At 38.4% G+C, this 57,671-nt stretch carries 52 protein-coding genes (1 of these 52 running past the window's edge); 31 read left to right on the top strand and 21 right to left on the bottom strand.

Features of this window, described 5'->3' with window-relative positions:
- Together Rain11_RS01775 and Rain11_RS01770 are read left to right on the top strand one after the other, a co-directional pair.
- Positions 1 to 714, top strand: partial view of a hypothetical protein gene (locus Rain11_RS01775; RefSeq protein WP_101357615.1) — the 3' portion only. The gene continues 90 nt to the left of window position 1, outside the view; the window shows 714 of its 804 coding nt (coding positions 91-804); its start codon lies off the left edge, out of view; it ends in the stop codon at positions 712 to 714.
- Positions 715 to 761: 47 nt separating this feature from the next.
- Complete coding sequence (locus Rain11_RS01770; protein WP_101357614.1) at positions 762 to 2,324, top strand: S8 family peptidase; 1,563 nt, start codon at positions 762 to 764, stop codon at positions 2,322 to 2,324.
- Here the strand turns inward: Rain11_RS01770 and Rain11_RS01765 are convergent.
- Positions 2,314 to 3,549: an HD domain-containing protein gene (locus Rain11_RS01765; RefSeq protein WP_101357613.1), complete on the bottom strand. Its 1,236-nt coding sequence runs from the start codon at positions 3,547 to 3,549 to the stop codon at positions 2,314 to 2,316. The two genes, Rain11_RS01770 and Rain11_RS01765, sit on opposite strands and share 11 nt — an antisense overlap.
- A 140-nt stretch (positions 3,550 to 3,689) precedes the next feature.
- Here Rain11_RS01765 and fumC point away from each other — a divergent pair, with 140 nt between their 5' ends.
- From fumC to Rain11_RS01750, 3 genes are read left to right on the top strand one after another with little or no spacing between them, the layout of a single operon-like run.
- Positions 3,690 to 5,084 carry a class II fumarate hydratase gene (gene fumC, locus Rain11_RS01760; RefSeq protein ID WP_101357612.1) on the top strand — a complete coding sequence of 465 codons (1,395 nt, stop codon included), beginning with the start codon at positions 3,690 to 3,692 and terminating at the stop codon, positions 5,082 to 5,084.
- Positions 5,085 to 5,095: 11 nt separating this feature from the next.
- Entirely contained in the window at positions 5,096 to 6,706 is a 1,611-nt protein-coding gene (locus tag Rain11_RS01755; protein ID WP_101357611.1) for a GMC family oxidoreductase, read from the top strand.
- A gap of 14 nt (positions 6,707 to 6,720) precedes the next feature.
- Positions 6,721 to 7,530, top strand: coding sequence for an SDR family oxidoreductase (locus tag Rain11_RS01750; RefSeq protein ID WP_207764408.1), 810 nt, complete (start codon positions 6,721 to 6,723; stop codon positions 7,528 to 7,530).
- Positions 7,531 to 7,577: 47 nt separating this feature from the next.
- Here Rain11_RS01750 and Rain11_RS01745 read toward each other — a convergent pair whose 3' ends face one another.
- Positions 7,578 to 8,318: a DUF1573 domain-containing protein gene (locus tag Rain11_RS01745; RefSeq protein WP_101357609.1), complete on the bottom strand. Its 741-nt coding sequence runs from the start codon at positions 8,316 to 8,318 to the stop codon at positions 7,578 to 7,580.
- A gap of 277 nt (positions 8,319 to 8,595) precedes the next feature.
- Between Rain11_RS01745 and Rain11_RS01740 the strand changes: the two genes are divergently transcribed.
- The 6 genes from Rain11_RS01740 to Rain11_RS01715 all read left to right on the top strand — a co-directional run bounded on the left by Rain11_RS01740 (position 8,596) and on the right by Rain11_RS01715 (position 17,542).
- Positions 8,596 to 11,661 (top strand): SusC/RagA family TonB-linked outer membrane protein, encoded by a 3,066-nt coding sequence (locus Rain11_RS01740; protein WP_101357608.1) that lies wholly within the window; start codon positions 8,596 to 8,598, stop codon positions 11,659 to 11,661.
- A 20-nt stretch (positions 11,662 to 11,681) separates the two neighbouring features.
- Positions 11,682 to 13,178 (top strand): RagB/SusD family nutrient uptake outer membrane protein, encoded by a 1,497-nt coding sequence (locus tag Rain11_RS01735; RefSeq protein ID WP_101357607.1) that lies wholly within the window; start codon positions 11,682 to 11,684, stop codon positions 13,176 to 13,178.
- Positions 13,179 to 13,208: 30 nt separating this feature from the next.
- A complete protein-coding gene (locus Rain11_RS01730) occupies positions 13,209 to 14,165 on the top strand; it encodes a hypothetical protein (RefSeq protein ID WP_101357606.1) in 957 nt (318 codons plus the stop codon).
- A 20-nt stretch (positions 14,166 to 14,185) separates the two neighbouring features.
- Positions 14,186 to 15,658, top strand: a complete 1,473-nt coding sequence (locus Rain11_RS01725; protein ID WP_101357605.1) for a fasciclin domain-containing protein — start codon at positions 14,186 to 14,188, stop codon at positions 15,656 to 15,658.
- A 77-nt stretch (positions 15,659 to 15,735) separates the two neighbouring features.
- Entirely contained in the window at positions 15,736 to 16,650 is a 915-nt protein-coding gene (gene rsmH, locus Rain11_RS01720; RefSeq protein ID WP_101357604.1) for a 16S rRNA (cytosine(1402)-N(4))-methyltransferase RsmH, read from the top strand.
- A 16-nt stretch (positions 16,651 to 16,666) separates the two neighbouring features.
- Positions 16,667 to 17,542, top strand: a complete 876-nt coding sequence (locus Rain11_RS01715; RefSeq protein WP_101357603.1) for a S66 peptidase family protein — start codon at positions 16,667 to 16,669, stop codon at positions 17,540 to 17,542.
- Here Rain11_RS01715 and Rain11_RS01710 read toward each other — a convergent pair.
- Together Rain11_RS01710 and Rain11_RS01705 are read right to left on the bottom strand one after the other, a co-directional pair.
- Positions 17,539 to 18,261 (bottom strand): hypothetical protein, encoded by a 723-nt coding sequence (locus Rain11_RS01710; RefSeq protein WP_101357602.1) that lies wholly within the window; start codon positions 18,259 to 18,261, stop codon positions 17,539 to 17,541. The genes Rain11_RS01715 and Rain11_RS01710 overlap by 4 nt on opposite strands.
- Positions 18,262 to 18,272: 11 nt before the next feature.
- Positions 18,273 to 18,689 (bottom strand): SufE family protein, encoded by a 417-nt coding sequence (locus Rain11_RS01705; RefSeq protein ID WP_101357601.1) that lies wholly within the window; start codon positions 18,687 to 18,689, stop codon positions 18,273 to 18,275.
- Between the two features lie 175 nt (positions 18,690 to 18,864).
- Here Rain11_RS01705 and nuoI point away from each other — a divergent pair, with 175 nt between their 5' ends.
- The 10 genes from nuoI (at position 18,865) to Rain11_RS01655 (ending at position 28,951) form a co-directional block, all read left to right on the top strand.
- Complete coding sequence (gene nuoI, locus Rain11_RS01700) at positions 18,865 to 19,362, top strand: NADH-quinone oxidoreductase subunit NuoI (RefSeq protein WP_101357600.1); 498 nt, start codon at positions 18,865 to 18,867, stop codon at positions 19,360 to 19,362.
- Between the two features lie 120 nt (positions 19,363 to 19,482).
- A complete protein-coding gene (locus Rain11_RS01695) occupies positions 19,483 to 20,001 on the top strand; it encodes an NADH-quinone oxidoreductase subunit J family protein (protein WP_101357599.1) in 519 nt (172 codons plus the stop codon).
- 33 nt (positions 20,002 to 20,034) lie between these two features.
- Entirely contained in the window at positions 20,035 to 20,355 is a 321-nt protein-coding gene (gene nuoK / locus Rain11_RS01690; RefSeq protein ID WP_101357598.1) for an NADH-quinone oxidoreductase subunit NuoK, read from the top strand.
- 2 nt (positions 20,356 to 20,357) lie between these two features.
- Positions 20,358 to 20,924 (top strand): Uma2 family endonuclease, encoded by a 567-nt coding sequence (locus Rain11_RS01685; RefSeq protein ID WP_101357597.1) that lies wholly within the window; start codon positions 20,358 to 20,360, stop codon positions 20,922 to 20,924.
- A 3-nt stretch (positions 20,925 to 20,927) separates the two neighbouring features.
- Entirely contained in the window at positions 20,928 to 22,868 is a 1,941-nt protein-coding gene (nuoL, locus tag Rain11_RS01680; RefSeq protein WP_101357596.1) for an NADH-quinone oxidoreductase subunit L, read from the top strand.
- A gap of 26 nt (positions 22,869 to 22,894) precedes the next feature.
- Positions 22,895 to 24,373 carry a complex I subunit 4 family protein gene (locus tag Rain11_RS01675; RefSeq protein WP_101357595.1) on the top strand — a complete coding sequence of 493 codons (1,479 nt, stop codon included), beginning with the start codon at positions 22,895 to 22,897 and terminating at the stop codon, positions 24,371 to 24,373.
- Positions 24,374 to 24,379: 6 nt separating this feature from the next.
- Entirely contained in the window at positions 24,380 to 24,910 is a 531-nt protein-coding gene (locus tag Rain11_RS01670; RefSeq protein WP_101357594.1) for a DinB family protein, read from the top strand.
- Between the two features lie 11 nt (positions 24,911 to 24,921).
- Entirely contained in the window at positions 24,922 to 26,274 is a 1,353-nt protein-coding gene (locus Rain11_RS01665; RefSeq protein WP_101357593.1) for a lysophospholipid acyltransferase family protein, read from the top strand.
- Between the two features lie 42 nt (positions 26,275 to 26,316).
- The gene (locus Rain11_RS01660; protein ID WP_101357592.1) at positions 26,317 to 27,159 is read left to right on the top strand and encodes an MBL fold metallo-hydrolase; all 843 of its coding nucleotides are present in this window, start codon (positions 26,317 to 26,319) and stop codon (positions 27,157 to 27,159) included.
- A 79-nt stretch (positions 27,160 to 27,238) separates the two neighbouring features.
- Positions 27,239 to 28,951, top strand: coding sequence for an acyl-CoA dehydrogenase family protein (locus Rain11_RS01655; protein ID WP_101357591.1), 1,713 nt, complete (start codon positions 27,239 to 27,241; stop codon positions 28,949 to 28,951).
- 56 nt (positions 28,952 to 29,007) lie between these two features.
- Here Rain11_RS01655 and Rain11_RS01650 read toward each other — a convergent pair whose 3' ends face one another.
- The 12 genes from Rain11_RS01650 to Rain11_RS01595 form a co-directional block, all read right to left on the bottom strand.
- Entirely contained in the window at positions 29,008 to 30,843 is a 1,836-nt protein-coding gene (locus Rain11_RS01650; protein WP_101357590.1) for a DUF4836 family protein, read from the bottom strand.
- A 53-nt stretch (positions 30,844 to 30,896) separates the two neighbouring features.
- Positions 30,897 to 31,397 carry a DUF4199 domain-containing protein gene (locus Rain11_RS01645; protein WP_101357589.1) on the bottom strand — a complete coding sequence of 167 codons (501 nt, stop codon included), beginning with the start codon at positions 31,395 to 31,397 and terminating at the stop codon, positions 30,897 to 30,899.
- 6 nt (positions 31,398 to 31,403) lie between these two features.
- On the bottom strand, positions 31,404 to 32,708 hold the full coding sequence (gene hemG / locus Rain11_RS01640; RefSeq protein WP_101357588.1) for a protoporphyrinogen oxidase: 1,305 nt from the start codon (positions 32,706 to 32,708) through the stop codon (positions 31,404 to 31,406).
- A gap of 34 nt (positions 32,709 to 32,742) precedes the next feature.
- Positions 32,743 to 33,879 carry a magnesium/cobalt transporter CorA gene (gene corA, locus Rain11_RS01635; protein WP_101357587.1) on the bottom strand — a complete coding sequence of 379 codons (1,137 nt, stop codon included), beginning with the start codon at positions 33,877 to 33,879 and terminating at the stop codon, positions 32,743 to 32,745.
- A complete protein-coding gene (locus Rain11_RS01630; RefSeq protein WP_101357586.1) occupies positions 33,876 to 34,271 on the bottom strand; it encodes a hypothetical protein in 396 nt (131 codons plus the stop codon). Before Rain11_RS01630 ends, corA begins: the two co-directional genes overlap by 4 nt.
- A gap of 27 nt (positions 34,272 to 34,298) precedes the next feature.
- Positions 34,299 to 35,009 carry a YebC/PmpR family DNA-binding transcriptional regulator gene (locus tag Rain11_RS01625; RefSeq protein ID WP_101357585.1) on the bottom strand — a complete coding sequence of 237 codons (711 nt, stop codon included), beginning with the start codon at positions 35,007 to 35,009 and terminating at the stop codon, positions 34,299 to 34,301.
- A 160-nt stretch (positions 35,010 to 35,169) separates the two neighbouring features.
- Positions 35,170 to 35,733 carry a Uma2 family endonuclease gene (locus Rain11_RS01620; RefSeq protein WP_101357584.1) on the bottom strand — a complete coding sequence of 188 codons (564 nt, stop codon included), beginning with the start codon at positions 35,731 to 35,733 and terminating at the stop codon, positions 35,170 to 35,172.
- A 3-nt stretch (positions 35,734 to 35,736) separates the two neighbouring features.
- Positions 35,737 to 36,300: a Uma2 family endonuclease gene (locus Rain11_RS01615; RefSeq protein ID WP_101357583.1), complete on the bottom strand. Its 564-nt coding sequence runs from the start codon at positions 36,298 to 36,300 to the stop codon at positions 35,737 to 35,739.
- 67 nt (positions 36,301 to 36,367) lie between these two features.
- Complete coding sequence (locus Rain11_RS01610; RefSeq protein ID WP_101357582.1) at positions 36,368 to 38,302, bottom strand: fumarate reductase/succinate dehydrogenase flavoprotein subunit; 1,935 nt, start codon at positions 38,300 to 38,302, stop codon at positions 36,368 to 36,370.
- Positions 38,303 to 38,364: 62 nt separating this feature from the next.
- Positions 38,365 to 38,673: a HepT-like ribonuclease domain-containing protein gene (locus tag Rain11_RS01605; protein WP_101357581.1), complete on the bottom strand. Its 309-nt coding sequence runs from the start codon at positions 38,671 to 38,673 to the stop codon at positions 38,365 to 38,367.
- Entirely contained in the window at positions 38,663 to 38,959 is a 297-nt protein-coding gene (locus tag Rain11_RS01600) for a nucleotidyltransferase family protein (protein ID WP_101357580.1), read from the bottom strand. Before Rain11_RS01600 ends, Rain11_RS01605 begins: the two co-directional genes overlap by 11 nt.
- Position 38,960: 1 nt before the next feature.
- Positions 38,961 to 39,773 carry a succinate dehydrogenase cytochrome b subunit gene (locus tag Rain11_RS01595; RefSeq protein ID WP_101357579.1) on the bottom strand — a complete coding sequence of 271 codons (813 nt, stop codon included), beginning with the start codon at positions 39,771 to 39,773 and terminating at the stop codon, positions 38,961 to 38,963.
- 173 nt (positions 39,774 to 39,946) lie between these two features.
- On the opposite strand from Rain11_RS01595, the gene Rain11_RS01590 reads away from it, so the two are divergent.
- The 3 genes from Rain11_RS01590 to Rain11_RS01580 are packed head-to-tail and all read left to right on the top strand — an operon-like array spanning position 39,947 to position 42,427.
- Positions 39,947 to 41,029, top strand: a complete 1,083-nt coding sequence (locus Rain11_RS01590; RefSeq protein ID WP_101357578.1) for a M28 family metallopeptidase — start codon at positions 39,947 to 39,949, stop codon at positions 41,027 to 41,029.
- Between the two features lie 19 nt (positions 41,030 to 41,048).
- Positions 41,049 to 42,050, top strand: coding sequence for a glycosyltransferase (locus Rain11_RS01585; protein WP_101357577.1), 1,002 nt, complete (start codon positions 41,049 to 41,051; stop codon positions 42,048 to 42,050).
- Between the two features lie 44 nt (positions 42,051 to 42,094).
- Positions 42,095 to 42,427, top strand: a complete 333-nt coding sequence (locus tag Rain11_RS01580) for a hypothetical protein (RefSeq protein ID WP_101357576.1) — start codon at positions 42,095 to 42,097, stop codon at positions 42,425 to 42,427.
- A gap of 125 nt (positions 42,428 to 42,552) precedes the next feature.
- Here Rain11_RS01580 and Rain11_RS01575 read toward each other — a convergent pair whose 3' ends face one another.
- Entirely contained in the window at positions 42,553 to 44,526 is a 1,974-nt protein-coding gene (locus tag Rain11_RS01575) for an OmpA family protein (protein WP_101357575.1), read from the bottom strand.
- A 123-nt stretch (positions 44,527 to 44,649) separates the two neighbouring features.
- Here Rain11_RS01575 and Rain11_RS01570 point away from each other — a divergent pair, with 123 nt between their 5' ends.
- From Rain11_RS01570 to sucC, 5 genes are all read left to right on the top strand, one after another.
- A complete protein-coding gene (locus Rain11_RS01570; protein WP_133121463.1) occupies positions 44,650 to 45,168 on the top strand; it encodes a DinB family protein in 519 nt (172 codons plus the stop codon).
- Positions 45,169 to 45,186: 18 nt separating this feature from the next.
- Positions 45,187 to 45,969 (top strand): enoyl-CoA hydratase/isomerase family protein, encoded by a 783-nt coding sequence (locus tag Rain11_RS01565; protein ID WP_101357573.1) that lies wholly within the window; start codon positions 45,187 to 45,189, stop codon positions 45,967 to 45,969.
- 77 nt (positions 45,970 to 46,046) lie between these two features.
- Positions 46,047 to 47,003 carry a 3-oxoacyl-ACP synthase III family protein gene (locus tag Rain11_RS01560; protein WP_101357663.1) on the top strand — a complete coding sequence of 319 codons (957 nt, stop codon included), beginning with the start codon at positions 46,047 to 46,049 and terminating at the stop codon, positions 47,001 to 47,003.
- A 12-nt stretch (positions 47,004 to 47,015) separates the two neighbouring features.
- Positions 47,016 to 47,537, top strand: coding sequence for a dCTP deaminase (gene dcd / locus Rain11_RS01555; protein ID WP_101357572.1), 522 nt, complete (start codon positions 47,016 to 47,018; stop codon positions 47,535 to 47,537).
- A 71-nt stretch (positions 47,538 to 47,608) separates the two neighbouring features.
- The gene (sucC, locus tag Rain11_RS01550; protein ID WP_101357571.1) at positions 47,609 to 48,799 is read left to right on the top strand and encodes an ADP-forming succinate--CoA ligase subunit beta; all 1,191 of its coding nucleotides are present in this window, start codon (positions 47,609 to 47,611) and stop codon (positions 48,797 to 48,799) included.
- Positions 48,800 to 48,838: 39 nt separating this feature from the next.
- On the opposite strand, the gene Rain11_RS01545 is transcribed toward sucC, so the two are convergent.
- The 3 genes from Rain11_RS01545 to Rain11_RS01535 form a co-directional block, all read right to left on the bottom strand.
- On the bottom strand, positions 48,839 to 49,894 hold the full coding sequence (locus Rain11_RS01545) for a TolB family protein (RefSeq protein ID WP_101357662.1): 1,056 nt from the start codon (positions 49,892 to 49,894) through the stop codon (positions 48,839 to 48,841).
- Positions 49,895 to 49,973: 79 nt separating this feature from the next.
- Positions 49,974 to 51,254 carry a DUF2851 family protein gene (locus Rain11_RS01540; protein ID WP_101357570.1) on the bottom strand — a complete coding sequence of 427 codons (1,281 nt, stop codon included), beginning with the start codon at positions 51,252 to 51,254 and terminating at the stop codon, positions 49,974 to 49,976.
- A gap of 26 nt (positions 51,255 to 51,280) precedes the next feature.
- On the bottom strand, positions 51,281 to 54,076 hold the full coding sequence (locus Rain11_RS01535; RefSeq protein WP_101357569.1) for a DNA translocase FtsK: 2,796 nt from the start codon (positions 54,074 to 54,076) through the stop codon (positions 51,281 to 51,283).
- 267 nt (positions 54,077 to 54,343) lie between these two features.
- On the opposite strand from Rain11_RS01535, the gene Rain11_RS01530 reads away from it, so the two are divergent.
- A complete protein-coding gene (locus Rain11_RS01530) occupies positions 54,344 to 55,444 on the top strand; it encodes an aminotransferase class V-fold PLP-dependent enzyme (RefSeq protein ID WP_101357568.1) in 1,101 nt (366 codons plus the stop codon).
- Between the two features lie 6 nt (positions 55,445 to 55,450).
- Positions 55,451 to 56,830 (top strand): MATE family efflux transporter, encoded by a 1,380-nt coding sequence (locus Rain11_RS01525; RefSeq protein WP_101357567.1) that lies wholly within the window; start codon positions 55,451 to 55,453, stop codon positions 56,828 to 56,830.
- Between the two features lie 22 nt (positions 56,831 to 56,852).
- Here the strand turns inward: Rain11_RS01525 and Rain11_RS01520 are convergent, their stop codons facing one another.
- Entirely contained in the window at positions 56,853 to 57,368 is a 516-nt protein-coding gene (locus Rain11_RS01520; protein WP_101357566.1) for a YfiR family protein, read from the bottom strand.
- Positions 57,369 to 57,671: the final 303 nt, after the last annotated feature.

Raw genomic sequence — 57,671 nt, 5'->3', positions numbered from 1 at the left:
TTTACTTTTGGCATAAATATCAATACAAATGCTAATTTTCCCGGAGGCATTAGCTTCAAGTATGGAAAAGTAACAGATAATGCACGTGTAAATACTACTTATACCATTGAATTCGTGGGCATTCGTCATCCGCAAGAATATCGCTTTTCAGTTTCAAGTGTAAGTGGTGGTCAGGCTTTTGTGAGAGGAAAACAAAATTATCTTTACAATTTGCGTTTGCAGTTTGGTAAAGATTTGGTGCTTTTCCGTAAAGCTCCCCAAGAAGGCGTGCAAGTGAATGCTGTTTTGGCAGGTGGTTTAAGTGTAGGTTTCCTTAAACCTTATATGATACGTTATAATACATCAGGAACGGGTAGTGGGCTTTCAGGTAACACACTTAATATACCTTTTTATCAATATAATTTTGGTGATGATGCCCTCTTTCAAAATAAATATGGGGTGCCCTTTACCGAAGAACGTATAGAAGGCAGAGGTGATTTCTTTGCGGGTTTTGAGCAAATGAAAATAGTACCCGGCATCAATGCCAAAATAGGACTTGCTTTTGAAACAAGTGCCTTCAAAACCAGCCTTACAGGCATAGAAACAGGCTTTGTGATAGACATATTTACTCAAAAAATGCCTATTTTGAATGCAAACTTTACTGCTGACCCTGTTAAAAACTATTCTACTTTTGCCGCTTTATATTTGAGTATGTTTTTTGGTGGCAGAAAATAATTTACTCCTGTATTCCGTTATATTTAGAACTTTCAAAATCCAACGAAATGAAAAAAGTTTTTATACCTGCTGTGATGTTTTCTTTGTTAGGCATCGCAACAAAAGCCCAAGAAAAAGCCCCTGAAAATTGGTTCAACCTTGACCCCAAAAAAGACAATGTGCGAGGGATAAGTACCGAAAGAACTTATGAAGAATTGCTCAAGAACAAAAAAGGACGTACCGTAATTGTTGCCGTAATTGATTCAGGAGTAGATATTGAACACGAAGACTTACAAGGTAAGATTTGGACAAACCCCAAAGAAATTGCAGGAAACGGCAAAGATGATGACGGCAATGGCTTTGTTGATGATGTAAATGGTTGGAATTTTATTGGTGGTAAAAATGGCAAAAATATTCATCAAGATTCTTACGAAGTAGCTCGCGAATATGCTCGTCTTTCTAAAAAATTCAAAAAGCCTAATCCAAAAGACCCTGAATATGAGTACTTTGAAAAAGTAAAAAAGGAGTTGGAGGGAAAGAGAGAAGAGAAAAAAACTGAAATGGAACAATTGAAACCTTTTTACGAATCTATACAAGTCGTAAAAAAAGCCCTTGCAGGCAAACCAATGACCAAAGAAAATATCCTTGAACTCCCTGATACAGACCTCAAACTCAAAGAAGCTAAAAGTAAAACGTTATTTGCTTTTATGATAGGAGCTACTCCCGAAGAGTTGGAAGAATACTACGACAAAGGCTTAAAAAATGCTTTGGAATATGGCTTGAATCCTGAATTTAATCCTCGTAAAATTGTTGGTGATAATACCAAAAAACTTCGCGAAAAAGGTTATGGCAATAATGACGTAAAAGGTCCTGATGCTTTTCACGGAACTCACGTAGCTGGTATTATCGCCGCTAATCGCGATAATAGCTTGGGTATCAAAGGTGTAGCGAATAATGTTTTAATTATGCCTATTCGTGCTGTTCCTGACGGAGATGAAAGAGATAAAGATATTGCGAATGCTATTTTTTATGCCGTAGATAATGGAGCTCATATTATCAATATGAGTTTTGGGAAGGCATACTCGCCTGATAAAAAATTTGTTGATGAAGCAGTGAAATACGCTGAAAGCAAAGGGGTCTTGCTTATTCACGCCGCAGGTAACGATGCCAAAAATTTAGAAGTAGAAGCTAATTTCCCCAATCGTTATTATGCTGACGGTGGCGAAGCTAAAAATTGGTTAGAAATTGGGGCTTCCAGTTGGCACGATAAAGACTCAAAATTTGTAGCTAATTTTTCTAATTATGGTAAAACCAAAGTAGATGTATTTGCCCCAGGAGTGGATATTTATTCTACTGTACCCGATAAAAATGCATATAAAAATGCAAGTGGAACAAGTATGGCGGCTCCTGCTACTTCAGGAGTAGCCGCTATTCTGATGTCTTATTATCCCGAACTCACTGCGGTACAAGTGAAGGAAATACTCTTGAAGTCTGCTATTCGTTACACACAGGATATCAACAAACCGGGTGCAAAAGGCGAAAAAGTAAAACTTTCTGACCTCTGCGTAACAGGAGCTATCATAAATGCTTACGAAGCAGTGCGTTTAGCAGAAGAGATGACTAAAAAATAGTTGTTTGGGCAGTAGCTAAATAGTTTTTCCTTACAATTTTAGTCAGTGCCTTGATATTGGGCAAATCGGAGGCTTGGGAAATATCCAAGACCTCCTTTTTTTTCGTTAGTACAAGAATAGGATTGCTCTTTTCTTGATAAGCCATATTATGCGTAGTACCGCTTACTACAAAATATTCAACTTCATCTTTACTTAAATGCCACGCTAATTGTACTTCTTTTTTACGTTCTTGGATAAGCTCGGCAGGAGTTTTTTCGGTTGTAAGTTGTATTTTGAATAGTTTGCGAGCAAGTATCATTCGGCAAAGCGTAGAAAGCACTTTATCTGAATGATGTTGCCAAATTTTTACCGCCCCCCAAATGTCGTAATCATCTAATTGTGCATAATTTTCTAAATATGCAGGATTTTTCTGAAAATCTGAAAACTGCACTTCGTTTTCCATAAAGCATTGCAGAGCAGGGCTAGCAAAAATATTTTTTCCACTTTGAGCCAAAAACTTTGCTCTACGAATAATCTGAATAATCATTTGCTCGGTACTGATAGTAGTTTTATGCAAATACACTTGCCAATACATCAACCGCCGAGCTGTAAGGAAATTTTCAATGCTGTAAATACCTTTCTCCTCAACGACAAGTTGTTCGTTGTGAATATCCAGCATTTTCAGAATTCTATCTCCGCCAATAGCCCCTTCCGAAACTCCTGTGAAAAAACAATCTCTTTGCAAGTAGTCCAGCCTATCCACATCAAGCTGACTGCTAACAAGTTGATGAAAAAAAGGGCGGTGATACTGATTGGTAAAAATTTGAATTGCAAGCTCTAATTTGCCTTTGAAGTATTCATTTAGTTTTTGCATCAAAAGCAAAGACATTTTTTCGTGAGGCACATTTTGCAGAATAGTGCTTTCCAAAGCGTGTGAAAGAGGGCTATGCCCTATATCGTGAAGTAATGCCGCAATTTGTGCCGCTTGGCGTTCTTCTTTGGTGATATGGTGTCTTTTGCTTTCAAGGGTATCTAGAGCCACTCCCATCAGGTGCATTGCTCCGATAGCGTGATGAAAACGCGTATGCAAAGCACCCGGATACACAAAATCAGTTAAGCCTAATTGCCTAATGCGTCTTAAACGTTGAAAATAAGGGTGTTCTATAAGTTCCAAGATAATGCCATCGGGGATTTGAATAAATCCGTGAACGGGGTCATTGAGAATTTTGGGCTTGTGAGCTTTCAAGAGTGTGATTTTTAAGCAAAACTAAATAAAATTCCCTGCAAAAACAAAATCTCTTGCAAATGGTTTAGAAAAGCATATAAAAAACAAGTACAATTTTGGATTTTTCTTAAATTGCGAGCAAAACTAAAACCCAAGCATTTATGGAATATAGAATAGAACGCGATACTATGGGCGAAGTACAAGTACCTGCTCACGTATATTGGGGTGCCCAAACTGAAAGAAGTCGTAATAACTTCCGTATCGGTGCAGAAGGTTCTATGCCCAAAGAAATTATTTACGCTTTTGCTTACTTGAAAAAAGCCGCCGCCCTTGCTAATCACGAGTTAGGTGTGCTTTCTGCCGAAAAAGCTAAAATGATTGCTGATGCCTGTGATGCTATTTTAGCAGGAAAATTAGACGACCAATTTCCCCTCGTGATTTGGCAAACAGGTTCAGGAACGCAATCTAATATGAATGTCAATGAAGTAATTGCCTACTACGCACATGTGCAGGCAGGAGGCAAACTTACTGACGAAAAGAAAATTCTTCACCCCAACGATGATGTTAATAAATCTCAATCCTCTAACGATACCTACCCTACGGCTATGCACATTGCCGCCTATAAAATGGTGGTAGAAGTTACTTTGCCCGGTATGGAACTCTTGGCAAAGACGCTTGACGAAAAAGCAAAAGCCTTCAAAGATATTGTCAAAACAGGCAGAACGCATTTTATGGACGCCACGCCGCTCACTTTGGGGCAAGAGTTTTCGGGTTATGTACAACAAATTCGTAACAGCATAAGAGCTATTAAGAATGCTTTGGAAATGGTGCGTGAGCTGGCTCTGGGTGGAACTGCCGTAGGTACAGGACTGAATGCTCCCAAAGGGTATGATGTGCTTGTGGCTAAAAAAATTGCGGAGCTTACGGGTTATCCTTTTGTTACTGCTCCTAATAAGTTTGAAGCCCTTGCCGCTCACGATGCAATGGTAGAACTTTCAGGAGCTTTGAAACGCAGTGCCGTAGCCCTGATGAAAATAGCCAATGATATTCGTATGCTTTCTTCGGGTCCTCGTTGCGGTATTGGTGAAATTCTTATTCCTGATAATGAACCGGGTTCATCAATTATGCCGGGCAAGGTTAATCCTACACAGCCCGAAGCCCTGACGATGGTTTGCTGTCAGGTAATTGGCAATGATGTAGCTGTAAGTATGGGTGGCTCTAACGGGCATTTTGAACTCAATGTTTTCAAACCGCTGATAGCCTACAATGTTTTGCAATCGGCTCGTTTGCTCGGTGATGCTTGTGTTTCGTTCAATAATAAATGTGCTGTGGGTATTGAACCCAACTATGAGGTGATTCAGAAGCATTTGGAAAATTCGCTGATGCTCGTTACAGCTCTTAATCCGCATATAGGTTATGAAAACGCCGCTAAAATTGCCAAAAAAGCACACAAAGAAAATAAAACTTTGCGTCAGGCGGCTTTGGAGCTTGGTTTGCTCACCAATGAACAATTTGATGAGTGGGTAAGACCTGAAAAAATGGTAGGAAATTTATAATTTTCTCAAAAATGTATGACTACATCATTGTAGGGGCAGGTTCGGCGGGATGTGTGCTGGCTTATCGTCTTTCTGAAAATCCTCAAAATAAGGTTTTACTGATTGAGGCAGGTGGAAAAGATAGTAAGTTGGAAATACACGTTCCTGCCGCTTACACCAAGCTCAATCGTACAGAAGTAGATTGGGCTTTTTATACTGAACCTCAAAAAGCGGTGAATGGGCGAAGATTATTTCAGCCTCGCGGCAAGGTTTTGGGAGGAAGTAGTTCTACCAACGCAATGGCATATGTTAGAGGTAATGCGAAAGATTATGATGATTGGGCAAAGATAGGTTGCGAAGGGTGGAGCTATCAAGAAGTTTTGCCGTATTTCATTAAGTCGGAAAATAACGAAAATTACGACAAAGTAGATAAAGATTTTCACGGCACAGGCGGGCTTTTGAATGTACGTTTTCCATACTCACATTACAGCGTTTCGGAGGCTTTTATTGAGGCTTGTATGGAGTGTGGTATTCCGTACAATGCTGATTTTAATGGTAAAACCCAAGAAGGCACTAATTTTTTTCAATTTACTATCAAAAATTATCGTCGCCATAGTACAGCTCAAGCCTTTTTGAAACCTGCTTTGGCTCGCCCTAATCTGAAAGTTATTACAAAAGGCATTGTAAGCAGGCTTATAGTCAAAAATGATGTAGCACAAGGCGTAGAAGTTGCTTTTGGAGTCGCTCAAAGGGAAATTTTTACTGCAAATAAAGAAATTATCCTTTCGGCGGGTTCTTTCGGCTCGCCTCAAATACTAATGCTTTCGGGTATTGGAGAAAAAGAACTTTTGCAAAAATTAGGTATTGAAGTTGTAAAAGATTTGCCTGCGGTAGGCAAAAACTTGCAAGACCATTGCTTTGCTATTGTGAGTAGCTCTGCCAAAGTTCCCACTGCTAACAACGACCTGAAATTGCATAATCAAATCAAAGGTCTGCTAAATTATTTTCTTTTCAAAAAAGGTTTTGCTACTGCCTCGCCGCTTGAAGCAAATGCCTTTTTACGATTAAATTCTGAAAGCGACCGCCCCGATATGCAATTTCACTTTGTGCCTGCTCATTTGGGCGGTTATGGTGTAGATTTGTATAATTTGGACAAATATCCTCGTGATAGTGGCTATTCTATTTTACCAACATTGCTCAAACCTAAAAGCAGGGGTTATGTAAGTTTGCGTTCGGCAAATCCTTTCGATGCTCCTATTATCCAACCGAATTATCTTGCAGAGCAGGCAGATGTAGAACAACTCATCAAAGGCGTACAAAAGGCTTACGAAGTAATGCAAGCAAAAGCCTTTGATAAATGCCGAAAAGAATTTTATTTCCCCAAAAATATCAATGACAAAGAAGCGATTGCCGAGCACATTCGCAAAACTTTGGAATGTGTGTATCACCCTGTGGGGACTTGTAAAATGGGCAAAGAGAATGATGAAACCAGTGTAGTGAATAATCTTTTACAGGTAAAAGGCATCGAAAAACTGCGAGTAGTTGATGCCTCTGTAATGCCTGAAATCATCAGTGGTAATACGAATGCTCCAACTATTATGATAGCAGAAAAAGCCGCAGATATAATTTTGAAAAATAACTAAAAACTCAAATACGAATGCAGAATAAAGTTGTTGTTATCACGGGAGGTTCTTCGGGTATAGGGCGTGCTTGTGCCGAAATTTTTGGAAAAGCAGGGGCTAAAATTGTAATTACAGGCAGAAATGAGCAAAATTTGCAGGAAGTAACCTTACAACTCAATCAGCTGGGAATAAGTTGCTTGCCTATTATAGCAGATGTGGCTAATGAAAATGATTGTGCAAATGTAATTTCGGATACTATACATCATTTCGGCAAAATAGATGTACTTATCAACAATGCAGGGATTTCTATGCGGGCTTTGTTTGAGGAGTGCGAGCTTTCTGTAATTCGTAAGGTAATGGAAACGAATTTTTTTGGAATGGTGTATATGACTAAATCTGCTTTACCTCATATTATTCAGTCGCAAGGTTCAGTGGTGGGGATTTCATCTATTGCAGGTTATAGGGGCTTGCCTGCTCGTACAGGTTATTCGGCGTCTAAGTTTGCAATGAATGGCTTTTTGGAGGCATTGCGAACCGAACTTTTACCCAAAAATGTTCACGTACTTATTGCCGCACCGGGTTTTACTGCCTCTAATATTCGTAAAACAGCCCTTGCCAAAGATGGCTCACAGCAAGGCGAATCGCCCAGAGAAGAAGAAAAAATGATGTCGGCAGAGGAAGTTGCCGAGCATATCTTGAAGGCGGTCAGGAAACGGAAAAAAGAACTAATACTCACTTCGCAAGGCAAACTAACGATTTGGCTCAATAAATGGTTGCCCAAAAATTGGATAGATAAACTTGTTTTTAATGCCTTGAAAAAAGAACCTAATTCTCCTTTTCAATAAAAATCCCCTCTTTTTTTACAGGAGGGGAGTATTTGGGACATAAATTTTTAGAAGCCGAATGGATTTTTTTGTGCATTTTCTTTCAGTGGCGAACCTTCGGAAACAAAGGCTTTCAGCTTGATAAGGTGCATAGGAGTTTTCCCATCATTAGAATAAATCATTACACTTTCGGTTACGTTACCTTTCTGACGAGGCGTATATTTGAGTTCCAGTACAGCACTTTCACCGGGTTGAAGGGCATTTATAATATTGTATGTAACGCAATTGCAGTCGCTACGAATAGCAGAAATCCGTAATTCTTCTTTACCTATGCTTTTGAGTGTTACTTTCTGAATGGCGGTTTGCCCAGGCTGTAAATTACCTAAATTGAATTCAGTTTTTTCAATAGCAAGTTCGGCTTGTGAAGCAGGGGTAGGGGCTTTGGGATTGACAAAACCTTTGATGTAAAGCATTTTTACAGGTTCAGTGCTATTGGTACGAACCGTTATGGTTTTTGTGAAGGCATTAGGACGTCCTTGGCTATTGTAGGAAACCGTGATTTTACCTTTGCCCCCAGGAGGAATAGGCTCGCGTGTATAATTAGGGGTTGTACAACCACAGGAAGGCTCTACAGACTGCAAAATTAAAGGTGATTTACCTTTATTTTTGAATATGAAATCATAGGTAGCAATTTGCCCTTCCTGAATGGTGCCAAAGTCGTGGCTTTCTTTTTCAAATTCTATAACGCTTTGTCCGTGGAGCAAATGTACTACTGCCCACATCATTGCCAACAAAAATAGCTTTTTCATAAGTTCATAAGGTTTTGATAAAACACAATACAAAGTTACAACTATTTTTTCAAACGCCCAAAGCCAAAATTTATTGTTAGGAATTTATTAAAGGCAGATGAAATCTTTTGTATAAATTAAAATTTTGAAAAACAAACACTTAACTTAATATTTTAGCAAGATTTTTGAAGGATTTTACATTTTTTTCAAAAAAATATTCTGTATTTTTTTTATTTTTCAGTAGGACTTACTATTTTTGGAGGAACTATCTACAAGTAAAACCCTAAATGGAAAAGTTATGAAGAAAAAACTACTGTTTAGTTTTGTCTTTGTGCTGGCTCTGATAATGCAAAGTTTCGCACAAAAGACAGTTTCAGGAACGGTACGAGATGACAAAGGCGAGGCGGTAGTCGGTGCCACCGTGTTTGTGAAAGGAAATACCAAACTCGGTTCGGTAACAGATGCCGATGGAAAATTTGTCATCAATGAAGTACCTGATGGGGCAGTACTCGTAATACAAGCCCTTGATTACAAAACCAAAGAGGTGCCCGTGGGCAACCAATCTGTGCTCAGTATCACCGTAGAGCCTGATGTAATACAGGCAATTGAAGTAGTTTCTACGGGTTATGGTGAAGTAGAAAGCCGTTCATTTACAGGTTCGGCGGGTAAAGTGGATAATACCAAAATTGAAAACGTACCTATTCAAAGTTTTGACCAAATCTTACAAGGACGTACGCCCGGTGCTTTGATACAAAGCTCAACAGGTATGCCCGGTTCGCGTGCTACGGTGCTTATTCGTGGTATAGGTTCTGTAAATAGTAGCACCGATCCGCTCTACATTGTTGATGGTATTCCCGTAGACCCTGCTTTTTTTGGTACGCTCAACCCTAATGATTTTGAGAGCGTGAATGTTCTCAAAGATGGTCCTGCGGTAGCTATTTATGGTTCTCGCGGTGCTAATGGCGTAATTGTTGTTACAACTAAAAAGGGTATAAAAGATAGAAATATCTTTTCTTATAATTTTCAATATGGTATAGCTACTCCCGATTACGATAGATTTTTGCCTACGCTTAACTCTCTTGAAAAAATTCAAGTAGAAAATGAAGTAGGTTTTGGATATTCTTACGATAGAAACGGATTAGGCAAACCTTCTGATGCAGAGCTTGAAGTATTGCGTAATACTTTTACAGATTGGAGAAAAGTTTTATTCCGCAATGCTAAAACCGTGCAACACGAAGTAACAGCCAGCGGCGGTAGTGATAAATTGCGTTATTATGGCTCATTAAACTACTATGAGCAACAGGGAACAGTAGTAAATACTGATTTCAAACGTTATGCAGGTCGTTTGAACTTAGATTATTTAGGAGATAACTTCTCATTCTCTTTCAAAAATACGGTTTCATTCACTACCCGTAATTTTACTGACGAGAACAACACGGCAATCTCTTCTCCTCTGAATGCAGTGTATTGGTCTAATCCTTTTGAAACTGTTTATGACCCTACTCATATTTCAGGTTACAATGTGCTGAATACTTCTCCCTCCAATCAGCCTAATGCTTTGGAAGAGCAAATGCTCAACAAAGATAAGACAGATGATATCAAAGCCTTTACTACGATTCGTCTGGAATACCAATTGCCTTGGGTAAAAGGACTTTCTGTTCGCACTAACTGGGGAGTAGATTTGAATGCCCGTGAAAATGAATTCTTAGACCACCCTTATCGCATAGTATATTTGCCTCGTGAATTGGGGGGAATTAGTACCAGCCAACGCAAAGGAGCTTTCTCTCGTAGTAGTCGTAGGAGAATAGCTTACAACGGAACTACCTCTTTGAACTACATCAGAGATTTTGGCGACCACAACTTGCGTCTTTCTTTATTCCAAGAAGTGGTAGGTAGAGAGCTTCGTACTTTCGGCTTTACAGGTTTTGGCTTGCAAAATGTGCTTTTACTCAATGAGGCAGGTATCACGCCCGGTAGTGCCGCTCCTAATGACCCTGCCAATAATTACATTCCTACTGTAACAGGTCTTAAAACCGTGAATGGTTTATTTTCGGTGTTTTTAGATGGAAGCTATACTTTCAGAAAGCGTTATTCTTTGAGTGCCAATATCCGTAGAGATGGAACTTCAAAACTTTTGAAAGAAAATCGTTTCATCAATACTTTCTCAGTAGGTGCAAATTGGCAAGTATCTGAAGAAGATTTCCTCAAAAACTCAAAAACTATCAGCAGTTTGCGTGTCAGAGCAAGTTATGCTACTACGGCAAATCAGGAGTTAATTTCAGGAAGAGGTACTATTGCAGATGATTTTCCTGCATTTGGTTTGTACTCGCAAGGTGTATATGCCGATGGGTTAGCTTTTATTCAAAGCAATGTACCAGTTCCAGACTTAAAATGGGAACGCCGTCTGAAAGCAAACTTCGGAGTAGATTTTGGTCTCTTTGAAGATAGAATTAGAGGTTCATTGAATTTGTATAATGATGTTACCAAAGATTTGTTCTTCCCTCGTCAGCTATCTAGAACATCAGGTTTTACAAGTTTGCTTGTGAATGTGGGTGAGCTACGCAATAGAGGTATAGAATTTGAAGTAAATACTGATGTTTTACGTATTGATGATTTTACTTGGAGTGTAGGTGGTAATATTACTTACAACGAAAACAAGGTTTTGAAGGTACTACCCGACCAAGATGAAATTGTAGGAGGCATTGATATTATTAAGGTAGGTTACCCGCTTTACACCTTGTATCTTGTGAAATATGCAGGTGTAAATCCTGCCAATGGAGATGGCTTATTTTACGATAAAAACGGCAACATTACTCCTTGGATAGACCCTAATGCCCGTCACTTCTTTAAGCCTCGTTTCCCCACGATATTTGGAGGCTTTAATTCAGACTTCAAATACAAGAACTTCTCGCTTTCGGCATTCTTTACCTATGCCACAGGGCATCAGATGTATAACAACGAAAGAACCAACATTGATAACCCCGGTTACTTGCAAGATGGTTTCTCTCGCGAAGTGCTTCGCAGATGGCAAGAACCCGGCGATGTAACCGACTGGCCTCGTTTCCAAAGTGCCGACGGCAGACTTACCGCTTTCCAATATACCGAAGAAGGTGCCGCCACTACTCGCTATTTAGAGGACATTGGTTACATTCGCCTTCGTAACGTAACGCTTTCTTACAATATGCCTAAAAAGTGGTATGAGAAAGCAAAATTGAAAGATGTACGTTTGTTCTTCATTGGTCAGAACTTGCTTACTTTTACTCGTTGGAGAGGTACAGACCCTGAAAGAGGTAATGGCGTTGCAAATGGTGCGATTTATCCTGCACTTCGTCAGTATACTTTTGGTGCAAACATAATGTTCTAAACTAAAATTTTTGAAAAGATATGAAATTCAGAACTATAAAAATATTAGTGCTTTCAGGAGCAATAGCAATGGGAACAGGGGCTTGTAAGAAAGTCCTTGAGCCTGAACTGGAATATGCTATTGAGTCCAGCCGTCTGAAAACAATTGAAGACTTTGAAAGAGTTTTGAACGGAGCTTATGCCTATATGCGTAGCACGGGCTATTATGGCTTTGGTTATTCTAATGGAGCAGACATCAATACCGATAATATGCTGGAAACTACCGCTTCTTTGGGCAATAACCGACCTCTTTCGCAGTGGTACTATACTATTGGTAGTGGAGTAGTAGAACGTGTATGGAACGCTCCTTATCAAGCCATTAACCAAGCCAATGCCGTACTTGATAATTTAGGTAATTTGCAAGAAAAAGTTGCAGGACAGAAAAATCGTATCAAGGGGCAAGCTCTTGCTATTCGTGCTTTGGGGCATTTTGATTTGATGAGATTTTTTGCTGTAAATTATGACAGAAACGGCACAGGCTTCGGAGTAGCCCTGAAACTTAAAAGTGAAGTATCTTTCCCTCCCCGTAATACCGTGAAAGAATGCTTTGACCAAATTTATCAAGACTTGACTGAAGCCGAACAATTATTACAAGAGACAGATGTAGCCGTGAATACAGGTAGCCGTCGTATTCGTATGGATGTACACGCTGTAAGGGCTTTGCGTGCTCGTGTATCGCTCTATACCCAGCAATGGGAAGACGCAAGAGATTACGCAGATAAAGTAATTACACAAAGCGGTATAAACTTGGGTTCTATCGCATCAGGGGTAGCGGTTACTTCTACTGCTATCAACAACACTACTACTTTCCAAAGTGTTTGGTTTAATGATTTGAACTCTATTGCAGAAACAATTTTTGCAGTAGCAGTGAATGTGGGACAAGGCTCCCCCGGATTTTTCCCCAGCGATGGTATGAATGCTTTTACGGTTTCCCAAGACTGGAGAAGTTTATTTGGAACAAGCCCTACTAACGATGTACGTTACAATGTAACTTACAACCCTTCGGCATCACCTGCTACGGCTTCTTACCTGAAATTTACTGGCAGATTTACAGGTACGGCTCTGCCTCGTGATGGAAACGTAGATGTAAAAGTTTTCAGAATAGCTGAGATGTATCTTATCAGAGCAGAAGCTAATTTCAGATTGGGTAATGCTAATACTGCAAGAGCTGATATTCGCCTAATTCGTCAGAATAGAATTACAGGTTACAATCCTGTTTCTGATGTGATACCTGATGTATTGGAAGCTATTCAGGTTGAGCGTAGAAAAGAGCTTGTAGGCGAGGGACATAGATGGTTTGATGCCAAACGTTATGGATTAGGATTTAATCGCGGAGCCTCACCTGGTAGTGGAGACTGCCCTTCTACTGCACCTGATTGTGAATTGCCCGCAGGGGATAAGCGTTTTGTTTTCCCTATCCCGCAAGGAGAAATTCAGGCGAACCCTGCTATGAAAGATCAACAAAATCCTGGTTGGTAAGATGTTTCACAAGTAAAAATGTTTAGCATTATGAAAAATATTCTCAAATATATGAGTTTGGCTTTTGTAGGAGGCATTATATTCGCCTCCTGCGAAAAATCGCGTCCTGTGGTTTATACAGGTGAAAATTTTGTTGCTTTTGAAGACACCTTGCTTAGTATTCCTGAAAGTAGTGCCAAAGAAGATGCGAATGGCGAAACGCAAGCTATTCCTTCAATAGCCACTATCCGCATCAATCGTGGTAGCGGAGATATTAGCAAAGATTTAGTAGTAAGTTATAGTGTAAAGGCTAAATATGTAACTACTGATACTCTTGGTAATGAAGTGATATTAGGTGATGTACCCGAAGGAAATTTCTATCTTTCAAGCCCTGGAGCAGTTACCATTAAAGCAGGAGAGGGTTTTGCCTTTATCACCGTAACAGTAGTAGATAATGACCAAACCGATGGTAACAAAAAACTAACTTTTACAATAGAATCTACTTCTGATGCGTCTTTTACCATAGGCTACCCTGGACCTGATAAAAAAGCCAAATCTATGGTATTGTACATAGAAGATGATGACTGTCCTTTGGATATTAACGATTTTGTGGGTACGTTAAAGGTAGAAGATGTTGCTATTGTTTCTACTCCGTTAGAACATTCTTACTTAGTTACATCAACCCAAGTAAGCCCCAATAGTATATCTATTTTGGGGTTGTTTGACCCTGTTACTCGCTATCCTTCTCCCACTCCTTGTCCTGCTCCTGTGGTACTGGTATTTAACACTGCCACCAAAGATGTAATATTTAGTCCTACTACACAAACAGCCTATTACAGGTCAGGGGGGTGTCCTGCTACAACTAATCCAAGGGTTGTATATCCTGACCCAGCTGTACCTAATAAGTTTAACACTTGCCAGAAGTTATTTACTTTGAATTACTATGTACGAAACCCAAGTGCATCAGGACCTTTTGACTTTGTATATAGTACCGTATCAAAACCTTAATTAGTAAAACCTGATTGGATATGAAAAGAAATAGCATACTCTTAAATATTTTGTTCCTCTTGACTGCGGGCTTTTTTGTGCAGTCTTGTAAGAGAGATAAAGGCGAGGTGCTTTTACAACCTCGCAATGAGCGTGATATCGTAGAAGTACTTCAACGAGAAACCAAAGGAGATTTTACTATCCTTTTGGAAGCTCTCAAAGTTTCAGGCTTGGAGCAAACACTAATGGTAGAAGCGGGTAGAAATCCTGATAAACGTTATATTTTATTTGCCCCTACTAATAAAGGTTGGGGACCTGCCTTGCTTGCTTTGGGCGTACCTTCTATCGGACAGGCAGACCCTACTTCGCTTCGCGAATTGCTCTTGGGGCACATATATGAGTTTCCTGCTGATGCGGGGAAGATAGATAACTTGGAAAAAATGAATGAGGGTACATATCCTACCTTAAAGCAAGGGGTAAATGTGGATATTAACTTTGACTGCAATGGCGTGCCTTATATCAATGGTAGAGTAGTGGTGGCTTTCCAAAGAGTAGCAAAAAATGGCTTTGTGGTAGCTGTTGAAGATGCACTCACTCCTCCTACGAAAACCTTGGCAGAAATTTTAAATTCTGACCCTAATCTTTCTGTATTCCATCAACTTTTGCAGAAGGTAGGGCTTGCCAATCAGTTCACAGATGTTAATGAAAGCTTTACTATCTTTGCTCCCTCTAATGTCAATTTGCTATTGTCTAACTCACTGGCAGGCTATCCTGTTGATTTAAATCCGGCTAATTTTGACACACCTGAAGAACTTGCTTTCTTGGATAGCGTAATGAGATACCATATCATTAAAGGTAGAAAAGTATATCAGTTGAGTGTTTGTACAGAAAAGCCTTATAAAACGCAATTAGACCAAGATATGCAGTTGGATTTTGGGGGTATTATCAATGGTCGTTATGCTGATTGGGTGGAGGTTGCAACTGGTAATGCCCAATATGCCAAGAATGGTGTAATACATTATGTAGATTACCCTTTGCTTCCTGCAAACCAAAACGTAAAGCAAAAAATCAATCAAATGCCCGAGCTTCCTTCAAATCCTAATGATTCTTATGCACTTGCTCGTCAGGCACTCTCTATTACTGGTGTGATTGATGACTTGGATAGATTAGATAGAATTACGGTGCTTTTGCCAACAGATGCAGCATTTAATGCTTTCCTTGCACTGAATAACTTTAATAGCATTTATGATATTCCCTTGGATAAACTTACCGAAATTATGAAGTTCCACGTGATTACGCGTAGAGCTTTCTTCAATGATTTCGGTGTCAAGATGAATACTCTACAAGGAGAACAGATACAAACATTAACTCCTACTACTGCTAACTATGTTGCCGCTCCTTACTTCTACGCAGATCCTGCAGGTAGGATAGATGTAAAAATGAGCAACGGCAATATTCAGTGTATCCGTAAGGTGATGGTACCCAAGGAAGTAAAGTTAAAACAAGTTCCTTGATAAGTTAAACATAAAATGATGCAAAAGCCCGATACATATTATCGGGTTTTTGTATTTTTGTTGCTTTCTAAAAAACTATGAACACAGATTATCATATTCCTGTTTTGCTTCAAGAGGCTACTCAATGGCTTATTACGGATAAAAGCGGCATTTATATTGATGTAACTTTCGGCGGAGGCGGACACTCGGAAGCTATTCTGCAAAATTTGCATTTGCAAGGCAGACTCTTTGCTTTTGACCAAGACCCCGACACCTTGCCAAATGTCCAAAGATTACAAAGAAAATATGAAAATTTCACCTTTATCCCAAACAATTTTCGCTACTTGAAACAAGAATTACAAAAGAGGGGTATAACGCAGGTTACAGGTATTTTAGCGGATTTGGGAGTTTCCTCACATCAGTTTGATACTGCCGAAAGAGGCTTTTCTTTTCGTTTTGATGCTCCTTTGGATATGCGAATGAATAAAAATCAGTCGCTTACTGCTCAAAGCGTATTGCAGGAGTACAGCGAAAAAGAACTCCATCGTATTTTGGGTATGTATGGTGAAATTCGTAATGCCAAGACACTCGCTAATAGTATTGTAACTTTTCGTAAAAAACAGAAAATTCAAAATACAGCAGACTTGCTGAAAGCCATTGAAAAATGCCTACCTTTTCAAGAAAGAAACAAATATTTGGCACAAGTTTTTCAGGCTTTGCGAATAGAAGTAAATGACGAATTACAAGCACTCCAAGAAATGCTTGTTCAAACCGCTCAAATACTTGCCCCCAAAGGACGCTTGGTAGTGCTTTCGTATCATTCTTTGGAAGATAGACTGGTGAAAAATTTTATCCAAAAAGGCAAATTTTGGGGCGAAGTAGAAAAAGATTTTTATGGAAACCCTTTGAAACCTTTGCAGATGCTTGGGAAAGCAATTTTACCCACAGAACAAGAAGTGCAACAAAATCCGCGTGCCAGAAGTGCTAAAATGAGAGTAGCTGAAAAATTGTAACACAAAATACTTTTTTATGAAAAAAATAGGTGTTTTCAGTCCTGCCTCTGCGGTAAGCTACGAGCAAATAGAAAAAGCCGTACAAACCCTTGAAAAATGGAGCTATGAAGTATTTATTCACCCGCAAACTTTCGCTCAAAATGCACAATTTGCAGGAACTATCCAAGAGCGTTTAAGTGCTTTTCAAGAGCTATTAAATGATGATACCATAGATATAATTTGGTGCAGTAGAGGTGGATATGGGGTTGTGCAATGGATTGATAGCGTTGATTTTAGCCCTCTGCTGAAAAAATTTAAGTGGGTCGTGGGTTTTAGTGATGTAACGGTTTTACATTGTGCTTTACAAAAAAAAGGTCTAAAAAGTCTGCACGCCCCAATGCTGAAAGGTTGGGAAAATCTTTCCAAAGAAACATTGAAATACCTGCAATATATTTTGCAAAACACTCAAATAGAATACAAAGTTGAAAACTCGCCTTTTGATAGGTTAGGAAAGGCAAAGGGGAAACTGATAGGCGGGAATATTGCTCTTTTGCACAATCAAATTGGCACAAATACTGATTTTGATACGGAAAATACAATTTTGTTTTTGGAAGATGTCAATGAACCGCTTTACAATTTAGATAGAATGCTGAGGCATCTGCAAAGAGCAGGAAAATTTGAAAAATTACAGGGTTTAATTGTTGGGAATATTTCACGCATCAAACCCGAAGAACCTCCTTTTGATAAAAATATGTATGAAATTATTGCAGAACTTATTGAGGCTTACAACTTTCCTGTTTGTTATGACTTTCCGATCGGTCACGAAAGTGAAAACTACCCGATGCTATGTGGAGCGGAGGCTATTTTAGAGGTTTCTTTGAGTGGTGTGAAGTTGGAGCAAAAGTGGAGTTAGCTCATCAGAAACCAAAATCCTGCAAAAACACCAACATTCAATAAAATAATAGCAAGTACCCACCACCAATTCGGAGCAGAAAGTAAAGGAACAGGAATTTGATTAGAGGCTTTTTGGGCTACGTAATGTTCTAAATTTTTTAAATTTATTTCTCCACCCAAATTTTCTTTGGCTTCTTTGAAGGCACTCACTAAATCAATATTGCCTGAAAATTTCTTGAATATTTTACGTAGTACGCCATTCATTCCTTGCAATTTTTGCAGGTATTCGGGTAAAGTGATATTGATAAAGTCATCAATTTTCCCATTTTCTAATTGAGATTTAATGGCAGGTTGTTTGAAAGCGTATTCAAAGGCTTTATGAACAAAATATTCAAAGATAGTTTCTTTCAAATGATTACCTACAAAATATAGAACAGATTGCAAAGCGTGCTTATTAGCTATCCAAATGTATGCGGCGGGGGCAAGCACAAAAAAGAAAACAATAGCCCCTATTCCTAAAAACATTTCGGTAGTAGAACGCCCCAACACGAAATCAATTTTACTATGAAGCAATACAAAAAGGCTAATATTTAGTGCAGTTCCAATCAAGCAAATGAGTATTAGTCGGCTTATATAACGCCAAGCTATGCCTGTAACCATTTTCCACGCTTGCCCTGCAAGGCTCATTTTTTCATTCCAAGAAGGGGCAGAAAAGGATTTTTCAGTGTTTTCGGTCATAATTTTTTGAGTTAAGTACTGAGTAAAGCTACGCCGTAGGTTCTGATTTGTTTAATCATTGAGGCAAGTCCATTGGCTCGGGTCATAGAAAGATGTTGCTGTAAGCCAATTTTCTGAATAAAATAGGGTTCAGTTTGGGCAATAGCATCAGCGGGCTGTCCTGAATATACTCGCAAAAGCAAACTTACTAAACCCTTGACAATCAGAGCGTCGCTATCGGCTTCAAAAAAAACTTTATCATCTTTTTTATAGCCGTGTAGCCACACTTTGGACTGGCAACCTTTCACCAAATTTTCTTCGGTTTTATATTGTTCGGCAAGAGGAGGCAATTTTTTGCCTAATTCAATGATGTAAGCGTATTTATCGTCCCAGTTATCAAAAAGCTCAAATTCGCTGATAATTTCGTCTTGAATATCCTGAATGGTCATAACAAATTGTTTGCTCAAATTTAGTGGATTATATTTTGTAATACAAGCAGGTGATTATTTAGAATTTGTATAAATAAACAAAAAGTACGTGAAAAATGTTTGTCTATTTGGAATAAAATGCCTTTTTTTGTAAAGGTTCTATCAATTTTTTAGTTTTCACCTAAAACTATATTTTATGCGACTCACGAACCGAGCCAAGCAAGTCAGCAATAAAAAAATGACTTTCGCTGAAAAAATATATTTGCCTGCTATTGCCACAGGGTTGGGCATCACCATAAAGCATTTTTTCAAGAAAAAAGCAACCATTCAGTACCCCGAACAGCAACGCCCTATGTCGCCTGTATTCAGAGGTTTGCATATCTTGAAGCGTGATGAAGAGGGTAGAGAGCGTTGTACGGCTTGTGGTTTGTGTGCTTTGGCTTGCCCTGCGGAAGCTATCACAATGGTAGCCGCCGAACGCAAACCAGGTGAAGAGCATCTGTATCGCGAGGAAAAGTATGCGGCGGTGTACGAAATCAATATGTTGCGTTGTATCTTTTGCGGTCTTTGCGAAGAGGCTTGTCCCAAAGAAGCGATTTTTTTGCAAAATGATGTCATTGCTCCTGCGTTTCATAGCCGTAGCGAGGTGATTTTTGGGAAAGATAAACTGGTTGAACCCTTGAAAAAATCCTAAAAAAACAGCCCCGAAAGGGGCTTTTCGGTTGCAAAGATTTTTAAGCTAAATAAAAAATTCTTTTCTTTGCAAAGAGTTTTTGTTTTTTCTTATTTTTGGCAATAAAAAACAGACAGAACTATGTCCCTTTCAGAAAATTTGTTTTATTTCTTGAGTTTTCTTGCCATTTTTTCAGCTTTGATGGTAGTATTTGCTAAAAATCCTATCCATAGCGTTTTGTACTTGATTTTAGTATTTTTTGCACTTACGGGGCATTACATTTTACTGAATGCTCAATTTCTTGCCATTGTGAATATTATTGTGTATGCAGGGGCGATTATGGTGCTTTTCCTGTTTGTGATAATGTTTCTCAATCTTAAAAAGGAAGGTGATATTTCTGCAAAATCAGTTTTTGTGAAAGTTGCAGGGGTAGTTTCAGGGGGCTTGCTTTTGCTTGTGATGATTGCTTCACTCAAATCGCTTGAGCCTTATCAGTTAAAAGCGGATATTAAAACCGATATTGGTTTAGTAGAAAATTTAGGTAAAGTGCTTTACAATGATTTTCTTTTGCCTTTTGAGCTTGCTTCTATTTTGTTCCTTGCGGCAATGGTGGGGGCTGTAATGCTTGGTAAAAGAGAGAGCGGAGAAAGAAATTTCTAAAACAACATATCAAACAGACGAAATCAGTAGTATATGGTAGAAATCATTACAAAAATACCTTTGGAGTATTACATTATTCTGGCTTCAGTGTTATTTTGCATAGGGGTAATAGGTGTTCTTATTCGCCGAAATGCCTTGATTATTTTTATGTGTGTAGAACTTATGCTCAATGCCGTGAATATGCTTTTTATAGCATTTTCGGCATATCGGGGTGATGCTTCGGGACAAGTATTTGTATTTTTCATAATGGCGGTGGCGGCGGCAGAAGTGGCTGTGGGGCTTGCTATTATTGTGATGATTTACCGCAATACTCGTTCTGTTGATGTCGGCGAACTTAATAAACTTCGCTACTAACAATGCCTGAACTTTTAGAAAAAATATGGACCAAAGAAGAGTATTTGAACTTTGAGCGAAACGAACCGCTCAAACACGAACTTATTGGAAATGAAATTTATCTGATGGCAGGAGCGAGTTTTTATCATAATCTGATTGTAAGTAATTTGCATTTTCTTATTAGGCAACAGCTTTTAGCTCAAAATTATATCATATTGCAGGGGGATATGCGGGTAGCCGATATGCCGAATAATAGTTTTTGTTATCCTGATTTGCTTGTGATACAAGGCGAACCTGCTTTTGTTGATGATAAATTTGATACTATTACAAATCCTGTGCTTATTTGCGAGGTGCTTTCCAAAGGCACAGAAAGCTATGATAAAGAAAAAAAGTTTGATGTATATCAAGAACTTCCGACTTTGCAAGAATATGTTTTAGTTTGGCAAGATAAACTCAAAGTCCGCATTTTTAGAAAATTAGCCCCCAAGCATTGGGAAATACGAGATTTTGATAATGAAAATGATACAATCACCTTACTTGAAAAATTTTTTGTACCACTCAAAGAGATTTATCAAAAAGTAAAATTTTAAGCGATGGATACTAAAACTTTAGCGTTATTGACCTTACTTTTTCCGCTGATAGGTTTTGTTATCAATGGTTTAGGGAGTAGAAAATTACCAAAGTTGCTTATCAGTGTGGTAGCTGTGCTAATGCCTTTGGCATCATTTGTAGGTACGCTTTTGCTTTTTGGTGATTTTAATGCTCAAAAAGAGCTAAAACCTTTAAGTTTCGTTTATTACGATTGGATAGCCGCTCCGGGTATTTTGGTAACTTTTTCCTTGTATCTTGACCAACTTGCCTTGTTAATGCTTTCCTTTGTTACAGGGGTGGGTACGCTTATTCATTTGTATTCGGTGGGGTATATGAAAGAAGATGAGGGGTACGGCAAATTTATGGCTTATCTCAATCTTTTTATGTTTGCGATGCTAACGCTTGTAATGGGCGGAAATTATTTGATGATGTTTATTGGTTGGGAAGGGGTAGGTTTGTGTTCATTTTTGTTGATAGGCTTTTGGAATAAAAATCGTTCTTACAATGCCGCCGCTCAAAAAGCCTTTGTGATGAACAGAATTGGCGATTTAGGGTTGATTTTGGGGGTGATAATGATTTTTATTCTTTGGAATACCGCTGAATATAAAGATTTGCCACTTGCCGTTGATTTATCCAAAAATACTTACAAAATTGATTCTTGGCAACTTATCACGGTAGCTTTACTTCTGTTTATTGGAGCTATGGGGAAATCGGCACAAATACCGCTTTACACGTGGCTTCCTGATGCAATGGCAGGTCCTACGCCTGTTTCTGCACTCATTCACGCCGCTACGATGGTAACAGCAGGCATTTATATGGTAGTGCGTTCTAATTTCCTTTTCAGTCTTGCTCCTACGGCACTTACCATAGTCTTGATAATTGCTCTTGCAACTGCCTTACTTGCCGCTTCTATTGGTATTTTCCAAAATGATATTAAGAAAGTTTTGGCATACTCTACGGTTAGTCAGTTGGGGTATATGTTTATGGCTTTGGGGGTTGCGGCTTATACTTCGGGAATGTTTCACGTGGTTACGCACGCCTTTTTCAAAGCCCTACTCTTTTTGGGAGCGGGTAGCGTAATTCACGCTTTACACCACGAGCAAGATATTCGCAATATGGGAGGTTTGCGAAAATATATGCCTGTTACTTTCATTACTTTTGCCATTGCAACGCTTGCCATTTCAGGTATTCCGCCTTTTGCGGGTTTCTTTTCCAAAGATGAAATCTTAATGCACCTATACGCTAAAAGTCCTGTTTTGTGGGGGTTGGCACTGCTGGGTTCTGCAATGACGGCATTTTATATGTTCCGATTATTTTTCCTTACCTTCTTGGGTGATTTCAGAGGAACAGAGGAACAAAAACATCATTTACACGAGTCGCCTATCACTATGACCCTGCCTTTGATGATACTCGCAGTGCTTTCTATTGGGGGCGGTTTGCTGAATATTCCCGAGATTTTTGCCAAAGGGGGAGATAAGCTCACGCAATTTCTTGCACCCATTTATGAAACGGCTCAAAAACTAAATCCAGATTTGTTCAAACCTCACAAAATTTCGCATAGCACCGAATATATGCTGATGGGAGTTTCAGTAGCAGTGGCTCTCCTTTCAATTGTGTTAGCTTATGTGATTTTTGTTGCGAAAAAATCTGTTCCCAAGCCTGAAACTGAGCAGAAGGGGCTTGCTAAACTTTTGGCGAATAAATATTACGTTGATGAGGCGTATGAGGCTATCATTGTAAAGCCTATTCAAAGTTTTTCCAAGTTTTTGGGTAATACTTTTGAAATTGCTATTGATTTTTTTGTAGAGGGTACAGGGCAATTAGTCAAGTTTTTAGCGGGGCTATTCCGTAGATTGCAAACAGGAACGGTGAATATTTATGTTTTTGCCATTGTATTAGGGGCAGTTATCTGGATTGCATTTAATTGGTTTCTAAGAAAATAAACAAACATTTCACAATTAGTAGGTTTATGACAGCACTTTGGCTTATTTTAGTTCCTTTAATAGCGAGTTTAGTAGTTTTTTTCATTCGTAATGAGCAAGCAAAAAAAGTAGCTTTACTATTTAGTTTCATTGAGTTAGCTTTGGGCTTGCTTGTAGCGTATCGGTTCAATGCCTTTGCAGGAATGCAATTTGAAAATAAACTGATGTGGATACCTTCGGCGGGCATTGCTTTTCATTTAGGCATTGATGGTTTGAGCATTATTCCTATCATTCTTACTACTTTTTTAGTGCCTTTTATTATTCTTTCTGCATTTGGTAATGAGTACGAAAAGCCTAATGTATTCTATGGGTTGATTTTGCTGATGCAAGCCTCTTTGATAGGAGTTTTTACAGCTCAAAGTGCTTTTGCTTATTACTTGTTTTGGGAAGGAGCGTTGATACCTGTTTATTTCATTGCGGCACTTTGGGGGGGGGCAAACCGAATAAATATTACTTTCAAATTCTTTATTTACACCGTTTTTGGCAGTTTGCTAATGCTCATAGCTTTTGTGTATATGTATATGCAAACGCCTGCCAATCACTCTGACGAGGCAAGTGTTTTGTATCTTTTGGCTTTTGATAAAACCACTCAAAATGTGCTATTTTGGGGGCTTTTTATTGCTTTTGCAATCAAAATGCCGATATTTCCTTTCCATACTTGGCAACCTGATACGTACAGCGAATCACCTGCTCCTGCAACAATGTTACTTTCGGGTATAATGCTGAAAATGGCTATTTACAGCCTATATCGTTGGCTTTTGCCTTTATTGCCTGCCGCCACTTTTAGCAACGCTTTTTTTGTAACAATGCTTGGTGTTATTGGCATAGTGTATGGGGCAATTATTGCTATCAAGCAAGATGATATGAAGCGAATTTTGGCGTATTCATCTTTTTCTCACGTGGGTTTGATGTCTGTGGGGCTTTTTACGTTTCAATTTTTAGGAATGCAAGGCAGTTTGATACAAATGCTTGCTCACGGTATCAATATTGTGGGATTGTTTTTTGTGGTAGATATTATTCAACGTCGCACTGGTTTTAGAAATTTGAGTGATTTAGCAGGACTAACCCAAAATGCTCCCGTACTGACGGTCTTTTTTGCTATTTTGCTTTTAGGAAGTGTTGGCTTACCGCTTACAAATGGTTTTGTTGGTGAATTTTTATTGATTTCTGCACTTGTCAGAGCCTACTGGGCTGACCCCGCTTTTGCTTTGATTTTTGGAGCTATTGCAGGGCTTACGCTCATATTCGGGGCGGTGTATATGATACGAATGTTTCAAGGGGTGATGTTCGGAGAGCCTAACGCTAATGCTATTCAAATGAAAGATGTTACTTTTTCGGAGGCTCTTGTGCTTGTACCTCTGTGTGCTATGGTGATTTTAATGGGAGTTTATCCAAATTTATTTTTGAAAATGAGCGAGCCAGCAGTCAGGGATTTATTAGATTTTGCATTTCAAAGAATTCGGTAAAATTGTATGAAAAATCTTTCTGAAATTACTGAAAAAGCTATACAACACCTCCAAAAATACAGCAATAGCCTCAATACCTATTCCGATGAGGCTTTTGCTTTTAAGGCAGAAGAGAAAATTTGGTCTTTGGGGCAAATGTACGAGCATTTACTCACCTCTACGGAGTTTTTTATTGCACAGGTGAAAGGTTGTTTGAGAGAAGAAAAAGGCAGTTTTGAGGGAGAAAAAACACCTATTGGCGAGCAAATTATAGCATCAGGCAGTTTTCCACCTATTGAAATCAAAGTTCCTGAAAAGTATCAGTCTGCAGGTGAGCCTATAGCTCAACCTAAAAGTGTTTATCAGGAACGATTTGGAGAGTTTATTCAAATTTTACCTGTTCTGCAAAAGGAAATAGAAGCTAAACCTACTACCTACAAACGCTTTCACGCTATTTTTGGAATGATAACCGCTTCCGAGTGGCTCTGGTGTATTGAGGCTCATTTGCGTCATCATTTCAGACAGCAAGAAAAGTTAGAAAAACTGGCTTTGCAATAAAACAGATAGCTATGCTATACTTATTTTTACGCCTTGTGGTTCGGATAGCTTTGCGAGTGTTTTTCAGGCGTTTGGAGGTGGAAGGCAAAGAAAATCTCCATTTAGATACTCCGCTGATTTATGTAGCCAATCACCCCAATACTTTTATGGACCCGCTTCTGATAGCCTCATTGAGCAATAAGCGGGTCTATTTTTTGGCAAATGGAAGCATTTTTAATCGCTTTACACGTTCCATTTTCAGGCTCTTTCAAATGCTACCGATTTACCGAAAAGTTGATAAGCCTGATAATCCTCTTTCGCAAGCCGAACTCAATAAAATGAGTTTTGCCAAATGTTATGAGCATTTAGCAAAAAAAGGCACTTTGCTGGTGTTTCCCGAGGGTACAAGTGTTATTGAAAGACGTTTGCGAGAGATTAAGACAGGAACGGCACGTATTGCTTTGGGAGCAGAGTTTGAGCATAACTTTTCGTTGAATTTGCACATTGTACCTATTGGCTTGAACTATGACGATGCCGATAAATTTCGGAGTGAGGTTTTTGTGAAAGTTGGTAAGCCTATTCGGGTTGCAGATTATCAAGAAGGCTATAATCCCGAAAACTTTGCGGTAGTGGAAAAATTAACCCACGATATTGAAACTGCTTTGAGCGAACTTATCATTATTACTGAAAATCAAGAGCAAGACCAGTTTATCAGAAATATTGAAACTCTATACAAAAATGAGTTGTTTCGTGAATTTCACTTGAAAAGAAATAAAAGTGAAGAGTTTGCAATTATCAAGGAAATTATCAGGGGGGTAAAGTTTTTGGAAAGCAAGGATAACGATTATTTCACACGTTTGCGGGTGCAAATGGAAAACTATTTGGAAAATTTGAAAACTCTGGGTTTGAAAGATAGCGTTTTCAGGGCAGAAAAAAAGCCCTCATTGCTTTGGTTTTTGCTGAAAAGCTTTTTGTTTTTGCTATGGGGATTTCCTTTGTACGTGATTGGTTTGGTTTTTAATTATATTCCTTACATTTTGCCTTCGCAAATTGCTCGTTTTATCAGCAAAGATGTTGCGTTCAAAGCCCCTTTGATGATGATTAGTGGTATTTTTACCTTTTTGATAGCATATAGTATAAGTTTAGGGCTGATTTACTATTTTACACAAAATTTTCTTTGGCTATTGATAGCTCTTGTATTTATGCCACTTTCGGGCTTTTTTGTTCTTATTTTTGTGGCTTGGTGGAAAAAATTTTCAGCCGAACTTCAAGCCATTCAGCTTTTTTTTCGGAAAACTTCGCTTATGCATAGCCTTTTAGAACAACGGAATGCAATTTTTGTTTCTCTCAAAAAAGCTCAAAAAGAGTACATACAAAGCAGGTGAATGGCGTATTTTTTGTAAATTTGTAAAATTTCCAACTTTCCAATGCAAACGCTCAAAAAAAATAAATGGTTTGATGTTGAAATTTTTGAATTTGGTTACTCGCCTATTAGCAAGCCTTTAATGACCGTCTGTAATTTTTGGGTGGAAGGCTTAATGATAGACACAGCTCAGCGAAATGCCCAAAAATTGGTAGCTAAAACTTTTCAAAATAAACATATTGAGCAAATTGCTCTCACACATTGGCACGAAGACCACATTGGAAATACAGCTTACTTTTACCAAACTTACAAACCTATTATTTTTTGCCATCCTTTTACAGCTCAAAAATTGTATACAGGTTTCAAGGTGCTTTTTTATGAGCAATTTATGTTCGGAAAAATTGATGCTTACCCTATTCCTACGCAAGCGTTTCCTGAAAAAATTTGCACCGAACATTACGAATTTTTACCTATACACACACCTGGGCATTCGCCTGACCACACAGTATTTTTAGAACCGAAGCAAGGTTGGCTTTTTTCAGGAGATTTGTTTGTTAGTCCGAGAATTAAGTATTTCCGAAAAGGTGAAGATTTAGGTGAGCAAATACTTTCTATCAAAAAAATCTTGCAATACGACTTTGATACGATTTTCTGCGGTCATTATCCACAAAAAAGCAAGGGCAAAGAACTTTTCAAACAAAAACTACAATATTTTGAAGATTTCTACGAAGCCGTAAAAATGTACTATCAGCAAGGATTGAGCAGTAAAGAAATTATGAAAGAACTGAAAATCAGAGAAGTACATTGGCTTAAATATGTAACTTGCCTTGATGTAAGTGTAGAGTATATGGTTACTTCTGTGATGAGAAGGGAAAAAAAACTGCAAAAACATACGCTTACTGCTTAGTTCGGAGTTAAGGTTCAAAAGATTCAATAGTTTGAAATGTAAAGTTTTCAATGTTCTTTAATTTTATGTCTGACGTATTATGAACAATATTGCATTTTCTTTCCCTAAAACTACTGAAAAGCACCCGCAAAATCGTGTGGTGAGTGCGGAATATAAGTCAAGCCAAAATTTTTTTGAAAGTGATAAGATATTGAAGCACTTTCTGAAAAAGTTTATTTCTGATACAGCTTGGCAATATATGGCTCCCAAATGGCAAAAACTTGGCAAGCAAGCCGCTTGTGATATGGATTTACTTTCGCAACTTGCCGATAAAAATCCGCCTGAACTCATTAAACGTAATTTCTTCGGTGAAACTATCAATGAAATTCGCTTTCACCCTGCTTATCACACCCTTACGCAAATTGCCATAGACTCGGAAATGTTTCGCGTAAAATGGCAACCCGATTTGCGTAGTGCTTTTCAGAAAGAACTGCATAAATTAGGTTTTGCCTCGTTTTTTCTATTCGGAATGAGCGAGGGCGGTTTGCCTTGCCCTTTGTGTATGACAGACGGAGTAGCTCGTCTTATTGATAAATTTGCTCAAGAGGAGGACAAAAAAAGGCTTTTGCCACACATCTATTCCACCAATTTAGAGGAGCTTTATACGGGGGCAATGTTTCTGACTGAAAAAGCAGGCGGTTCTGATGTAGGAGCTAATTTGGTGAGTGCTACTCAATGGAAAGACAATTACTATTTGCTCAATGGTGAAAAATGGTTTTGTAGTAATGCGAATGCAGAAATTATTTTTGCTTTGGCTCGCACAAATCCTGAAATCAAAGGTACAAAGGGGCTTTCTATCTTTTTGATTGAAAAAAAGAAGTCCGATGGCTCGCCCAATACAATGGAAATAGTACGTCTGAAAGATAAACTGGGGGTGCGTTCTATGGCAAGTGCTGAATGTATTTTCACGGATACACTTGGCAAACTCATAGGTAAAGAAGGGGAGGGCTTCAAGATAATGACAGAAATGATAAATCTTTCAAGGCTCTATAATGCGGTAGGTTCGCTTTCGCAGATGCGGAGAGCGTTGATTGAGGCTTATCAATTCCTGAAATATCGCATTTCTTTTGGCGTATCGGCTCTTGAACACCCACTTATTCGCACCAAACTTACCGAACTTGCAAGTATTTACACAGCCACTTTTTATCTGACTTGGCACGCTATTCATACCCTTGATAAAGCTGATAATGGTAGCAGTGAAGATGCCGAACTTTTGCGTTTGCTTACGCCTATGCTCAAAAAAACCGCCGCAGAGGCAGGCGTGTATGTAATACGCGAATGTATGGAACTTATGGGAGGAATAGGTTATATTGAAGATGGTGTAATGCCTAAACTTTTCCGAGATACTTTGGTACTACCGATTTGGGAAGGGGCGGGAAATATTATGGTTTTGGATATGCTTCGGGCTTCGGCTAAATCAGAAGGGCTGAAAATAATGTTTCCATTTATGCAAAAACAACTTGCCGAATACGAATTCTTGCTTCGGGAGCTACAAACCATACAAGAAATTTTTTTACAATTGCCTCAAATGGATAAAGATACCACCGAAGCTACTGCTAAACCGCTTTTTGAGCGTTTGGCTTTGCTTTATGAGCTTGCTCTTTTGAAGTTTTACAAAGATGCAGAAAACGGCGAATGGGTAAAGCCTGCTTTTGAGTATTTGTTGCAGAAATTACAAAGTTCAGCTCTTTCTTTTCAAAAACCGCTTTCTGTGCAAGAAGTAGAGAAAATGCTTGCTTGGGTAGTAGCATAAAGCTATTTGCCACGAACACAGGAAAAACTTTTTTGGCTGTATTCGTGGCAGTGCTTTTAGTGTTCTTTCTTTTTACGTTTTTTGTTCTTTTTGCCAGTAATATCTTCGGGTTCGCTCATACCACTTCTATCTTTGAAAAAGCGGTTAAAGAAACGCACCATAGAGGCAAGGCTATTGTTTTTCTTGTCAAGGACTTGTAAAGCTCCTTCGGAGTAAAATGTTTTGCCTTTGAGTAGAGGTCCAACCATCTGAAATTCACCAACTTCATTTTTAAGTTCAAGTAAATCTTTTCTTTCACCAGCTTGCAGGTCGGGTTTGTGGTTCAAAATAGCATCTGCAACGGCTTGGGTATTTACATAAACAAGCATAGGATTCTCTTGCGTAAGTTTCTGAATGCGACTTTCAACACTTTTCTTTACCTTGAAGTTTTTAAGATTTGAAATTAAATCTAAATCGTTGGTGATTACAAGCACGCCATTATCTATGGCAAGGTAATTCTGAACTTTACCTGCTTCTTTGATGCGGTAAAAATTGCCTTGTGGCTGAAGTTCAAAACCTTCCAGAACATTAAGAAGATAAATAATTTTTTTCAGACTTTCTTCATTGCCTATGGAAAGTGTAGCTACATATACAGCAACTTTTTCTTTACGTTTTTTCTTGACAGCTCCCAAGTAGGTTTCACCTTCATACTCATAGTCGGTGTATTCGGTTTCCATTTCTTTTACACCAGTAAAGGCTACCATTGCATCGCCTTTCAGCATACCCAAAATGGCATCTTCATCAAGCATTACACTCAAAACATCTGTTGTGGCGGCAATAATTTTGCCTTCCTTGCTTAAATCTTCACCAAAATTCTTATAAAGCTCTACCAAAGCGTTTCCTAAAACCTTCAAATCTCCTGATACAGCATACATTCCTAACAAGTTTTCTCCCTCTACGTATTTGTAAAATTCAGGGTTGATACGCTTATTGAAAGCATTGCCAATCAGCTGATACATTTTTTCACTTAAATAAGTTTCGTAAGTAACTGTGGTGCTTCCTTTGGTTGTATTGAAAAGAATATGGTCGTAGTAGTTTTTGTAAAAAGATTTTACACGACTGGCAAGACGCTCTGCATAGCCAAAACGCAACTCGGGAACTTCTTTAAGCAAATTACCGAAAGATTGTGTAAATTGTTCGTAATTGAGCCAAATACCTAAATCGTGAGGTTTTTGGAGAAATGTTTGGAAGTTGGCGTTACTTTCCAAGGGTTCGTTTGCATTGCCTTGTAAAATGGCAGTGGCTTCATTTTTAAGTAAATCTATTTTTCGTTGTTTGTTTTTACGTTCTCTTTCTTCCATTTTTTTGTCATACTCGGGGTCATCGTAATTGATACCTTCGTAGAAACTTCTTTCATTCAAAGCTACAAAGGCTATTACGCCACAGGTATTGTTCCAAGCTACTACTTGGTCGCCTTGCAAGTAAATAGCATTTTCACCATTTTTAATCTTATTCACATCGGCTTCTTTCCAAAATGTATTTGCCCAATTTTCAAATTTTTTGGAATTAGCAAGTCCAAACACAACCCCTACCATTGTAGCATTGCTATCCAAGGAGTTTACGAAAATGTATGAACGTGGGAAAGCATTGATGCCAATTTCTTCGGGGTTGCGGTAAATTGCCGAAACTACCTTGTAATCTTTGCTATAACGTTCTTTGAAATTTTTATCCAGATTTCTGAAAAAATCTAAAACCAAAAGGGTCTGAAATTTGCCTTTGGGCTTGTAGTTATGAGCATTGAGCGAAACAATTACAGAAGTTTTGCTTGCGGAAAGCCTTTTTTCCAAGGATTGAGCAAGTAGTACAGAAGTTTGTACAACTAACCAAATAATAAGAACAAGTATTTTTTTCATAATGAGTTGATTTTAAGTTTTAAGGAATTAAGGTTTGTGGTGCAGATGTTCAGTTAAAATTCAGGTTTCTTTTTTTGCAGAACGGCAGATACAATCAGGGAAATCAGAATACCGAAAATAGTACCGCCAATCAGCGTACTAACGAACATTACTTCGGGAGTAGTGAACTTTTCTGCCATTTGCATTTGCTCTTCTTTCATACCTGCTTTTTCCCAACTTTCACGGGCTTTTTCAAGAATTTCTTCAAATTTATGTTTAGCAATGAACCGATAATAAACTAATATAAAAAGTCCTAATATGAAATTGCTCAAAGCTGAAACAATGCTACCTATTCCCATTCCTTGTCCAAAACTCATAAAACCTTCGTTTTGGCTTTTGAAATATCGCATTGGGATAACAAGAAAAGCGACAAGTACAAAGATATTTAGCAGTGTAATCGCAAAATTTTGCTGTAAATCAGCTATTATGGTGATAAGAGAAATAGCGATGGAAGTTAATCCATAAATGATTCCGTAGCGAAACCCTACTTGGGTTGTGGTGATTTTCTGTTCCATATAGTTTTATTTCAGTTTTTCAGCAAGTTTATAGGCTTTTTTGATGCAATCGGCGATAGAAACACCATCTTTCCAGTTGGCACAAATATACAGGTTTTCTGTTTCTAAATCATTTAATCTTTCATAAACGGGTAAAATAAATTTATCGTATTGTGGAATGGCTTTTTGCCAACGCGTAACTTTTTGTAAAACAGGTAGAGCATCTATGCGATAAATTTCGCGAATTTCCTTTTGTACTTTGCTCATAAGGGTATTATCGTCCAGAAAAGTTTTTTCAATCCCTCGCATTCCTCCTATAAAACTTGTGAAAAGCACTTCGTTTTCTTTGCATCGCCCTTCAAATACCGAACTGCTCCAGATATGTCCTAATGTAAAAAGTTTTTCTTTGTGTGGGTGCAAAGCTCCAAAGCCATTCAAAGGTTTTTTGAAGAGGTCTTTGTAGTAAATGGTATGCACTACCACCATTGGGGCATAAGCAATTTTCTGCAAATTTTCTGCCAAAGAGAAATCTATTTTTTGCAGAATATTGCCTGCAACATAGGCAGGTGTAGTAATAACTACTTTTTCCGCTTTGAAGCTTTGTTTTTCGGTTAAGATTTCCCAAGAATGAAGGTTTTTGAAAACACTTTGCACACCACCTTCACAATAAGTAACGCCTACTTTTTGAGCCAGAGTTTTAGGAAGGGTTTGCATTCCATTTTTGAAAGAAATGCTTTTTTTACGTTCTAATTTGTTTTTTTTTAGTCCTTTGATGACAGAACCATATTTTTTCTCTAATTCGGCTAAAAAGGGAAAAGTATATTGCAAGAGCAGTTCATCGGGATTTCCTGCATAAATACCCGAAACGAAGGGGTCTAATGCGTAATCCACTACTTCTCTACCAAAACGGCGTTCAAAAAATTCGGTGAGGGTTTCTTGTGGGTGGGTTTTGGATTTAATTTTAGGTTCTCGGAAAATTTGTTTCTTAGATTTCCAAGAAAAAAAACTATTCCAAAATAGCGAAAGGGGTGAAGAAGGCAGTTTTTGATATTTGCCATTTTTGAAAACAAAACGACTTTTACTCACGGTGTTAGCCTCTACGATTTGCGAGGTAAGTTCCAGTTCATTGAGCCATTGGAGCAAGAAATCATCACAGAGCAAAGAATTAGGACCGAGTTCGTATAAATATTCTTTTTCTCTAACTGATTGAATAAAACCACCGGGTGAGTGTTCATTTTCCTTTTTTTCCAAAAGCAAATAAGGAACATTTTGCTTTTGCAAGAAATAAGCCAGACTTAACCCAGAGATACCAGCTCCAATGATAGCAATCATATTTTGCACCAATTAGGCACAATGAATAAAAAGTTTATATCCACCTTTTTCGCTTAAAGAAAATAAATGCACCAATGGCAATGGCAATCATTACAATCCAAACACCAATATAGCCGTAAGGGTGATACAATTCGGGCATATTGAGCGGTAAAGCCTCTTTTTCTAATCCTTCGGGGGCAAAGTTCATACCATACACTCCTACAATAAAGGTGAGTGGAATGAAAATGGCTGAAATAATAGTCAGCACTTTCATTACTTCATTAGTTTTATGAGTAAGGGTTGAGTTATAGGCTTCGGCAAGGCTGTAAGCAATTTCTTTTTCGTCATCAAGTACTTCTAAAATTTGTAAGCAATGGTCGTAAGTATCCCGAAGATATACTTCTACTTTGGGGTCTTTGAGAGGGTGTTCGCAACGCAGAAGCTCGCTAATCTTATCTCTTTCGGCAAGGGCGGCTTTACGAATTTGCAAAATTTCACGCTTGATTTGCAAAATATCGTGAATGCTTACATTATTTACGTTTGTAATGATTTTGTCTTCTAACTCGTTGAGCCTTTGGGCGATATTTTCAGCCATAGGGAAATAGTTATCCACAATGGCATCAATCAGGGCGTAGGTGAGGTAGAATATGCTAGAAGCACGCATTGTGCCTTTGCCTTTGCGTAGGCGTTCGCGTACAGGTTCTAGGCAGTCCTCGTATTCATCTTGAATAGTTAGCAAAATATTTGGGAGAACAAAAAAGGCGACTTGTTCATTGATGAGTTTATTATTTTCAGGTAAATGATACAACATTCGTGAAATAATAAAAATATGCTCATCGTAGGTTTCTACTTTGGGTCGTTGGTCGCCGCTCACAGCATCTTCAATGGCAAGGTTATGTAGCTTGAAATAATTTTTAAGACTATCAAAGAAAGCGGTATTTCCGATGCCTTCGGTATCAATCCAATGTTTAAGGGTATCAGGCTGTTTATCTAAGTAGGCAAATAGTTCAGAAAGTCCATTAAATTTGTGTTCAAAGCAGACCTCTGCGTTGTAAGAAAAGACACGAATTTCAGGAATAACATCGCTCTGCACATCGTAATAACCCGGATATGCACCTTGTACTCTTTTGTAGCCTGAAAAAGTTTCAGGTATGATGTCTAATTCTTGGCTTCTGCGGTCAGAGGAACTCATTGTCTTTTGATTTTAAGCACATCATTTTGAACATCTACCAACTCATATACAAAATCAGTTTTTCCTATGTAGCTATTCTTTTCAAGGTTTATGTTTGCTTGTTTTTTGCCGTTGGCTTTCCAAGAGCCTTTGATTTCCACAGGGGCATCAGCAGGGGCGATGCGGAGCATAAAACCGCCATTTTTACTCATACGGAAAGCCTCACGAGGACCGCGAGAAATAGGAAAGTTATAGCCTTCGGTGCGATACACTTCTACTCCATCGCCTTTTTCTTCTTCGGAGGAGCGTACCCAAGTTTTATCAAAAACTTTGTCCCAGTCTCCAGTTTTTTTGCATTGATTAGCCGAAAAGAACCACGCCAAAATAACAAAAATAAAAGTTGTTTTTTGCATAAAAAAATTAGTTTTGAGTTGTGAAAATTACTTCATATTATGAAATACTTGTTGAACATCATCATCTTCGTTGAGCTTTTCGAGCAGTTTTTCTACATCTGCTTCTTGCTCGGGGGTTAATTGTTTAGTATCCAAAGGAATACGCTCTAATTTAGCACTTTTGATTTCAAAACCTTTGTCCTCTAAATATTTTTGAATTTTACCGAAACCTTCAAAACCCGCATAGATGAAAATTTCGCCTTCATCAACTACCATTTCGTTTAAGCCGAAATCAATCAGTTCAAGCTCCATTTCTTCTAAATTAACATTTTCTTTCATAGTAACTTGAAACACAGCTTGTCTTTCAAAGAGAAAATCTACTGAACCCGAAACACCCAAACTTCCCCCACATTTATTAAAATAACTCCGAATATTTGCTACGGTGCGTGTAGGGTTGTCTGTGGCAGTTTCAATGATTACTGCAATACCGTGTGGAGCATATCCTTCATATACTACTTCTTTATACTCTTCTTGGTCTTTGGAACTTGCTTTTTTGATAGCTCTTTCAATATTTTCTTTGGGAACATTATCGTGTTTGGCATTTTGTAAGATAGTACGAAGGCGTGCATTGTATTGGGGGTCGGCACCGCCTGCTTTTACAGCCATAGCAATTTCACGGGCATATTTGGTAAAAGTTTTAGCCATTTGCCCCCAGCGTTTGAACTTTCTTTCTTTTCTAAATTCAAAGGCTCTTCCCATAGCTTTTATTTTGGATTTAGGTAATGATTAACTGATTTACGAAAATAGAATTACAAAGCCAAAGTTAGAAATTTTTACAAAAGTACAGAAACTTGCAAAAATTTCTGCAAAATAGCAAAAAATTTCCGTAATAGAGCTGTTGTTTGAACTTTTTATGGATTTATAGTAAATTGGTTTTCAGATAAATATCTTTCACAAGGATTTCGCACTCTCCGATGAAAATTTTTTCTTCGGGGTTTTTGGTAAGGTGTAAGTTCCAGTCGTTTTCGTTTTGCCTTTTGTAGCCTCTGATAGCAACTTTTTCACTATCTACGAGCCAATATTCTTTCAGACTTTCCAGTGCGAAATAACATTCCATTTTTTCGTGGGCGTCGTAATGGGCAGTGCTTTCGGATAAAACTTCAATGATAATAGTGGGATTGAGCAAAACTTCTATACCTTTGTATATTTCAAGATGTTGCTCACCACAAACCAATACTACATCAGGATAAACATATCTTTCACAAGTAGATAGTTTTACGAGTATATCGCTGGGTAGCACAATGCAGTTTTTTTCTTTGGTACAATTACTCAAAATAGTAATTACATTTGCTACTATAACATTGTGTTTCAGAGATGCACCTGCCATAGCGATAACCTCACCTGCGTGATATTCGCTTTTATGTTGGTTTCGGGCTTCTTGCTCCAAGTATTCCTCTACACTGATTTTTACGAGGGTTTCCATAGTTTAGAGTAAGTTGGTTTTCAGATAAATGTCTTTCACAAGAATTTCGCACTCTCCGATGAAAATTTTTTCTTCGGGGTTTTTGGTAAGGTGTAAATTCCAATCACTTTCATTCTGTCGCTTATAGCCTTTGATAGAAACTTTTTCACTATCTACAAGCCAATATTCTTTCAGACTTTCCAGTGCGAAATAACATTCCATTTTCTCGTGGGCGTCGTAATGGGCGGTGCTTTCGGATAAAACTTCAATGACAATAGTGGGGTTAAGTAAAACATCTATGCCTTTGTGTTTTTCAAGTTGTCTATCTTTACATAAAATTATTAAGTCAGGATAGACAAATTTTTCGCAAGCAGGAATTTTTACAAGCATATCACTTGTAAAAATCTCACAATTATTCTCATCTATGCAAAATATAAGATTTTTGAACAAATTTCTAACCACTACATTGTGATTGATAGAAGCACCTGCCATAGCAATCACCTCACCTGCGTGGTATTCGCTTTTATGTTGGTTTCGGGCTTCTTGCTCCAAGTATTCCTCTACACTGATTTTTACAAGGGTTTCCATAAGCTAAAACTTTATGCTAAATGTATAAAAAAATCCCGAAACTGCAAAATTTCGGGATTTTTTGATTTTACTTGTAGCTCCTTTGCGTGAGCTTAACATTTTCAAAGATTAGCTCTTCTTTGTGCAGTACTTCGGGCTGATTATCACCTTTGTATTCCCAAGCGGCTACATAGGCGAAGTTTTCATCATCACGTTTTGCCTCACCATCTATTTGGTACTCTTCTCGGAAGTGTCCTCCACAGGATTCGTTTCTGTGCAGAGCATCATCAACCATTAGTTCGCCAAGCTCTAAAAAGTCAGCTACTCGGTAGGCTTTTTCCAAAGTTTGGTTAAATTCTTCATTAGTACCTGTAACCTTTACATTTTTCCAGAACTCTTCACGTAACTCTTGGATTTTGCCCTTGGCGTATTTCAAACCTTCCGCATTGCGAGACATACCGCAGTAATCCCACATAATTTTACCTAACTCTCTATGAATTTCATCAACGGTTTTATTACCTTTGATAGAAAGTAGTTTCTGAATGCGGTCTTTCACTTCCTTTTTAGCTTCCTCAAAAGCAGGGTGAGAGGCAGGTACTTTATCCGCAGGACCAATCGTTGCTAAATAATCACCGATGGTATAAGGAATTACGAAGTATCCATCGGCTAATCCTTGCATAAGGGCAGAAGCTCCTAAACGATTAGCCCCGTGGTCAGAGAAATTACATTCACCGAGAGCATACAAACCCTGAATGGTAGTCATCAGGTTGTAATCTACCCACAAGCCGCCCATCGTGTAATGCACCGCAGGGTAAATCATCATAGGTACTTCGTAAGGGTCTTGGTCGGTGATTTGCTTGTACATATCAAAAAGGTTGCCGTATTTGGCTTCAATTACGGCTTTGCCATCGCGTTTGATGGCATCGGCAAAGTCCAGATACACTGCTAAACCTGTCTGACTCACTCCTCTACCTTCATCACACACGTATTTGGCATTGCGAGAAGCCACATCACGAGGCACAAGGTTACCAAAAGAGGGATATTTCCTTTCCAAAAAGTAGTCGCGGTCTTCTTCTTTAATATCTTTGGGCGATTTGAGACCTTTACGAATGGCTTCGGCGTCCTCAATTTTTTTAGGCACCCACACGCGTCCATCATTACGCAAAGATTCCGACATCAAAGTTAGCTTAGATTGGTAGTCACCTGATACAGGAATACACGTAGGGTGAATCTGCGTAAAGCAAGGATTGGCAAACAAAGCCCCACGTTTATGAGCTCGCCACGCCGCCGAGCCGTTAGAACCCATTGCGTTGGTAGAAAGGTAAAAAACATTTCCATAACCACCTGTACAGAGCAAAACGGCGTGAGCCGAATGAGCTTCAATTTCGCCTGTTACGAGGTTTCGGGTGATAATGCCACGACATTTGCCATCTACTACTACCACGTCCATTAGTTCAGTACGAGGGAACATTTGCACTTTGCCTGCGGCAATCTGACGGCTCAATGCCTGATAAGCTCCTAAAAGAAGCTGTTGCCCTGTTTGTCCTTTGGCATAAAAAGTACGTGAAACTTGAGCTCCCCCGAAAGAGCGATTATCTAAAAGTCCGCCGTATTCGCGGGCAAAAGGCACGCCTTGTGCTACGCATTGGTCAATGATATTTACAGAAACTTGTGCCAAACGATATACGTTTGCCTCGCGGGCTCTGTAATCGCCTCCTTTGATGGTATCGTAAAACAGACGGAAAACGCTATCGCCGTCATTTTTGTAATTTTTGGCAGCATTGATACCGCCTTGTGCGGCAATAGAGTGAGCCCTACGTGGGCTATCTTGGAAACAAAAAGCCTTTACATTGTAGCCCAATTCGGCAAGGGTGGCGGCGGCAGAAGCTCCTGCCAAACCTGTTCCTACAACAATGATTTCATATTTGCGTTTATTGGCAGGATTGACAAGTTTTAGGTTGAACTTGTGTCTGTCCCATTTTTCGGCAAGCGGTCCTTCGGGAATTTTGGCGTCTAATTTCATATGAGCTATGCGTTTATGTTTTTATGGAAAAAATGTTGTCAAGATATTTTTAATTTGTTCTTTCAATTCGGGGATATTTTTTGAATGATGTTCCAAATAAGTAAGTCATCTACTCCAAAGTACTGATGAATAACAATGTTTCGTAGTCCAACAATATTTCGCCACTCAACATTACTTGTATTTGATTTTAATTCATTAGATACTCTACTTGCGGCTTCTCCAATAATTTCTATCTGACGCAATACGGCATCATACCTCATTTTTTCTCTTGTAAAAATTTCAAAATCAACTTGTGCGGTGTACTCTAAAATGCTTTCTACTGCTTCTAAAATATGAAGCAAACGAACTTTATCGCCCAAGTTATCTTGCATACAGTATTTGTCTTTCCTTTTCAATTAATGGTTGCAAGTGCTTGGAAATACCTCTGACCGAAACCAAATCTACTTTTTTTTGAAGTAGCTCTTCTATTTCGTTTTTCCAACTCAAAAACTCCCAACCAATAATCTGTGAGTAATCCAATTCAACCAAAATATCTATATCGCTTTCTTCATTAGCTTCCTCTCTTGCATAAGAACCAAATAAATAAGCCTTTATGATAGGTTTTCTTTGAAAAAAAGGTAGCAGCCGTTGCCGTATATTTTCTAATTCGCCAGTCATTTTATCCCGCTCCTCCTTCGCTCATTTTTCTTTCTTCACGAGGCTTTACAATAGCAGAGACTATGCCTGCTACAACCAAACAACTTCCCAATGCCACCAGCGAAAGACTTTCTTGTTTAGTGTGCATAAGCACAGGAATGCACGCATACGCCGCAGGCACAAATACTGCAAAAGCCACCCCTACGTGATGAATAAGGGCATTATATTTTTTGTGGTTCAGACCGAGTGTCTGAAAGGCACTCTTAAAGCCGTGTACCAAATGAAAAGCCAAACCTACCATAGAAACTACATACAAAATCACAATCCAAAGCTCACTGAAAGCTATTTGCGTAGCTTCATAAAGGTTATGTACGCTTTTGCCATCAAGGGTGGTTTCGCTCAAACCGCCAAATTTTGATTTAGCCCAAAAAGCCTGTAAATGCACTACCAAGAAAATCAAAATGATTGTTCCCAAGAGCATCATATTCCGAGAAGCCCAAGAACTGCTTTTACCCATATTTACATAGGCATACTGCACGGGTCTTGCGGCTCGGTTGCGAAGCGTAAGAATGATGCTTGTTACAATATGCAAGGCAATGAAAAAGAAATTACCAATGGAGATAGTTTGAATAAGCGGGTTATGCCCCATAAAATCGGCATAACGATTAAATGAAACGCCGTTATCATCTTTGAGCAGTTGTAAGTTGCCTAATAAATGAACCACCAAAAATAAAATCAGAAAAAGCCCTGTAAGAGCCATAATGAGCTTTCTGCCCAAAGAGCTTGTAAGCATATCTACAAGCCAATTTGTTTTTTGTGTGGTAGCGGTTGCCATAAGATTTAGGTTTTTGTTTTGGTTTAATTACTATTTGTGCATAAAAAATGTTTCTATAAATGCAAGTTCAAAGTTAGCGAATATCTGAAAAGAAACCAATACAGACAAGTTTTTTTTCAATTTTTGTAAAGTTTTTGTTAATTTGCCACAAAATTAACATTTTCCGCTTTTCTATGAAATTTTTTTATTGCTTTTGGTTTTTGTTTTTGCCAGCACTGGTTTTCTCTCAGAATAGCGGTCAGGCAGTTGTATCTGATACTGCGGCAGCGTATTTTTCTAAAACCATTACCGAAAAAGATTTGCAAAAACACCTTTTCAAATTAGCATCAGCGGAAATGGAAGGTAGAAAAACAGCAACCAAAGGGCAGAAAAAAGCCGCTTTATATCTTACTAATGAAATGAAGCGAATAGGTTTGAAACCTGCCAATCCGAAAAATAAAAAAAATCCGTATTTGCAACCCTTCAAAGTGGTGATTTCAGGTTGGTTTTATAGCTTGCACGGAGGCGTTACCGAAAATAATCGTGAAAAACTACCTATCGCTGAAACAGAAAACGTTGTAGGTTGGATTGAAGGAACAGATAAAAAAGATGAATATATCATCATTTCGGGGCATTACGACCACGAAGGCGTACAAGGGGGGAAAATTTATTTTGGAGCAGACGATAATGGTTCGGGAACTTCCACTATTTTAGAAATAGCAGAAGCCTTTATGCTTGCACAGAAAGCGGGTTTTTCACCTCGCCGAAGTATTGTATTTTTACTTGTTTCCGCTGAAGAAGTTGGGCTTTTAGGGTCAAGATATTATGCAGATTTTGAGCCTTTGTTCCCTTTGGAAAAAACTATTGTAGATTTGAATATAGATATGATTGGCAGAATTGATAAAACTTACGAGAAAAAAAAGAACGAAAACTATGTTTATCTCATTGGTTCTGATAAAGTTTCAACGGAACTAGATAGCTTACAAAAGGCTGTGAATGATAAATATACGAAAATCATCTTGGATTACACATACAACGACCCCTCTCACCCCGAAATGCTCTACTATCGCTCCGACCACTACAACTTTGCCAAAAAGAATATTCCTATCATTTTCTATTTCAGTGGCTTACACGCCGACTATCATCAACCTACCGATACGCCCGAAAAAATCCGTTATGCCAAAATGTCAAAAATTGGGCAGCTCATATTCCTTACGGCTTGGGAACTTGCCAACAAAGAGCAACGCCTACGTATAGATAAAACCGATAGAAATTAAAGTTCAAACAAGTTGTAACGTGTTTTTTTCCATAATTATACCTGTCTATAATCGCCCTGATGAGTTAGGCGAGCTTTTGCAGTCGCTTACAGAACAAGTTTTTGATAAAGAAAAAATTTCTTGGGAAATCATTGTAATAGACGATGGTTCAAAGCAAAAATCGGATAAAATAGTTGATAGTTTCAAGGAAAAACTGCCTATTCGTTATTTTGATAGGGCAGAAAACGTGGGGCAAGGTTTTACGAGAAATTTTGGCTATCAACAAGCCCGAGGCGAGTATTTTATCGTATTTGATTCAGATTGCATAGTGCCACCGAATTATTTGCAAAATGTTTATGATTTTTTGCAAAAAAACTATTTAGATGCTTACGGCGGACCCGATACCGCTCACGAAAGTTTTACAGACACGCAAAAAGCCATCAGTTATGCAATGACTTCGCTTTTTTCCACAGGAGGCATACGTGGCAATAAAAAATCGGCAGAAAGGTTTCGCCCTCGCAGTTTTAATATGGGGATTTCAAGAGAGGTTTTTGAAAAAACAGGAGGCTACATTATTACGCGTATGGGCGAAGATATTGAGTTTAGCATTCGTATTGAAAAAAATGGTTTCCGAGTGGGGCTTATTCCTGATGCTTTTGTGTATCATAAACGCCGAACTACTTTCAAACAATTTTTCAAACAATTACATTTTTTTGGCAGAGGGCGTATCAATATCAGCCGCTTTCACCCCGAAGAAATCAAGTTGGTGCATTTTTTTCCTGCGGCTTTTGTGTTGTTTTTATTTTCTATTCCTTTGCAAATGCTTGTTTTTCAGCCGTTGGCTTGGCTTTCGCTGATAGTGTTAGGTTTTTACAAATTGCTTATATTTTTTGATGCCTTGCAGAAAAATAAAAGTTTCAAAATAGCTTTAATGAGTGTTTGGGCGGTATTTATTCAACTTATCAGTTATGGAATAGGTTTTTTACAGGAATTTGGGCGAAAGTTGCGTGAAAAAAATAGATTTTTTTTGCAACAAAATTAAAAAAAGCATAGTTTTGCCTTGCGAAAAAACTAAAATTTTGCCTTATGAAATTCTTGATACAAAAATTTGCTCTTTTGGCTGTGCTGGCTTTGAGTGCTTGTAATTTAGACCAATACAACAATTCGGACTTGAAAAAAATAAGAGATGTACGCGAAGGCGATATTTATGTATATGGTGCAAAAGGCGATTCGGCTCGTCAGTTGCGTCAGCAATACCCCGATGACCCCAACGCCGCTAAACGCACCAAAGCTATTCGTGAAAAGTTTTTTAGTGTATCCAATGGCTCTAATCTGCAAGACGGCACGCCCGCCCCTGCTGATACAGCCAAAACACCTGCCCAACAAGATGGCAATAAACCCAAAGCTGAAAAAAAGTAAATCAATTCCTTCAAATAGCATAATAGCGGCAATATCATTTTAAGATAGAATGATGTTGTCGCTTGTTTTTTATTAGTGGTGTAAGGTTATCTAGATTGGAATTAAGATATTTATTTGGGGCTTAGTTATTGCAAAATTTTGAGTTCTACTCGTCTGTTGAGGCGGCGAGCTTGTTCGGTATCTTCGGAAGTAAGAGGGCGTTCTGCCCCATAACCGATGCATTGAATACGACTTTTAGAAATTCCTTTTTTTACAAGATAATCTCTGATAGCCAAGGTTCGCTCCAAAGAAAGTTTTTTCAAAGACTTCTTATTGCCATAAATTTCAGTATGTCCCTCTAATTGTATTCGCATTTTTGGATTTTTCTTCATTACTTTGGCAAGCTCATCTAATTCAGGATAGGATTCGGGCATAAGTACCGCTTCACCTTGGGCAAAAAATATGTTATTCAGGCGTAAGGTAGCATCTTTTTCCATAGGTTTGAGTAAAATATCTTTTTCCATTTCGGTATATTCGCTAATGGTAGTGGCATCAATGGTGATTTCTTGTGGGAAAAACCCTTGCAATTCGGCACTGATTTTATATTTTTTGCCAATTTTCAGACTTGTATTGAACTTACCATTGGGGTTTTCCAGTGATTTGGGGTTATCGTTGATTTCTTGTATAATGAGGTGAGCAGGAATAAGTTCTTGTGTTTTTTCATTGAGGGTTCTACCTTTTAGTACAAGCATTGGCTCTACCATTCGGGTTCTGTAAATATCGCCGCGTGAGCTATGATAGCCAAAATTGCCTTGTTTGGCGAAATAGATGTCCATTCCTTCGGTATTGATTTTGTTTCCCAGATTTTCGGGTTCGCTCCAGTTTAGCCAAGTATCGTCAAGGCGTTTAGTTAGGAAAATATCAAAACTACCATAGCCCGAAAATCCATTGGAAGAAAAATACAGCGTTTTGCCGTCATTGTCCAGATAAGGGGTAGCTTCATCTGCCACCGAGTTGATGATATTGCCTAAATGAATAGGTTTGCCAAAACTTTTGTTATCTTTGCGAAAAGCTACATATAAATCATTGCCTCCCAAAGTATTAGAGGCTTCTGTGGAAATAATAAGCACTTTGCCATCAGAGTTTAAAGTGTATTCGTTGAATTCACTTTTACTTTCAAAGCCTTCAATTTCTAAAATTTCGGGCTTTCCCCACTTACCTTCGGGTGTTTTGTATGTAATAGAAAGCCCTTTTTCAAGTCTGCCATCGGGTAAGTACTTGTTGTTCAGAAGCATATAGCTTTCGTCGAGAGCAATGGTAAAAGCGGCATTGTGTTGTCGGTTGTTGAGTGGCTCACCAATATTTATAGGATTATAGGCATTGCCTTTGTCATCAAGTTCGGCATACCAGATATCTTGCTTATAGACCATTTTGCCGTCTATGGTGTCTTTAATATTTTCAGGGTGATTGAGACGAGTGAAATAAATACCTTTACCACTTGGCAAGACTACGGGATTGGCTTCTAAATATTGCGAATTGATACCACTTAAAGGCTCTGAATTGAACTGCACTTCATTTTTTCCTAAATTGGGTTTGATTTCTATAGGTGCATCACTATCCGAAATGCCTATAGCGTCAATTTGATTTTCCCCAGTTACTTTTCCCGTTTGCAAGGTAATTTTCAAAGAAACTACCGAGTAAGGTGTTTGAGGAACAGCCAAACTGAACAATCTGCCTTTGCCTGCGGGAGCTACTTGTGGATTTTTGTAAATCAGATACTCTTTCCCCGTGTCATCATAAGCAAAAATTTGTGAAATAGCTCCTGCATTAAAACTTTCTGCTACTAAAACCTGTTTGATACTCATAGGGTTAGCAAAACCAACGTGAATGAACTCATCTTTTTTGCTGTTGTTGGCTTCTTGTGGCGACCAAGCACAGGGGCTATTCTGAAAGGCTGGCAAAACATTGGGTTTGCCGAGTGCTTGTTCAGCTTTGTACTGCTTTCCCGAAGTGGATTTTTTTTCCGAAGATACAGCAATTATTTTGCTCGCCCATTGAATATTTTGTGAATAAGCCACCAAACACCACCAAAAACCCACAAAAGAAAAAATAAATTTCATAAAATTGGAGATATTGTTTTTACCCTTGAAATGTAGGAAATTTGTCTGAAAGTTCTAACTTTGCCTCAAAAATAATTTTTTTCATTGAAAAAATTTGTATTTCGCACCAAATTCGGTTTATTTATGAATTTTACAGCACAACTATCTATCAGTGAATACCCACCTTATGCCGAAACATATCTGAAACACTTGAAAAGTGATGATATTCTTTTCGCCTTACAAGAGCGTTTAGAATTTTGTAAGCAATTTTACAGCCAGATTAGCGAAGAAAAAGCCAATTTTTCGTATGCACCTGATAAATGGACTATCAAAGAGGTACTATTGCACATAGTTGATTCCGAAAGGGTGCTTTCGTACAGGGCGATGGCTTTTGCTCGTGGAGAACTGCAAGCTCTACCTGGGTTTGACCAAGATGCTTATGTTCGTAATTCGCAAGCACAGAAGCGTTCTCTACAAAGTATTTTAGAGGAGTTTGAGGCAGTTAGAAAATCTACTATTTCACTTTTTGCCCATTTGCCTTCTGAAACACTTGCCATAGTGGGCAATGCCAATAACTTCCCTGTTTCGGTAAGGGCTCTGGCGGCAATGATAGCAGGACACGAAATTCACCATACACATCAAATTCAAACAAAATATTTGTAGTTCAAAAAAACAAAAGCAATGAAAGTTTTTAACAATTTACTTTGGGTATTGGAAAATGGTATTCTTACGCTTACCATTAACCGAGAAAGCAAGCTCAATGCACTCAATACTGAAACCTTGAATGAACTCAAAGAGGCTTTTCAGGCGATTTATGATGATGAGGACATCAAAGGGGTAATTCTGACGGGAGCAGGCGAGAAAGCTTTTGTGGCGGGTGCTGATATAAGCGAAATAGCTCAACTCACCGAAGTAAATAGCCGCAAATTTGCCGAAGCAGGTCAAGAAATCTTTTTGGCGATAGAAAATTGCCCCAAGCCTGTGATTGCGGCGGTAAATGGTTTTGCTTTGGGAGGAGGTTGTGAAATTGCTATGGCTTGCCATATTCGCTTGGCAAGCGAAAATGCCAAGTTTGGCTTACCCGAAGTAAAGTTAGGCATCTTGCCCGGTTATGGGGGTACGCAACGTATGCCACAAATTGTGGGGAAAGCCAAAGCTCTTGAAATGATGCTTACAGGCGAAATGATTTCGGCACAAGAAGCTCTGCATTGGCATTTGGTAAATTATGTTTTACCTGATAAAAATGCCCTTTTACAAAAAGCCAAAGAGTTACTCCAAAAAATGCTCAAAAATAGCCCTTCGGCAATAGAACTTATCATTACCGCAACCAATGCTGGTACTTACAACGAAGTGGGCTATCAGGCAGAAGCAAATGCTTTCCAAAAAGCTACTCGTACAGAAGATTTCAAAGAAGGAACTTCAGCATTTTTAGAAAAAAGGGAAGCCAAATTTACAGGAAAATAATTAAAAAATTAGTGGTATTAGAACCCCTAAACCCTTTAAATTTAATTTTTGCAACGCAATCAAAAACTTATTTTGAAGTGTATATTATAGGCTTAGGTGCTTATTTGCCTGAAAAAATTATTGATAATAGCTATTTCAGTGAGATTATGGGATTAGGTGAGGACTGGTTTCTCACACGCACAGGCATACATACGCGTAAAAAAGCATCTGAAAGTGAAAATACCAATATTTTGGCTATCAAGGCTATTAAGAATTTAGAACAAACTCCTCATATTAAACTTACAGACATAGATTTGATAGTAGGAGCTACTTACACGCCTTATGATACCATTCATACGTTAGCTCACGCCGCACAGCGTTACTTGCAAGTTGGTGATATTCCCGTACTTTCACTTTCTACGGCTTGCTCTTCTTTCTTGAACGCTTTGGAAGTGGTGCAAGGCTATTTTGCTATGCAAAAATCCTCAAAAGCTCTGCTCATTGCCGCCGACCACAATACGGCATACAGCGACGAAACCGATAAAAACAGCGGGCATTTGTGGGGTGATGGAGCGGTTGCGATGCTTGTAAGCAAGGAAAAGCCCTTGAGTCAGCCTTATATGGAAGTTCTGGATATTTTTACGGCAGGAGGAGGAAATTTGGGTAAAGCTGATGAAAGTGTTTTTCTCAAACCTGTCAATGAAGGTTTTTTGATGAATAATGGCAGAGATGTATTTTTACACGCCTGCGAATATATGAGTAAAGCAGTGCTTAAAGTTTTAGAGCGTAATCAGAAAAATATTGCTGATATTGCTTATTTTGCACCGCACCAAGCTAATAAACGTATTTCCCTAAATGTTGCTGAAAATTTACAATTGCCTTTGGAAAAATTACTTTCTAATGTAGAATATTTGGGAAATACGGGTTGTGCGGGCTGTGCTATCGCCTTGTGGGAAAATCAGCATAAATTTCAACAGAATGATTTGATTGCAATGAGTGTATTTGGCGGTGGATATTCGTATGGAGCGGCTTTGCTTCAATTTTGGAATAATTAAACTTTTGGAGCTATGATTTTATCAGGTAAAGAAATTTTACAAAGATTGGGTAAGGAGATTCTTATTGAACCTTTCAACCCTAAACAGCTCAATCCCAATAGCTATAATTTGCGTTTGCATAACGAACTGCTGGTGTATGATGAGCCTGTTTTAGATATGAAAAAGCCTAATCGTTTTCATTCTATCACTATTCCCGAAGAGGGTTTGGTGTTAGAAACAGGTAAATTGTATTTGGGCAGAACTATTGAATACACTCGTACCGAAAATTGTGTTCCGATGTTGGAGGGGCGAAGCTCGGTGGGGCGTTTGGGGCTTTTCATACACGTTACGGCGGGTTTTGGAGATGTTGGTTTTGCAGGCTATTGGACATTGGAAATTTTTTGCGTACAGCCCATACGCATATATGCAGGCGTAGAAATTTGTCAAATTTACTATCATACTTTGGAAGGTGAATTTGAAAAATACAATAGTGGTAAGTATCAGAACAATCAGAGCGTACAGCCGAGCTTGCTTTACAAAGATTTTGAGATATAATTTGATTTTTTGCAAAAAAATCTTGTAATTTCGTGCAGAATCTTTTTCCCTGAAACCGAAAAGTCTTTTTTATGAACATTCACGAATATCAAGCCAAAGAATTATTAAAACGCTATGGGGTGCGTATTCAAGAAGGTTTTGTAGCCGATACACCTTCCAAAGCCGTAGAAGTAGCCCGCCAACTCAATGCCCAAACAGGTACGAATTGGTTTGTAGTAAAAGCACAAATTCACGCAGGGGGTAGAGGTAAAGGGGGCGGTGTGAAACTGGCTAAAAACTATGACGAAGTACGCGAAATTTCTGAAAAAATCTTGGGAATGCAACTTGTAACCCCTCAGACAGGTCCCGAAGGGAAAAAAGTACATAAGGTACTTATTGCCCAAGATGTATATTATCCCGGCGAAAGCCAGCCCAAAGAGTATTATATGAGTATTCTTTTGGATAGAGCTACTGCTCGGAATGTGATTATTGCCAGTACCGAAGGGGGTATGGATATTGAGGAAGTAGCCGAAAAGCACCCTGAAAAAATTATCAAAGAATACATTGATACGCGTGTAGGTTTGCGTGATTTTCAGGCTCGCAAAATTGCTTTTGCTTTGGGATTAGAGGGCAATGCTCATAAAGAAATGGTTGCCTTCATTAAATCGCTTTACAAGGCTTATTTGGAAAGTGATGCCTCTTTGTTTGAAGTAAATCCAGTACTTAAAACTTCTGACAATAAAATTTTAGCCGTAGATTGCAAAGTAAATCTTGATGATAATTCCCTTTTCCGCCACCCTGACCTTGCCGAAATGCGTGATATTTTGGAAGAAGATCCTCTGGAAGTAGAAGCAGGCGAAAATGACCTAAATTACGTAAAACTGGACGGAAATGTAGGTTGTATGGTAAATGGGGCAGGGCTTGCTATGGCGACTATGGATATTATCAAACTTTCGGGTGGCGAACCTGCTAATTTCCTTGATGTAGGCGGTGGAGCTAATGCAAAAACCGTGGAGGCTGGTTTCCGTATCATTCTCAAAGACCCCAACGTAAAAGCTATTCTCATCAACATTTTCGGAGGAATTGTACGTTGTGATAGGGTTGCTAATGGGGTAGTGGAGGCTTACAAAAAAATTGGTAACATCAATGTGCCTATTATTGTACGCTTGCAAGGTACAAATGCCCAAGAAGGAGCGAAAATTATTGATGAGTCAGGTTTGAAAGTGTATTCGGCGATTACGCTTCAAGAAGCCGCCCAAAAAGTACAACAAGTTTTGGCGTAAAAATACAAAGCCCTCCATCAAAGAGGGCTTTTTTGTTTGCTAATCAACCCAATCGGCTATAAAAAGATTAGTATCTCTTGTGCCACCATTGTTGCGGTTAGAACTGAAAATGATTTTCTTACCATCAGGCGAAAACATTGGGAATGCGTCAAAAACGTTATCAAAAGAGATTTGCTCTAAATTTTTTCCATCTAAATCTATCATAAACAAATTAAACTGATAGCCACGCTTTGAAAAATGATTGGAACTGAAAATAATTTTTTTGCCCGAAGGGTGAAAAAAAGGAGCCCAGTTGGCTTTTCCTAAATTCGTAATTTGTCGCAGATTAGAGCCATCAGCATTGCAAACAAAAATTTCCATATTGGTAGGTTGTACAAGACCTTGTGCTAAAAGTTCTTTGTACTCACGGATTTCGTCTTCGGTTTTGGGGCGAGAGGCTCGGAATACAATCATAGAACCATCGGGAGAAAAAAATGCTCCGCCGTCGTAGCCTAAATCGCGGGTGATTTGTTTTAGTCCTGTGCCGTCTATGTTCATAACCCATAAATCTAAATCGCCTGAACGCATAGAAGTAAAAACAATTTTATCGCCTTTGGGTGAAACAGTGGCTTCGGCATCATACCCATGAGTATCGGTGAGCTGTTTGATGATATTGCCGTTCAAATCAGCAATAAAAATATCGTAGCTATCGTAAATAGCCCATACGTACTTACCCGAAGGACTTTTGGGTACGTGAGGGCAAGCGGCATCTGCTTTGTGGGTAGAAGCGTATAGAATATGTTTGCCATCGGGCATAAAGTAGGAGCAGGTCGTTCTACCCTTGGCAGTGCTAATCATTTTAGGTTTTTTCTTTTTCAAATCATCTTTTTTGAGGTCTGCTATAAAAATTTGGTCGCAAGAAACGCCCCAAGCCTGATAATCTGACTGAAAAACTATTTTTTTTCCATTGGGGCTGAAATAGGCTTCGGCATTATTGCCCCCGAAAGTTAGTTGCCGAACATTCTTGAAGTGTTTTTCTTGTGGATAATGAATTTGAGCAAAAGAAAATGAAAAACAGCAAAGTAAAAGTAAAGAACAGAAAAGATTTTTACACATAGCAAAGGATTTTGAAGTGGGTGCATTTTGAAATAGCACGCAAATAACGGAATTTTCAGTGAGTTTGTTATGATTTTTATTAGCTTTTCGTGTAATTTTTCCGTAAGAGCTCAATACCTATACCGCATTGCAAGCATTTTTTGAGTTGGCAATGAGTATGAAAAAGTTCCAACAAAGCTTGCGTATCGGCTGCCGATTGTGGTTCAGCTCCGATTTTTTGCCATTTTTCAATGATGTGATTGCTTTCGGCAGGCAGTTGTTCTAAAAAAGAAATGGCTTTATCTAAATATTCGGGCTTTTGGTAAGATTTGCTGTAAAAAACTAAAAGCGGAACAATCGCATTGATAAGCAAACTCTGAAAACTGCTTTTGCCTAATTTCGAAGCGGTTTTTTCGGTAGTTTTTCCAAAATGATAATGCTTTTGCCAATAATCAGAAACATTAACAGAAAAAATTTTCTGTAAAGTTTCAAACTTTTCTGCATACAAAAGCACAGAAAACAAATTGACATTTTGAAACAAAATTTGAGCCAATTGTGCCAGCCGAATGGTAGGAAAATTCGCAGGACGTAAGCGTAAAAAATTCCATTCGCTTACTTGTAAAGGCACTAAATTATATTTGTGCTGTAAGAATTGATATTCCCGCTGTAAATTTTGGGCATATTCGTTTTCTAAATTTTCGCTCAAAAAGCCTGCCTGTCCGAAAAGCAAAGCCTCTATTTGCAAAAGACTATTTTGATGTTTCAAAAAGATTTTAAGCGGCGTTTGCCGAGCAAGTTTAGCACAAGGTTCTGCATTGATTTTGAAGCCAAAACTTTCTGTCAGTAATCGGTACGTAGTTTCTTCCCAATCCTGACGGGTTTCTTGCCAAATTTGTTTTACTTTTTCGCTTTTGCGTTCAAGTCTTTGCACCAGCATTTTATCCCAAGTGCTTAAAACAAAGATATTTTCTACTTCGGCAAATAAGTTTTCGCAAGGGATAAAGTTTTTATTTGCTAAAAGTTGTCGGTAATTATGCAGAAGGGTAGGATTTACTCTGTTTTTGAGTTCCAAAGTGGGCAAAGGTACTTGTTGTAATTCTTTCAAATCATTTTCCCAAACTATGTGAAGGATAACGTTTTCATATTTGGCATTTTGGTTATGCCCGTGTTTGAGCCAGTCAGAGGTTTTGAGATGCATTTCTACATAGCCTTTTCGGTGCTTTCCATTGAAGGCTACGATAGCATTTTCAAAATCTGCTCCTTCGTTGGGGTTGTACTTGCCTGTGTCTAAAATTTTGAGGCTTTCTCCTGCAAGAGTCTGTAAATTTTCTTGCGAAAAATAAAGATGTTGCCAAATGAAATGGAGAAAGTCCTCACGCATAAATTATTGAAAATCAGCTTTTGTAACTATTTCAGGCTTTTCAGATGTTTTTCAAGACTTACTTCATCGGGGATAAGCACTTCGCGGGCTTTGCTACCTTCAAAAGCTCCTACGATGCCTGCTTTTTCCAGTTGGTCAATAATTCTGCCTGCTCGGTTGTAGCCTAATTTGAGTCTGCGTTGCAAAAGTGAGGTACTGCCTTGTTGGTGCATTACCACGATACGAGCCGCTTCTTCAAAAAGTTCATCTCTATCATCAAAATCAAAATCTTCTTGATTACCTTCACCTGCTTCGCCTACATATTCAGGTAAGAGGTAAGCGGAGGCATATCCTTGTTGTGAGCCAATAAATTCGCAAATGTTTTCCACTTCGGGAGTATCAATAAAGGCACATTGTACTCGCACTAAATCCGAACCCGTAGAATAGAGCATATCACCCATTCCAATCAGTTGCTCGGCACCGCCAGCGTCTAAAATGGTACGGGAATCTATTTTGGATGTAACTCTAAACGATAGTCTTGCAGGGAAATTAGCCTTAATAACTCCTGTGATTACATTTACAGAAGGGCGTTGGGTAGCTACTACCAAATGAATACCAATGGCTCGGGCAAGTTGTGCCAGTCGTGCAATGGGTTGCTCTACTTCTTTACCTGCTGTAATCATCAGGTCAGCAAGCTCATCAATAATCAGGACAATGTAGGGTAAAAATCTATGCCCTTTTTTAGGATTAAGTTTGCGTTCTTTGAATTTTTGGTTGTATTCTTTGATATTTCGGCAAGAAGCCTCTTTGAGCAAAGAATAGCGGTTGTCCATTTCAATACAAAGCGAATTGAGCGTGTTGATAACTTTGGACGTATCGGTAATGATAGCTTCTTCCTCATTGGGCAATTTGGCAAGAAAATGTCTTTCTACTCTGTTGAAAAGCGTGAGTTCTACTTTTTTGGGGTCTATGAGAACGAGTTTGAGTTCAGCAGGGTGCTTTTTGTAAAGCAGAGAAGTCAAAATAACATTCAGACCTACGGATTTACCTTGCCCTGTTGCTCCTGCAATAAGCAAGTGAGGCATTTTGGTCAAATCTACCATAAAAATTTCGTTGGTAACAGTCTTACCAAAGACAATAGGTAAATCCATTGTACTATTTTGGAACTTTTCGCTTGCCAGTAGGTTTCGCATACCTACTACTTCACGTTTTTGGTTAGGTACTTCAATACCGATAGTTCCTTTGCCCGGAATAGGGGCAATAATACGTATGCCCAAAGCAGAAAGTGAAAGAGCAATATCGTCCTCTAAATTTTTGATTTTAGAAATCCTTACGCCTGCATCAGGCACAATTTCGTAGAGGGTTACTGTAGGTCCGATAGTAGCTTTGATAGAGGTAATGCCAATGCCATAGTTGGCAAGGGTAGTTACAATTCGGTTTTTATTGGCTTCCAGTTCCTCTTTGCTTACTTCAAAACGAGAATGAATTTCATTTAATAGTTGTAATGTTGGAAATTGATAGCGACTTAAATCTTGGCGTGGGTCATAAGTTCCTAATTTCTCAATATTCCAATCGGCTTCTTGTTCATTGTTATTTTCAGGTTCAGGAATGGTATCTTCGTCATATTCTTCCTCATCAAAACTTTTTTCTTCAAAATCAGTTTCCTGCAAGTGTGAAATAGTATTTATGGGTGTATTGGGTTGAATTTCTAAAATAATTTCATCATCATTTCTACGTTTTTTGCTTTCCATTACTAACTGCTTTTCAGGATATTCATTTTTTTGTTCTCGCTCTAATTCTAAATGAGGAGCGTCCCAAACTTGCTTTCTTTCATTCTGGGCGATTTCAAGAACATCTTGGATATTTTCTTGGCGATTTTCTATGAGTGAGCCTTGCAGTTTGCTTTCTGTTTTGATATTGTTTTCTTGAATTGGAGTGTTCTTACTAACTTTTTTGTTTTCTTTGATAATTTCCCCTGTAGCTTTGTTGATAAGCACAATACCTAATTTTTCCAATTCATCATCAGTTTCTTCATTCTCGCTGAATTTGTTTTGTAAGTTTTCTTGTAAAGGCACATCATCAAATTCTTCTTGCTCTTCTTTGGGGATAGGCTTTCTGATTATTTTTTCTTCATTTTTTTCCTTTTTCTTGGAAGATTGAGGTAAATCAGCATTGTTATTGGCTTTCTTTAGGGTAGTCAGATTAAAAAAATACACTACAAAGACCAAAAAAACAACAATCAGTAAAAAAACAGTACCAATGCCTATTAGGTTAGAAAGCAGTTCGGCAATAGCAAACCCCGTAACTCCTGCAATACTATGTACAAAGGAATTTTGAGGCAAAAAAATAGCTAAATATCCTAATAGGGTAGAAAGCCACAGGGCAACAAAAAAGAGCAGAGCCAAAATTTTTTTGGTTGGAAGAATAGACATCTTGAAAATCCACTGGAAACCCCAATTGGCAAGTAAGGGTATCAGAAAAAATGCCCCCAAACCAAACCAACGATAAATAAAATAGTAAGAAAAAATTGCCCCATAAATCCCCAACCAGTTTTCAACCTCCTCACCTGCTTCGCGTATGCCTGTTTCGTTATAGGCTTCTACAAGACTTTGGTCGGCTTGGGCGGTAAAAAGATACGAGACAAAAGCAAATAGTAGATATAAAGCCCAAAACAACAAAAAAAAGCCCCAAGCTATCTGAAAACGTCTATCTTTCAGTGGCTTGAAAACAAGTTTTTTCTTTTTTGGGGGAGTAGTAGCAGTAATTTCTTGATGAATGTAAGTATTTTGAGCCATTGCAAGAGATTTACTTGCAAATATAAGTAATTTTTGATTGTATTGCATAAGGGCGAGGAAGTATTTTGCTATTTCCTATGCTGATAAGTGGATTTATGAGAGACCTTGGGAAGCTGTTTATGCTTAAAAGTAGGTTTTAAGAACTTGCGGAGTAAAAAGCCAAAAATAGTGGGTAAGGGTTTGGGCTTAATAGTCCAAAGTCTTTTTGTTATAGCTTTGCTTCTATAAGTATCTAAATGCCTAAAATTTAGTTACCAAGAAAATTCTCATTCTTTTGACTTATTTCACTATCTTTGTGAGCAAACTGCTAACACTATGATAAATTTTAATGTAGGTCCTTCTAAGGTTTATCCTGCTATAAAAGATTTTTTGCAAGAATCTTACGATAAAGGAATTTTAGGGTTGCCACATCGTAGCCAAGAGTTTATGGATATGGTGAAAAAAACTATTTTTTTGCTGAAACAAAAACTGCAAATTCCCCCTCAATATACAATTGTATTTGCCTCTTCGGCTACCGAATGTTGGGAAATGATAGCACAATCTTTGGTAACAAGTAAAAGCTATCATATCTTGAATGGAGCTTTTGGCGAAAAGTGGTATCAATACACACACTATTTACATCGTAAGTCGGAAAAATATCTTTTTGAAATCAATGAGAGTTTAGATACTGAACGCATACAAACTTTCTTTACTTTTGCCGAAAGGCGTAGTGGTAAAGCAGAGTTAGAGGATAAAGCTCTTATTTGTTTTACTCAAAATGAAACTTCTAATGGCACACAAGTTCCAATAGAAGTTATCAGGAAAGTACAGGAGAATTTCCCCAAACAGCTCATTGCCGTTGATGCAACCTCTTCTATGGCAGGCATTGAGTTTGCTTGGCGAAGTGCCGATATTTGGTATGCTTCGGTGCAGAAGTGCTTTGGTTTGCCCGCAGGGCTTGCTCTGATGATACTTTCTGAAAAGGCAATTGCTCGTATTCACGAAATAGGGGAGCATAAACACTACAACAGCTTGTTAAAAACCTGTGAGCAAATGCAAAAATTTCAGACTACACACACGCCTAATGTGTTGGGTATTTACCTGCTGATGCGTGTGATGGAAACTTCTGAGAACATCAAAGAAATTGATAAAAAAACGCAAGCAAGAGCAGTGAGTTGGTATCGTTTTTTTGAAAAAAATCCCTACTTCCGCCCTCTCATTCACAATGAAAAAGTGCGTTCAAGTACCGTGATTGCCTTGCAAGGCAAACCTGAACAGATTGGCACTATCAAAGAGAAAGCCAAACAGGCAGGTTTCCGTTTAGGAAATGGTTATGATAAATGGAAAGAAAATACTTTCCGAATTGCAAATTTTCCTGCTATTAGCGAAACAGAAATTCAACAATTACAGGATTTTTTCCTGAAAATAGAACTATGAAAATCTATGATGCTTGCTTTTTATAAACTATATCGTTTTTATCGCCTTGAGGCAAAAAAAACTTTCTTTTTCAGTTTGCCTATCATTTTCGCTCAATTAGGGGTCATTTTAATGGGGGTAATTGATGTGGTGATGATTAAAGATTTAGGGGTAGTAGCTACTGCCGCCGCAGGAGCAACCAATGACACTTTTTTCTTGATTTGTATGCTTAGTATTGGGAGTATGAATATCATTGCCCCTTTGATTTCGCAAGGCTACCAAAAGCAAGATGCGGCAGAAAGCCGAAGAGTGTTTTTGAGCGGATTGGTATTAGCGGGCATTTTGGGCAGTCTGACAATGATAGTTTTGAAAATTATAACGGATAATTTTGAATGGCTACGCCAAACCCCTGAGGTAACGCAAGAAGCTAAAAAATTCTTAGCAGTGCTGAATTATTCAGTTATGCCAGTTTTATTTTTTCTGGTCTGCAAGCAGTTTACTGATGGACTTTCGCTTACTAAAGTCGCAATGACTATCACGTGGATAGGACTTTTAGCGAATGTATTTTTTAATTGGTTGCTGATACACGGAAATTGGGGTTTCCCTGCTATGGGCTTGGAAGGAGCGGCACTGGCTACCGTTGGAGCTCGCTTGCTGATGCTTTTGCTTATAGTGCTATTTCTTTTTGCTCACCCCAAAACACGAAAAATTTTGCTCACTCCCATTCCTGATTTAACTTGGCGAGAAGTCGGAAAGGTATTTCGTTTGGGTTTGCCTGTGGGAATTACGTATTTTTTGGAAGTAGCGGCTTTTTCAGTAGCAGGACTGCTCATTGGCAATTTAGACCACTATTCACAAGCCGCTCATAGGGTTGTGATTTCCTTGATTTCCACTACTTATATGATTACATCAGGCATAGGAATTGGCAGTGCTATTCGTATGGGGCAGGCTTTTGCTGAAAGAAATTTTTACAAGATGCAAAAAGTAGGTATTTCTGCGATTGCTTTGGCAATTTTAGTAATGGGGACTTTTTGCATAATATTTCTACTTTTTCCTGAAACCATCGTGATTCATTTTATTGAAAATGACCCCAAGGCAGTCTCTATTGCGATTAGTTTGCTAATTATCGGTGGGATTTTTCAGATTTCTGATGGCACGCAGGCGGTGGGTTTGGGCATTTTGCGTGGAATGGAAGATGTCAATATCCCCACAATGATTGCAGTCATAGCCTATTGGCTAATTGCTTTACCGATTGCCATTCTTTCTCATCAGGTAGGTTGGGGAGCAGTAGGTATTTGGGTAGGCTTACTTGCAGGATTAAGCACATCGGCTTTTTTACTAACTCGGCGTTTTTGGCAACTTATTCAAAAACAAAAAAAGCAGTTTCCTTCAAAAACTGCTTTGTGAAATATTTTTACCAAATTTCGCTTCAATCTACAATGATACCCAAGCTCAAAAGTTTTGTAGAAACTCTGAGTTTGGCTCTGTCGCATTGCTGTTTATTTACTTGGTACATTAGCTTGCCTTCTTTCACCACAAAATTGAAGCAAGCATCTCGGATATGTTTTTCGTCTTCGGTGATAATCATTACATTTCTGCCAATAAGTTTTTGAGCAATATCTTTTACATCAAAAGGACTTGTAAAGGGTATAAAAAGCACATCACAATCTTTAATATCATTAGGGGTATTGTATCTTTCTACAATAAATTTCAAATTGTAAGTGCTTTTGGTTGCTGCCATACGCCGCAAACCTTCGTAGAGAGGACTATTGCCTAAAACACCAATTTTAAGTTCTGTTTTTACAGCAGGCCACTGGGTAAATTTGCAAAAATTGTAGATATAAACAGGGTGGTGGGCATAATTTCGTACATTAGATTGTCCCGAAGCCATTTGAAAAAAACTCATAAAAAAACAAAAAAGCCCCAAAGATAAAATGCGTGTCATTGCGGTATCAATTTTCGGTATTTATGGCAAAACTATAAAATTTTGACAAAAGTTAGATAAAAAAAACGAATTTGCCAAAAAAAGTAAATTTTTTTAGAAAATTCTATGTAAGTTTTGAGTAAGTCAAAGTAATTAGGATAAAATTTTAGAGGTTTTGTAATTTTTTCTATGTTCTTACGTGAGTTAAGCGGCAATATCTTGAAAAAGTTCAAAATTTGTAAGTAGATTTTTTTCTTGAAAATCTCTAATAGTGGGCTTTTTATCTAGGAATTTGTAGGCAATAATTCCAGACCACAAATTGAC

This window comes from Raineya orbicola, assembly GCF_002843425.1.
GTDB lineage: Bacteria > Bacteroidota > Bacteroidia > Cytophagales > Thermonemataceae > Raineya > Raineya orbicola.
The sequence above is the reverse complement of the archived record's forward strand: the minus strand, read 5'-3'. Positions and strand labels throughout refer to the sequence as shown.

What these genes read in the sequence shown, in the direction of transcription:
- Rain11_RS01675 (WP_101357595.1), top strand. Translation starts at nt 22,895, where the DNA reads ATGACAGCACTTTGGCTTATTTTAGTTCCTTTAATAGCGAGTTTAGTA.
- Rain11_RS01735 (WP_101357607.1), top strand. Translation starts at nt 11,682, where the DNA reads ATGAAATTCAGAACTATAAAAATATTAGTGCTTTCAGGAGCAATAGCA.
- Rain11_RS01755 (WP_101357611.1), top strand. Translation starts at nt 5,096, where the DNA reads ATGTATGACTACATCATTGTAGGGGCAGGTTCGGCGGGATGTGTGCTG.
- Rain11_RS01600 (WP_101357580.1), bottom strand. Translation starts at nt 38,959, where the DNA reads ATGACTGGCGAATTAGAAAATATACGGCAACGGCTGCTACCTTTTTTT.
- Rain11_RS01530 (WP_101357568.1), top strand. Translation starts at nt 54,344, where the DNA reads ATGATAAATTTTAATGTAGGTCCTTCTAAGGTTTATCCTGCTATAAAA.
- Rain11_RS01665 (WP_101357593.1), top strand. Translation starts at nt 24,922, where the DNA reads ATGCTATACTTATTTTTACGCCTTGTGGTTCGGATAGCTTTGCGAGTG.
- nuoL (WP_101357596.1), top strand. Translation starts at nt 20,928, where the DNA reads ATGGATACTAAAACTTTAGCGTTATTGACCTTACTTTTTCCGCTGATA.
- nuoI (WP_101357600.1), top strand. Translation starts at nt 18,865, where the DNA reads ATGCGACTCACGAACCGAGCCAAGCAAGTCAGCAATAAAAAAATGACT.
- Rain11_RS01570 (WP_133121463.1), top strand. Translation starts at nt 44,650, where the DNA reads ATGAATTTTACAGCACAACTATCTATCAGTGAATACCCACCTTATGCC.
- rsmH (WP_101357604.1), top strand. Translation starts at nt 15,736, where the DNA reads ATGAACACAGATTATCATATTCCTGTTTTGCTTCAAGAGGCTACTCAA.
- Rain11_RS01670 (WP_101357594.1), top strand. Translation starts at nt 24,380, where the DNA reads ATGAAAAATCTTTCTGAAATTACTGAAAAAGCTATACAACACCTCCAA.
- Rain11_RS01645 (WP_101357589.1), bottom strand. Translation starts at nt 31,397, where the DNA reads ATGGAACAGAAAATCACCACAACCCAAGTAGGGTTTCGCTACGGAATC.
- Rain11_RS01630 (WP_101357586.1), bottom strand. Translation starts at nt 34,271, where the DNA reads ATGCAAAAAACAACTTTTATTTTTGTTATTTTGGCGTGGTTCTTTTCG.
- Rain11_RS01730 (WP_101357606.1), top strand. Translation starts at nt 13,209, where the DNA reads ATGAAAAATATTCTCAAATATATGAGTTTGGCTTTTGTAGGAGGCATT.
- Rain11_RS01595 (WP_101357579.1), bottom strand. Translation starts at nt 39,773, where the DNA reads ATGGCAACCGCTACCACACAAAAAACAAATTGGCTTGTAGATATGCTT.
- Rain11_RS01710 (WP_101357602.1), bottom strand. Translation starts at nt 18,261, where the DNA reads ATGACCGAAAACACTGAAAAATCCTTTTCTGCCCCTTCTTGGAATGAA.
- sucC (WP_101357571.1), top strand. Translation starts at nt 47,609, where the DNA reads ATGAACATTCACGAATATCAAGCCAAAGAATTATTAAAACGCTATGGG.
- Rain11_RS01725 (WP_101357605.1), top strand. Translation starts at nt 14,186, where the DNA reads ATGAAAAGAAATAGCATACTCTTAAATATTTTGTTCCTCTTGACTGCG.
- Rain11_RS01685 (WP_101357597.1), top strand. Translation starts at nt 20,358, where the DNA reads ATGCCTGAACTTTTAGAAAAAATATGGACCAAAGAAGAGTATTTGAAC.
- Rain11_RS01605 (WP_101357581.1), bottom strand. Translation starts at nt 38,673, where the DNA reads ATGCAAGATAACTTGGGCGATAAAGTTCGTTTGCTTCATATTTTAGAA.
- Rain11_RS01590 (WP_101357578.1), top strand. Translation starts at nt 39,947, where the DNA reads ATGAAATTTTTTTATTGCTTTTGGTTTTTGTTTTTGCCAGCACTGGTT.
- Rain11_RS01695 (WP_101357599.1), top strand. Translation starts at nt 19,483, where the DNA reads ATGTCCCTTTCAGAAAATTTGTTTTATTTCTTGAGTTTTCTTGCCATT.
- Rain11_RS01705 (WP_101357601.1), bottom strand. Translation starts at nt 18,689, where the DNA reads ATGACCATTCAGGATATTCAAGACGAAATTATCAGCGAATTTGAGCTT.
- Rain11_RS01575 (WP_101357575.1), bottom strand. Translation starts at nt 44,526, where the DNA reads ATGAAATTTATTTTTTCTTTTGTGGGTTTTTGGTGGTGTTTGGTGGCT.
- corA (WP_101357587.1), bottom strand. Translation starts at nt 33,879, where the DNA reads ATGAGTTCCTCTGACCGCAGAAGCCAAGAATTAGACATCATACCTGAA.
- Rain11_RS01545 (WP_101357662.1), bottom strand. Translation starts at nt 49,894, where the DNA reads ATGTGTAAAAATCTTTTCTGTTCTTTACTTTTACTTTGCTGTTTTTCA.
- Rain11_RS01650 (WP_101357590.1), bottom strand. Translation starts at nt 30,843, where the DNA reads ATGAAAAAAATACTTGTTCTTATTATTTGGTTAGTTGTACAAACTTCT.
- dcd (WP_101357572.1), top strand. Translation starts at nt 47,016, where the DNA reads ATGATTTTATCAGGTAAAGAAATTTTACAAAGATTGGGTAAGGAGATT.
- Rain11_RS01525 (WP_101357567.1), top strand. Translation starts at nt 55,451, where the DNA reads ATGATGCTTGCTTTTTATAAACTATATCGTTTTTATCGCCTTGAGGCA.
- Rain11_RS01625 (WP_101357585.1), bottom strand. Translation starts at nt 35,009, where the DNA reads ATGGGAAGAGCCTTTGAATTTAGAAAAGAAAGAAAGTTCAAACGCTGG.
- Rain11_RS01615 (WP_101357583.1), bottom strand. Translation starts at nt 36,300, where the DNA reads ATGGAAACCCTTGTAAAAATCAGTGTAGAGGAATACTTGGAGCAAGAA.
- Rain11_RS01565 (WP_101357573.1), top strand. Translation starts at nt 45,187, where the DNA reads ATGAAAGTTTTTAACAATTTACTTTGGGTATTGGAAAATGGTATTCTT.
- Rain11_RS01715 (WP_101357603.1), top strand. Translation starts at nt 16,667, where the DNA reads ATGAAAAAAATAGGTGTTTTCAGTCCTGCCTCTGCGGTAAGCTACGAG.
- Rain11_RS01620 (WP_101357584.1), bottom strand. Translation starts at nt 35,733, where the DNA reads ATGGAAACCCTCGTAAAAATCAGTGTAGAGGAATACTTGGAGCAAGAA.
- Rain11_RS01740 (WP_101357608.1), top strand. Translation starts at nt 8,596, where the DNA reads ATGAAGAAAAAACTACTGTTTAGTTTTGTCTTTGTGCTGGCTCTGATA.
- Rain11_RS01770 (WP_101357614.1), top strand. Translation starts at nt 762, where the DNA reads ATGAAAAAAGTTTTTATACCTGCTGTGATGTTTTCTTTGTTAGGCATC.
- fumC (WP_101357612.1), top strand. Translation starts at nt 3,690, where the DNA reads ATGGAATATAGAATAGAACGCGATACTATGGGCGAAGTACAAGTACCT.
- Rain11_RS01520 (WP_101357566.1), bottom strand. Translation starts at nt 57,368, where the DNA reads ATGACACGCATTTTATCTTTGGGGCTTTTTTGTTTTTTTATGAGTTTT.
- Rain11_RS01745 (WP_101357609.1), bottom strand. Translation starts at nt 8,318, where the DNA reads ATGAAAAAGCTATTTTTGTTGGCAATGATGTGGGCAGTAGTACATTTG.
- Rain11_RS01540 (WP_101357570.1), bottom strand. Translation starts at nt 51,254, where the DNA reads ATGCGTGAGGACTTTCTCCATTTCATTTGGCAACATCTTTATTTTTCG.
- nuoK (WP_101357598.1), top strand. Translation starts at nt 20,035, where the DNA reads ATGGTAGAAATCATTACAAAAATACCTTTGGAGTATTACATTATTCTG.
- Rain11_RS01750 (WP_207764408.1), top strand. Translation starts at nt 6,721, where the DNA reads ATGCAGAATAAAGTTGTTGTTATCACGGGAGGTTCTTCGGGTATAGGG.
- hemG (WP_101357588.1), bottom strand. Translation starts at nt 32,708, where the DNA reads ATGATTGCTATCATTGGAGCTGGTATCTCTGGGTTAAGTCTGGCTTAT.
- Rain11_RS01660 (WP_101357592.1), top strand. Translation starts at nt 26,317, where the DNA reads ATGCAAACGCTCAAAAAAAATAAATGGTTTGATGTTGAAATTTTTGAA.
- Rain11_RS01535 (WP_101357569.1), bottom strand. Translation starts at nt 54,076, where the DNA reads ATGCAATACAATCAAAAATTACTTATATTTGCAAGTAAATCTCTTGCA.
- Rain11_RS01655 (WP_101357591.1), top strand. Translation starts at nt 27,239, where the DNA reads ATGAACAATATTGCATTTTCTTTCCCTAAAACTACTGAAAAGCACCCG.
- Rain11_RS01610 (WP_101357582.1), bottom strand. Translation starts at nt 38,302, where the DNA reads ATGAAATTAGACGCCAAAATTCCCGAAGGACCGCTTGCCGAAAAATGG.
- Rain11_RS01580 (WP_101357576.1), top strand. Translation starts at nt 42,095, where the DNA reads ATGAAATTCTTGATACAAAAATTTGCTCTTTTGGCTGTGCTGGCTTTG.